We start from the raw sequence: 57,209 nt of genomic DNA on the forward strand, positions 1-57,209 counted from the left end.
CATCGACGAACTGTTGCCCTGGAACGTGGCCACGAAGCTGCCTCGGCAGTCTGGCCCATCGGCGTCTGCTGACACGTAACCCGATTCCCGATCATGCCTCACGCGGGCGCCGCGTTGCGGACGGCCGTCGCGAGGTGCTTACGTTGTGCGTGTACTGCTTCCTCTATAACGACGGCGATGTCGGGCTGACCACGTTCGGTGTGCTACGGATCGTGTTGCAGGCGTGGCGGGACATCTGGGATGACTTGCCCGACGAAATGGCGCTCCCAGTGTGCGATGCGAAACTACCCACCGAGGCTGGTGAACCGGCGAATCGGGATAACTGGCAAACGGCGGCGCAGCGGATAGCGGATGAGTTTTTCGAGCGCGATACCGCAAATGGTTGTCGTGACTCGCCCGCTGGCTATTCGCAACGGGTGGTAGAGGAAATGAAGGAGCGCTGGCGGTGTTTCAACGCATATTTGTGCACGAACTGGCCACTGCGCTCCGCGATGCCAATGCGGCGGTTTCGGCAAATCTCGTACGTGGGTCGCATATGCGTGCATTGATGCGTCGGACCGCGAAGCGCAGGACGGGGCGCGATGAGGCGCCTGAAATCTATTTCCACGTCACGCATACCATGCACTAGTACTTGCGTGGCCTCGCGCGAGCAGGGAGAGGAACTTCTGGTTTCGGCCCAGTTTGGGTCGTTCAACAAACAAGAGTTGAGTCCTGATCTCATTGTCAACGAGCGAATCCAACATCCATCAGCGGCTCTTTTAGCGGTCGCGGTTTAAGCGCGTACAGCACCGCATCTACAGCTCGTTCCCAGATGACCAGCGCGTTCCTCCTTGCCCGTCCGCTCAGGCGACGAAGTGTAGTTGAACGAGCCAGTTTCAGCGCTACGCCGGTTGAGCACCTTTCCTTACCGGCTTCACCTGAGCGGAGCGAAAGGCCTGGTCGCGAGTGGCGCGCTGGATTGCGCCATACCTATCAATGCGCGGATCTTTGCGGCAGGCCTTTCGGTGCGCTCAAGAATCGGTATAAGCGGATACCGCACCACTCCGAATACTCCACCAAATAAGATGTGACTGGCTTGAATTCAACCGGCCTTAACTCACGATGCACCACTGGCAGCGAGCTTGACAAATAGTCTGGCTGCTTCGTTGCCATGGGACAAAGCGCGCAGTGCAAGGGAGAGCGCTAGCTGTGCGTCGTGGGAGGCCGCGCTACGATCCTGATCGAAGAGCTTGACGGCGTGGCGCATATGTTGCGCCGCCTGCATGTGAAGCTCCACGGCCGCCGCATGATGTTTTGCCACGTCCGCGGCACTTGCGCCTGAGCCGGTCGATGGAGGCGTTATTGATGGCGTATTGGCGCTGTGCGCGCCAGCGTCGTGTGCCTGATCGATCGCATGCAACGTGTGGCCATGGGCCATCATCGCCTGATGTGCGGCGTGGGCAAAGTCTTGACCGTCATCGAAATGCCGCGACGCCTCGCGGTGATGTCGCGCGGCCTGCTCGTGGTGTGACGCCGCGGCTTCGAGATGCCCTTTCTTGCTGTGCTTCGTGTTCATGCCGGCTCCTGTGCAACTTCAGGACTGGTTCGGATGGCGACCGATTCGAAGACACAGTGGTGGGTCGCAACAAGATCCTAATCTACACGCCCTTGCGCCTTCTGTGGCATTTGCGTCTCGCGGAGAATCGTCGCGCTGTGGCGATCACCGCGCGGTCAGCATCCGGAGGATTTTCTGCACGATGCGCTCATGCTGCTCCAGCGCCTCATCGAGCGTACGTGCTCCGTAGCTCGTGTTGTCTCGCGCTTCCATTCCGGCGATGCGCGTCACGAACAGCGAAACCTCCCCGGTTTTCGGTTCGGACACACCGCGGAAGCGGGTCGTGACCGTCACGCCGGATTCGTCCAGCAGCGTGCGGCGGAAGATCAGTTCGTTCTCAGTGATCCAGCGCGACCACTCGCCGCGGTCGAACACCTCGACAGGCCTGCTCTTCGCATCGAGGACATAGAAGCGTTTCCAGCTCGACGGGACGGAGCGTGCTTTCATATTTCAATGCGAAGGCGTGAGCAGGAAGCCGATGGCCTCCCGCCACCAGGTTTCGTCGACGCGGCCCATCCGGTCGTTATGTTCAGCCGCCTCACCACCATCAGCTGTCTCGGTTCGGCCAGCGAGTTGTAGAGCGCTTCGCCGAAGCGCGGGACTGCCGCGCGCTTGCCGCTATACTTCCCCCTCCACCAACGGACACGTAGCCGGCACACATGGCCACGTTCGTGCAATTCGTCTTGCAACTGGACCAGGACCTCGAAGCGCTGCTGGTCCGGCATGGGCCGTTGGCCTACGCAATCCTCGGGGCGATCGTCTTCTGCAGTGTCGGCGTACTGCCGCTCGTCATTCTGCCCGCGGACATGCTCCTGTTCCTGTCCGGCGCGCTCGCTGCCGTCGGCGTGCTGCAGCCTGTGTGGCTCGCGCCGTTGCTGGTCGCGGCCGCGGTTGCAGGAAAAGTGTTCAACTATGCGCTGGCACGTGCCGTCGCGTCGGTATGGAACCCGAAGCGCAGCGGCTGGATCGACAAGGTGACTGCGCGAACGCGCGCGCTCTACGTACGTCACGGCGCCGCGCTGCTGCTGTACTCTCCGTTCATCGCAATCGTCCGGGCGGTCGCGCCCGCGCTCGCCGGCGCGACGAAGATGCCGTTTCGCCGCTTCGTGCGCTTCGCGACCGGCGGCGCGGTGATCTGGATATGCTCACTTGCGGGTCCCGGGTATTTTTTCGGCAACGTGCCGTGGGTCCGCTCGCACCTGCCGGCTGCGATGGCGATCGTGATCGGCGCGGGTGTCGTCGCGCTCGTCGTCAGCCTGCTGTGGCGAGGACGGCGCAAGCGCCGCACCGCCGACCCGACGCTACCCGACGAAAAGTCCCGCTGCGACTGACGCGGCGGCCCACAACCCCCCAGGCAGCGCTGCTCGCGAGGAAACGCATGAACCCGGGCCTGCTGAAATGCACATGTGCGGCCGTGCTCGCCACACTGCCCGGGTGGGGGCTGTATGTCGGCCGCCCCGTGCTGGTGCCAATTGCGTTCGGCATCATCGCGACGTACGTGGTCTTCGGTCTCGCCAACCTGCTGCGCCGCGTTCCCTACCTCGGTGCACGCCTGCGGGACGGCCTGCGCCACGCGATCGCTGCGACGCTGATGCTCTTCACGGTCTACCTGTCGGTCGACCTGCTGCTGTCCGACAGGGACCGGCTGATGGCCGTCGCGCCGAAGTACGAGGCGACGCTGCTCGTACTGTTTACGAAGTTCGCCGCGCTGCTGCACATCGAAACGGAGGCCAACTGGGCTGCGATCCGCCGCGACCTGTTAGCGAGCGTCAACGTGCAGGCGATCATAACCGCCACGCTGTCGTCGGTGTCGTCGCTGCTCGCGGCGATCATCGTCGTGCTGCTTTATGCGACGTTCTTTCTCATCGAGCACGCGAAATACCGCCGCAAGCTCGTGAACTTCGCGGGCGACTCGACGCGGATCGTGTCGGTAATCGACGAGATCAACTCGAAGATCGGCGTCTATCTCGCGATGAAGACCCTGCTCGGCGCGATCCTTCATCGCGAGCTGGGCCTGCATGCGGCTCGTCGGACTCGAATTCGCGGAGCTTTGGGCGGTGCTGGCCGGCCTACTGAACTTCATCCCGTATGCGGGCTCGTGGATCTCGGTCGCGGTGCCGACGCTGCTCGCCGCGCTGCAGTTCGGTCAGTGGAACGCGGCGATCGTGCTGTTCATCTCGCTCACGCTCGCGAACTTCGTGGTCGGCCATCTCCTCGACCCGTGGCTGATGGGCGGCTCACTGAACCTGAGCCCCGAGGTGATCCTGATCAGTCTGGCGGTGTGGTCGTCGATCCGGGGCATCGCGGGCGCCTTCCTCGCAGTGCCGATCACCGTCGGCCTGGTCATTGCGTTTTCCACGTTCGAATCGACACGTCGTTTCGCAGTTTTCCTGACGAACGATGACTAACGTTGTTCGCCTGTCGGTGACGTCCGTTGATTTCAGGGATACTTCGTGCGCGTGGCGGGCGCCTCATCACTCTCATAAAGGGATGCGATACCGGCGAACCGAGGACGTATGTCCGCTGGACCTGGCGGGAGCGGGTGTTCCCTTCGCGCTACAGCTGTAGGCCGCCGCCTCGAAGGGGTTGGGCGTCGCGGGCAATCGGTGCCTCGAGGAGACAACCAAACTCGCGGGCAAAGTCGACAGAGACGCGCGCGTGGACGGCGCCCTGCTTGTCAAAGAACCGCTGGGTTCCTTCGAGAGTGAACACCCCTTCATGCCAGATGTTTGGATGGATGTAGAGGCCCTGCTGTCCATCAAAGCGAAAGCACACGAACTTCTCTGGCGCTATGTCGTCCCCGGGCAGCGCCAAGGGAACGTAGAACGGGCGATGGTCGAGAGGAAAGAACAGTTGTCCACCGTCTGGGTGGTAGTTCGCGTGCCAAAGCAACATGCGCTCCGGTACATTGGTGTTGTCGTCACCGGCTGCTTCAGGCTCCACTGCGTACGCAAGGATGTAGTTGCCGCCCACAGCCTCGTTTCGACCGTACAGAATGTCCCCGCGCCATTCGCTCACAAATGTGCCTTCGGTCGTGCCTGCCTCATCACCGGTTCCGGGGTCAACGGGCCTTGCACCCACTGCCGGCCACTGCACAATCTCGATCGAACACTCGCTCGGGTCTGCTACAAGCCTGCCGAATCCATCAAGCGTTGTGGGGGTCGCATCCACCACGGGCATTGACACGCGCCGAAGGCCAGAAGGAAGGCTGGGATTGAGGTAATCGATTTCTTGGGTCATTGCGGCAGTCTACAGGAGTAGAACGTACCGACCGCCGATGGTCGAACAAAGAGTTTGACCGCCGCTTGTCCACGTGGAAACGGCCACTGGCACAACGTCGGACCTGACGTCGGACGTGGGTCGGCTACGGAAGTTGGCGGCGATGCTGCGGCGCAACCGCAGCAACACAGGTCGACCGTCCGGGCCCGGCCCTTTCGGCCGTTCGACACAGCGGGCTGGATTGTCAACAATGCGTTCTGGAACGCATTAGCGAGGCGATCTATTACTCTGTCCAAATCGTGCATGCCGTCGAATGTGAAAAGAATTTTCGACGGCGCGAATTGCTTGATTATCCGCTCAACCTCTTCAAACTGGATCGCGCTCGAATGTGGGTCGTAGCGTTGCGTCGTGCGCGTCGACGCGTGAATTTCCGCGCTTGCAACGTCATCAGGCGTCTGTTCGCGCGAAGCGTTTGCGAACAACGAGGCTAAAACTTTCCTATAACGTCATAGTTGACTAATACATCAATATTGGGTGTAATATCACAATACGTCCCAGACAGATCGACTGACGACTAGCTGGCTGGCCGTTGGCAGCCGGCGATACCTGAAAGGTTCCCTTGTAGCCTAAGGCGCCTGGTGGCTGTAGTTTCCCGACTCCTCGTTGGCTCTCGCTTAAATGGATTGAACGCAAAAATGAAGAAGATTTTGATCGCCGCCGCAGTTGTTTTCAGCACTAGCGTGTTTGCAGGCGAAGCCCTCGTACCGAAGGTCTATCGCGAAATCGCCGTGGCGCCGACGAATCAGCGCGAAGCTGAAATCGCGTCGCTGTTCGATCGGTGGAATGAGGCGCTCGCAACGGGCGACGCCGACTCCGTTGCCAGGCTGTACGCACCCGATGCCGTACTGGAGCCAACGGTTTCCAATGAAGTCCGCACGACTCCCGCCAGCATCAAGGACTATTTCGTGAAGTTTCTGAAGCTGAAACCGCACGGTACGATCAACCTCCGCGAGATCCGCTTGCTGAGCGACGATTCGGCGCTGGACACGGGCGTCTATACGTTCGACACGGTGAAGAACGGCAAGCATCAGAAGGTGCATGCGCGCTATACATTCGTGTACAAGAAGGTTGATGGGGAGTGGAAGATCCTCAATCACCATTCGTCGGCGATGCCGGAGTAACACTCCATTGAACAGCGGGTCCGTGCCAGGCGTTCAGATGTGAATGGCTGAGCGCGTTAGACGCCTCACGCCAAATGCTGCCGCGCATCCTTCACGCGCAGAATCGAGGGGAATTTCGGCCGCCAACCCTCATAGATCAAATGAAACTGTCAACTGGCGATTGAGTCCGGCTAGCCCCTCGATAAGAATTTAAGTCCAACGAATTCCAGGCGCCGCTCGGCCCTGTCGCCGGAATTCTGGATTGACACAATTAATTTGCACTACAAACCTCATGGCGGCCTCCGGAAACTTTCTCGAAGTCGACGCGCTCAGGATCGGCCTCCACACGGTCAGGCTGCTTGCCCGCGTCGATACCGATACGCGGCACGATGTCGTGGCTACGCTGAGAGCTGCCTAAAAGCGAGGCCAGCGATCCGGCCGGCGGCAACACCAACCGCGTGCGTTCCAGAGTCCGTTCCATCGCCATTCAAAGCGAACACATGCCACATTCAGTTGAAATCGCCGGCACAGTCATCTTCGGACTGGCCCTGCTCCATACGCTCCTTGCGAAACGCTTCGAGGTTCTGGCCCACCGGCACCCGCACCACGCGGGCCTGTTTCACTTTCTCGGCGAAGTGGAAGTCGTCTTCGGCCTCTGGGCCCTGGTCCTGTGTCTGGCTATCGTCGCGCTGGCCGGTTCTGCGCAGGCCGTGGCCTATGCTGAATCGCGCTCCTTCACCGAAGCCCTGTTTGTCTTCGTGATCATGGTGATCGCCGCGAGCCGGCCCATTCTCGACGCGGTCACGACGCTCGTGTCGTACATCGCGCGCGTCCTTCCCGTCAAGACGGAAACAGGCGTCATCTGGCTTTCCCTGACCCTCGTTCCGTTGCTCGGCTCGTTCATCACGGAGCCGGCCGCAATGACGCTGGCAGCGCTGATCCTGCGAGACCGGCTTTTCAGGTCGCCGATCGCCGAACACTGGAAATATCTGACGCTCGCGGTGCTGTTTGTCAACGTGTCGGTCGGCGGCTTGCTGACCGCCTATGCCGCGCCTCCGGTGCTGATGGTTGCCGCCGCCTGGGGATGGGACAGCGCGTTTATGGCGGCGCAGTTTGGCTGGAAGGCGGCCATTGCCGTGCTGGTCAACGCAACAGGCCTGCTGCTATTCATGCACCGCAAGCTCCCGAAGCACGCAGAGCGCAACGACGCGCCCGCCGCCGCGGTTCCCGTTCCGACGGGCGTCACGCTGATACACACCGGCTTTCTCGTCGCGGTGGTGCTGTCGGCCCATCACCCGGTTATCTTCATCGGCCTCCTGCTTTTCTTTTTGGGCTTCACGCAGGCATACGAGCAGTACCAGTCGCCGCTGATGTTGCGCGAGAGCCTGCTGGTAGCGTTCTTTCTCGGCGGCCTGGTCGTGCTCGGGGGGTTGCAGCGATGGTGGCTGCAGCCGGTCGTCGCATCGCTCGATGCTTACGCACTTTACGCCGGCGCGCTTGGCCTGACGGCGATCATGGACAACGCGGCGATTACCTATCTCGGCTCGCTGATCGCGGGCCTTCCGGACCAGGCGAAGTACATGCTGCTGGCCGGCGCAGTCGCTGGAGGCGGTCTCACGGTGATCGCCAACGCGCCGAATCCCGCAGGACTCGCCATCGTGCACAAGGGATTCCACGATGAGTCAGTCAGCCTGCTCGGCCTGTTGCTCGCTGCCGTCGTGCCGACGTGCGTCGTCTCGGCAACGCTGCTTTTGCTGTAGGCTGGCGCACCGCTGTCCGGCAGTGCGCCCAACTGGGTGCGATTCGATGGCGCGCAGTCGCAGGACGCCGGGCCACGATGAATAACGTCTTGCGGCGATAACCAACACCGGCCTGGATTTTGCACGAGACCACCACGACTGCGCAGGTCGCGGCCAGCGGCCTGACGAACGCGCGTGACGGCAGCCTGTACTTAGCCGCGCAGACCGGCATTCCATCCCCCTTCCAGTATTAGCGACAGTTTCATTGCATTCTTGCGCCGGGGCGAATTCGTTTCGCTCCGGCGTTTCGTCGTTTGTAATTGCTTTGCGCCGCGAGGTACCCCGATGACGTTGCAGATGCGGAAAGTATCTGTTGGGTGAAAGGTGATTGTAATGATGCGTTAAACCGATAAACTGGCTTCAACGACTAAGCACACAGGCTTCCGCCCCAGCGGTCGTTGTTTCGCTAACCCAGTATTTTCTGTTTCTGAAATTAAATTGGAGAATTAACCATGGCTAAAACATTCATTCCGGTTATCGCACTCGTTTCGGTCCTCGCTCTGCCGACGATGGCATCCGCTAACAGCAACGGCCCCCTCACCCGTGAGCAAGTGCGCGCGGAGCTGGCCCAGCTGCGGCAAGCGGGCTACGACGGCAACCACGGTGACGCGCACTACCCCACGCACCTCCAGGCCGCGCTGAAAAGCGTGGCGGCTCAGCAGGCACTCAGTGGCCACGGTGGCGTGAAATCGGGCTCGGCCGCTTCCGGCGCACCGACCCAGGTGGCCTCGGATCATTCGATCTACAAAGGAAGTTAATGGGCTATCAGCCGGATGGCCGGGCGCTTTCAACTGCCCGGCCCGGTGATCTCCGGCGAGCGGCATCGTCGCCACTTCATCGTCTGCAACCGGGCCTGCATTCAGCCGCGCAGACCGGCATTCCATCCCCTTCCAGTATTAGCGTTTCATTGCATTTTTGCGCCGGCGCGAATTCGTCATTCGCTCCGGCGTTTCGTCGTTTGTAATTGCTTGGCGCCCACTGGGGTGACGTTGCAGACGCGACAAGTATTTATTGGGTGAAAGGTGATTGTAATGGCGCGTTAAACCGATAAACTGGCTTCAACGACTAAGCACTCAGGCTTCCGCCCCGGCGGTCGTTGTTTCGCTAACCCGTCTTTTCTTTCTGTTTCTGATGGAGGTCTCATGCAAGTCCTGTTCAAGTCCTGCGACATTGAAGCTGCACGCTTGCGCAGCTTTGCGCGCCAACGCACCCAGTTTGTGTTCCGCCGGATGGCCTGGCTGGTTTCCCGGGCCACCGTCAATCTCTCCGACGTCAACGGCCCGCGCCGCGGACTCGATAAGCGTTGCCAGGTGCAGGTGCAGGTGCCCGGTGCGAATCCGGTCGTGGTGACGTCGATTGCGAAAGACTGGCGCGGCGCCCTCGATCTCGCGCTTGCCCGCGCCGTTTCTTCGATCGTCCGCAGGCGCCAGGCGCGCGTCGCGAGGCGCCGCGCGAGTCAACGCGAGTGCACCTGGAGCGCTGAGCCTGATGCCGTCTAAGCAAGCCATGCTTGCACGGCTACGGTGGCATCGTACGAGCGGTATTGCTCGCTATTTGCGGTCCGCGATGGAAAGACGCGTTCGGGCGACCTTCGCGAGTTTCTGTCCTACACGAAAGAGATTCTTATGTATTCGCACACAATCAATCAGTTGCGACGCCTTGCGAGTGTCGTGACGCGTGGTGCAGCTGTCCTGGCCATGGCGCTAGTGCTCGTCGCGGGCACTGTCGCATCCAACCATGCCGAAGCGAAGCGTATTGGCGGTGGTAGTAGTGTCGGCCGCCAGTCGCAGACGGCGTCGCCGTCCGGGCAAGGCCAACGGAGCCAGCAAGCTCAACCGGCGCAGCAGGCCGCGCCGGCGGCCGCTGCCGCGAAGCCAGCCAACCGCTGGATGGGCCCGCTCGCCGGCCTGGCCGCAGGACTCGGCATTGCCGCGCTGATGTCGTCGTTGGGGCTGGGTGAAGGGCTGGCCCAGATGCTGTCGAGCGTAGTGGTGATCGGCCTCGTGATTGTCGCCGGCATGATGCTGTTCCGCTTCCTTGCCAACCGGCGCCGTCCGGATCTCGCTTATGGGCACGACGCGGCGAACGGGCAGCGCATGAACGGCTCCTTGCTCATGAATCAGAGCGGGCAGGCGGCGCCTGAGACGAATTTCGGTGCCTGGCCGCGCACAGCGATGAATTCCGCCGCAGCGGCACAAACAACGACAGTGCCGGAGCTGCCTGTCGGGCTCGATCAGGCGGTCTTGCTGGCATCGGCCAAGACCTTGTTCCTGCGTCTGCAACGCGCCTGGGACCAGAACGAACAAGGCGACCTTTTCGAGCTGACAACCCCGGAAATGTTCGCGGTGATCAAGCGGGACCTGGAAGATCGGGGCAACCAGCTGAGCCATACGGAAATCACGCAGCTGGACGTGGAATTGTTGAGCACGGAACACAATGGCAGCGAAACACTGGTTAGCCTTCGCTTTCACGGCCAGATGCGGGAAGACGAGGACGCGCAGACGGCGCAACCGTTTGAGGAGGTCTGGAACATCGTGGGCCACGGGCATGGCGACCCCGCCTGGCGACTGGCGGGGATACAGCAGATTGGCCGTTAGCATCGAGCGCGGTCGGAACCGGCAGCGGCTCGCTGCCGGTTAGCCCACAAGCGCTATTGCGCGACTCGCAAACGGCAAAAAGACCAAAATCCGACGTCACACAAATCTGGGACTCATTTTATGCGCCGAGACTACTTTTCTCTTTACCTGGCCACTGTCACGATGACATGCTTGCTAAGCGCTTGCGCCGCCTCGCCGCCCAGCAGCCCGTCACCCGTTGTCGGTGCAGATCGCGATGCACATGGTTGTATTGGTTCGGCTGGGTATTCCTGGTGTGAATCCACGCACCAATGCGAACGTCCTTGGGAACTCGCCAAGCAGAGGGGTTTCGCGCTCTCCGCAGAACAGTTTGCTCACTACTGCACGACTGGATCAGCCGATTGATCAATGACTTCAATGCGCGGACGCGTCAACGATGGCCTCGGGCGAGCAGCGTGCATGCTCGATAGAAATCGGCTTGGCCCCACTTGTCGGCACTGGCAGATTTCCTGATTATGCCGGCAGGACGCCGTGTCGCATCCCCATCTCAAGGCGGCCATTCGGCCGACGGACAAGCAAACGGCAGGGCAGGGTCGCTATGCAGAGGTTTACATAGCGACCCACAACGGCCTGTTATCTTGACCCGAAACGGACGCTCACGCTGGCCGGATTTTCGCTTTCCAGAAATACCTTGCAACCGGTGAGGTTGAACCGGTTCGCCGCAGCCTCGGCTCCCCTTGCCAAGGGCGTTGCCGGTATAAATCACTGCACAACGCGGGCTGCGAATCGTGGCTTGATGAGTTGGCGCTTGCCGAACACATGGCACGCGAATGTTGCGCCGATTCCGACGCTTCGTTGGAGGAAACGCGTTGGGACCACTCGTGCGCCTGATCGGGCGACTTAGACAGCGACAAGCAGCACGGCCGGTCGGCCAACTTGATTGGCGCCGTCCACGACTATTTTGTCATCGGTTCATCCCCACGCACGCACGTGGAGACCACGTCGTTCGCATACGAGGCCGCACTAATGCCGTACGGTTCATCCCCACGCACGTGGGGACCACACCAAGGACACAACGGCAAGGGTAGCGACAAGGTCAGACCGGCAGCGGGCGAACTCGAGCTACAACCTGGTGACGTGACAACGTACACCGAGTCCCGAATGGAGTCCTGCTGCGCGGTTATTATCCGGGCCCGGGCATGCAACGACACCGCCCAGCAAGGCCGTTTATCGGTGCGTAGCCTGTCTCGCCGCTGGATGCCGAATCGTGTCCCTGACGACCTGGGGAATGTTACCGATGAACGGATGAACCGGGAGGGCCTTCTCACAGGTTATCCACCGCGACACCCTCCCGGGCCAGAGAAGGGCCGCGGGTGAGCCGTTGAACGAAACCGGTGCATCGGCCGACGGCAGAACGGAGAGGGAACCTTTCTGCATGCCGCATAATATTCGTCGCCCCCTCCGTCAACCTGACAGTACCCAAGCTCGCACAGCCGGTACTCGATCTTCGGACTAACTACCTCGCCAGCCATCGCCGGAACTCTTCCCCGCATCAGCTCGCGGACCCCGCTTCCATAAGCTTGCTGACGAGCTTCTTAAAGCTTGGCAACAGAAGCCTGTTCGCATAGCCGCTGAGGTGATCGCCATCGAAGACGAGCGGCCGGCCGTCGGCGGTGTGCGTTGAGCAGACCGAATCTGGGCACAGTCGTGGCAACGGGTCCCATACGCTAACTTCGGGGACCGCCTGCACGATGTGCGCATAGGATTCGAGCACCGGCGCCCGCAAGGCTTCCAGATCCGCACGGGCGATGCGGTCGCCGCCGGAACAGATGGGATTGTCGCGATTGAACCAGTCCGAACATCGGAACGGCTGGCTCCGAAACTCGGGTGTCGGCCCCTCCAGGATGACCTTCGCCCCTTTGGCTGCCAGTTTCTGCAAGATTGGAATGGCCTCTCGCACGCCGTCTACCCGGCTTTGCACGGCCTCTGGACCAAACATGTAGCCCCAGGCGCTCGAGTCGTCGAAGCGGGCCCACTCGTCGGAGAAACGTGGCAGCCGCAGCGAAGGCAGGAAGACCACGTCACCGGGCCTGACCTGCGCCTCGATTTGAGCGATTGCCGCATCCGTCCCCGGCGCACAGCTCGCCACCTCATCTTGTTTGCGCGGCAGCAAAGCAATGAACGGACAGCCTCCATTGTTGTACGCGAAGACCTTCACGCCAGTATCACGGGCGAATTCGCGCAACATCCTGTTGTAGGCCATCGCGTGCGAATCGCCGATCACGTACAGGCGCCCGCGATAGGTCGCCGGAAGCGAACATCCCGCACGCGAATATGTCCATACGGGCCCCCCGTTGAGCTTCGTCCTATTCCACGTGTCCAGACATCCGTCATTGCTGGGCTCAAGGGGGCGGCTCGGATACCAGTCGTCGGCACGTTGTGACACCACGCTCAGCGACAGATTCAGTTTCAGTTGGGCTGCCTGAATGCCGACCCACAACAGCGCTGCGCACGTCAACGTAGCTAAGCCCGCACCTACGAGAGCGGGACGCCGCATGCCTTTCAGGACCGCCGAGCGCCGCACAGGATTCTCGACGTAGTACCAGGACGCCGTCGCCAGCGCGAAGCTCAGTACGGCCGCAAGCACGCGCCAGACAGGCGCATCGATCCCCGCCGTCCACCGCAGCAGCACGATCACAGGCCAGTGCCAGAGATAAAGCGAATATGAGATCTTGCCGACGAAAGTCACCGCTGGTGAAATGAGCAGCCTGTGCAGCCAATCCCGCGGCGCTCTTCCGTGCAGCGCGTACAGTACGCCAAGCGTGCCGGCAACCGGCAGCAGCGCTCCCGGAAAAGGAAGCTGCTCCGGGCGCAAGACCTTGAAACCAGCCGCAAGCAGCACCAGCGAACCAACGAGCAACGCCATCGAACCCAGCGTCCCATTGCGGTCGATCACGCCGAGGGGGCGCTTCGCGAGCGCGAGGAACTGGTATAGCAGGATACCGGATGCCAATTCCCAGAAACGCCCTGGAATCAGGTAAAAGTTTAGCCCCTCATTTCGCCTCGAAAGCCACCATGCGCTCAACACGGACAGAGCGAGCCCGCCGGCGAACAGAACAACGCAAAGCGTCTTTCTCGGACGTTTGCTCACCCACATGAAGAAAAGCAATGGAAAGATCAGATAAAACTGCTCTTCTACCCCAAGCGACCAGGTATGCAGGTACGGGTTGAATTCGGCGCGTGGCGAAAAATAGTCATCACCGATGAACGCGAGCACCACATTGCTCAACCCAAAGAAAGCAAAGAAGCCGGTGTATTTGTTGGTATCGCTCAGCCACGCGTTTGGAATGAACAGTGCTGAAAACAAGCCGGTCACCAGCAGGCACACCACGAGCGCTGGCACGATCCGCTGCACTCGACGCGAATAGAAATAGAACACGAAGCGCGAAAACTGCATCGATTCGAGGTTTCCAACGGATGCGCTGACAACAAACCCGGAAACCACGAAAAAGATATCGACCCCTGCAAGCCCGCCGGGTAACCACTGCGCGTACAGGTGATAAACGATGACCGACAACACTGCGACCGCACGCAAACCGTCGATGTATGCCGCGTGCGCAGGACGGGCGAGTTGCGGCGCAGTAGTAGCGTTATGGCGTGGATTCATGGCATGAGAGTTAATGAGGCCGGTCGGAATCCGTGGACGCCAACGGGTTTAGCAGCGATCTTGTTCAAGTAGAAACGCTGCGTGAAAACCGCGGGAGACAGATAGTCAAGCTGCGCTTGTGTCCGCTGCCGGTTATAAGGGATCTCGATGTATTCCGTGATCTCTTGCTGCGCCCGCTGCCGACTGGCGAACCGCCGACGATAGGCCAACTCGCTCTTCAGCGTTCCCCAAAATGATTCGATCGATGCGTTGTCAAAGCAGTTTCCTCGTCTGCTCATTGAGGCTTGCATGCCGAACTGGCTGACAAGATTCTGGTAAGCATGCGCGCAATATTGGCTGCCGCCCGCCGCAGGGTTGCCGGAACGTCTGCTCGCGCGGGGTTCAGACCTGCTCCGCTGATTCCGCGGCGATCATTGCATATTTCATCTCGATAAATAACCAGAAAAAGCCAAGGTGCCGTTGCCCTTTCTCTCGTTTGCTTTTACGGACGATTGTGACGTAAAAAGTTTAGGGAAATGTATAGGCCCGCGATGTATTTCGTGCGCTCCCCCACAGAAGCGATAAGAAATGTCGACTTCATCGTCGAGGAACTTCATCGGCGCGAAACGGAGGATCCATCGCGCATCGGTGCGACGCGCGTTGCCCTGCGGAACCAGCGTAACAATCTGCTTGCCTTCGCTGGCGGGCTGGACCAGAAGCTCGGCGCCATGGACCGCGCGAGCGGCGTTTCGGACCACCTCGTGCGGGCGACTTGTCTGCTGCACCGCAAGCCGGACATCTCGTCACGTTCTGGCAGGCGTGGAACCGGCTGCACGTCGCCATCGGCCACAAGTTCCACGATCTCTACACGGCCGTGTCGCAGGCTCGACGATGAGGACAGCGCTGACTGCCAGCGTGAAATACGCATCGGCCCGATCAATACCGACCCAGACTCCGACGGCGAATGCAAGCATGACACCGAGCGTCGAAACGAAGCGCAAGCGGAAGGTCCCTTCGCGCACGAACGTCGCCCCACCGGCGTGGCTCGCCAGTTTGTCCAGCTGCGCGATCGCGTCCTTTGGACAGAGGGTTGGTGTCGTCGCGCTGACGGGAAATGCCTACACCATGCCTACATGGAGCCCGAAAAGCAAAAAGCCCAGTCGCAATGACTGGGCTAAGTGCTTGAATCTGTTGGTGCCGGAAAGAGGAATCGAACCCCCGACCTTCGCATTACGAATGCGCTGCTCTACCGTCTGAGCTATTCCGGCATCAGGAGAAACGAAATTATAGGGACTACTTTAGTGCCTTGGCAAGCCCTTGAGGCATTTTTTTCTTTCGAGATCACTTCTTCGCTTCGAGGTGATAGCGGGTCACGCGATCGACCTCGTTCTTCGAGCCGAGGAACACCGCGACGCGCTCGTGCAGGCTCTTCGGCTGGACGTCGAGAATGCGCTTCTCGCCGTTGGTTGCGGCGCCGCCCGCCTGCTCGACGATGAACGCCATCGGATTCGCTTCGTACATCAGACGCAACTTGCCCGGCTTGTCCGGCGTGCGCTTGTCGGCCGGGTACATGAAGATGCCGCCGCGACTCAGGATGCGATGCACGTCGGAGACCATCGACGCGATCCAGCGCATGTTGAAGTCGGCCTGACGCGAGCCGTCCTTACCCGCCTTCAGCTCGCCGATGTATTGCTGAACCGGCGGATACCAGTGGCGTTCGTTCGACGCGTTGATCGCGTACTCGCGCGTTTCGACGGGAATGCGCATGTCGCTTTGCGTGAGCACCCACGAGCCGAGCTCGCGATCGAGCGTGAAGCAGTTCACGCCGTTACCGGTGGTCAGCACGAGCACCGTTTGCGGGCCGTACACCGCATAGCCCGCGGCGACCTGCTGCGTGCCCGGCTGCAGGAATGATTGCTCGGTGGCCTGATGGCCGTCCGGGCAGCGCAGCACCGAGAAGATCGTACCGATCGACACGTTCACGTCGATGTTCGACGAGCCGTCGAGCGGATCGAACACGAGCAGATATTCGCCCTTCGGATAGTTGGCCGGAATCGGGAAGAATTGTTCCATCTCCTCGGAGGCCATGCCCGCGAGGTTGCCGCCCCATTCGTTCGCCTCGAGCAGAATTTCGTTCGAGAGGATGTCGAGCTTCTTCTGTACTTCGCCCTGGACGTTTTCGCTGCCCGCCGAGCCGAGCGCATCGCCGAGCGCGCCCTTGCTGACGTGGTAGCTGATCGCCTTGCACGCGCGCGCGACGACTTCGATCAGCAGGCGCAGGTCGGCGGGCAGGTTGTTGGTTTCGCGCTGCTGCTCGATCAGATACTTCGTGAGAGTGGTACGACGTTGCAAAGACATTGCTGTACTCCGGAAGGCTAGAAGAATGATGGGATTTTAACCGCTCGTTTGTGTCGGCTCCGTGCTTTTGGTCGCACGGCCGGCTTCAGGTCTTGCGGCGCGCCTTGGCCGAGACGGTGCCGCTGACGCTGGCCGCGAGGGCCGCGGCCCGGGCGTGTCCGGCCGGCACGCGGGGCAGTTTCGGGCGCTCGGCGCGCGGCATCGGTTCGATTTCCCGTTCGATCTGCTCGCCGGCGGCGGCGGTGGCGACGCGCAGGTCGTAGGCGATTTGCAGATTGAGCCAGAACTGCGCGCTGGCGCCGAAGTAGCGCTCGAGCCGCAGCGCGGTATCGGCGGAGATTGCGCGGCGGCCGCGCACGACGTCGTTGATGCGCGGCGCCGGCACCCGCAGCGCGAGCGCGAGCGCGTTGACGGACATGCCGAGCGGCTCGAGGAACTCGCTGCGCAGAATTTCGCCCGGATGGATCTCGGCAATGGCCGCGCCCGTATCGATGTCGGAGAAATCGATGCTGTTGAGCGCGGAGCGTTTGATGACCATGTCGGTCTCCCAGTAGTCAGTGATAGTCGATGATCTCGACATTCAGCGCGTCCTCGCCGACGAAGTGAAAACAGATGCGCCACTGCGCATTGATGCGGATGCTCCATTGCCCGCTGCGCTGGCCTTGCAAGGCTTCGAGCCGGTTTCCGGGCGGCGCGTGCAAATTCGAGACGGAGCTCGCGGCGTCGATCATCAGCAACTTGCGATGCGCTAGCGCCTGGATCGAGCGTGGCAACGAATGCACGAACCTGCCCTGGAAAATTCTTGCGGTGGCCTTGTCTGCGAATGTCGTGATCATCGAATCGTATAACGTACCGCGTTAAATGTAAACCATCAAACCTGTACGTATACTTTCTGCCCGGCGAGGTCCGATGAACAGTCGGCCAAACGGCTAACGGCGCCACGCGAGCGCGTGAACGCAGCTGAAAACAGCGCGAAAAAAAGCCGGCAACGCGTGCCGGCTTTCCGATGTGACTCGGGAACTCAGAGAGGCATCACGCCAACGCCTTCTCGACGATCTCGCGCACGTCGCGCGACTTGACCTGTGCGGCCACTTTCTCGAGCGCCGCGCGCATGCTGTCGCGCAGCGCCGGCGTGAAGCGTCGCCACAGTTCGAGCGAGCGCGCGAGGCGCGCGGCCACCTGCGGATTGAGCGCGTCGAGCGCGATCACCTGCTCGGCCCAGAATGCGTAGCCGGAGCCATCTGCCGCGTGGAACTGCGCGGGGTTGGCCGCGCAGAAGCTGAAAATCAGCGAACGCGCCCGGTTCGGGTTCTTCAGGTTGAAGGCCGGATGCGTCATCAGCTTGCGCACCGTATCGATCACCGGATGTCGTGCGCCGCCGCGCTGGGTGGCCTGCAACGCGAACCATTTGTCGATGACGAGCGGCTCCTTCTCGAAGCGTCGGTAGAAGTCGTCGAGCGCGTGCTGCGCCTCGGGGCTGCCGCCTTGCGGCGCGGCCGCGTTGAGCAGCGCCGACAGCGCGGCGGCGCGGTCGGTCATGTTGTTCGCGGTTTCATATTGCGCGGCCGCGAGACGCACGGCGTCCGCGGAGTCGTCGAGTTCGGTCAGATACGACAGCGCCAGATTCTTCAGCGCGCGATGACCGGCGGCCTCGGGCGTCGTTTCATAGGCGCCCGGCGTGCGATGCTGCTCGTAGACCTTCAGCCAGTCGTCACGCAGCGCATTCGCGAGGCGCTTGCGCACGAACTGCCGTGCCGCGTGCACCGCAGCCGGATTCGATTCGGCCATCTGCTCGGCCAGATACGCTTCGGACGGCAGCATCAGTGCGAGCTCGCGGAACGCCGGCGACAGCGTCTCGTCGGTCAAAACGCGCGCGAACGCGGCGACCACCGAGTCGTCGAACTGCAGCGCCGCGCCCGTGGCCGCGCGCGCGGCCAGCGCGAGCAACTCACGCGTGGCAAGCCGCTGGCCGGCTTCCCAGCGGTTGAACGGATCGCTGTCGTGCGCGAGCAGGAACGCGAGCTGTTCGCCCGTGTAGTCGTATTCGACGATCACCGGCGCCGAGAAATTGCGCAGCAGCGACGGCAGCGGTTCCTGTCCGACGTTGACGAACGTGAAGGTCTGCTCGGTCTGCGTGAATTCGAGCACGCGCGTGGTCGACTCCGACGACTTCGCCTCGCCGTCGAGCTGCAGCGGCAGATCGCGGCCGTCCTTGCCGATCAGACCGATCGCGAACGGAATCAGCAGCGGCCCCTTCTGCGTTTCGCGCGCGGCCGGCACGGCATCGCCGTAGCCCTGGCGCAGTGTCACGCTGTAGCGCTGCTGCGCGGCGTCGTAGCGCGTGCGCACCGACACGCGCGGCGTGCCGGCCTGGCTATACCAGCGCTCGAACTGCGCGAGGTCGCGGCCGTTCGCGTCGGCGAGCGCGTGACGGAAGTCGTCGCAGGTCACGGCCTGGCCGTCGTGACGCTTGAAGTACAGGTCCAAGCCGTTGCGAAAGCCGTCGCGGCCGAACAGCGTCTGATACATCCGCACGACTTCCGAGCCTTTCTCGTAGACGGTCATCGTGTAGAAGTTGTTGATCTCGACGTAGCTTTCCGGGCGCACCGGATGCGCCATCGGGCCCGCGTCCTCGGCGAACTGCATCTGGCGCAGCACCCGCACGTCCTCGATGCGCTTGGTCGCGCGCGCGGCTTCGTCGGTGGCGCCGCCCGCCATGTCGGCCGAGAACTCCTGGTCGCGGAACACCGTCAGGCCTTCCTTCAGGCTCAGCTGGAACCAGTCGCGGCAGGTCACGCGATTGCCGGTCCAGTTGTGGAAGTACTCGTGGCCGACCACCGCCTCGATGTTCGAGAAGTCGGTGTCGGTGGCCGTTTCGGGGTTCGCGAGCACGTACTTCGTGTTGAAGATGTTGAGCCCCTTGTTCTCCATCGCGCCCATGTTGAAGTCGCTGACCGCGACGATCATGAAGCGGTCCAGATCGAGCTCGAGCCCGAAGCGCTGTTCGTCCCAGCGGATCGAGTGGATCAGCGAATCCATCGCGTGACGGGTCTTGTCGAGATCGTGCGGCTCGACCCACACCTGCAGCAGCTTTTCCTTGCCTGAGCCGGTCTTCACGCGTTCTTCGAGCGCGACGAGCTTGCCCGCGACGAGCGCGAACAGATAGCTCGGCTTCCTGAACGGGTCTTCCCAGCGCGCGAAATGGCGGCCGTCGGGCAACTCGCCTTGTTCGAGAAGATTGCCGTTCGACAGCAGCACCGGATAGTCGGCCTTGCTCGCGCGCAGCGTGACCGTGAAGCTCGCCATCACGTCGGGGCGGTCGAGGAAATAGGTGATGCGGCGAAAGCCTTCGGCCTCGCACTGTGTGAAGAAGTTGCCGCTCGACACGTACAGCCCCGACAGCGTGGTGTTTTCCGCGGGATTGCAGATGCTGGTGAGGGTCAGCTCGAAGCTGTCCGGCACCTGGTCGAGCAGCAGGCCGTGCTCGTGGGGGTGCGCGTTCGGGAATGGCTTGCCGTCGATCGCGGCGCTGACGAACTCCAGTTGCTCGCCCATCAGTTCGAGATGCGCGGCGCGCGACGCATCCGGGTTGCGGCGAACACGCATCGTGTTTCTGACGACCGTGCGTTCGGGGACCAGATCGAACTCCAGCGCGACGGTGTCGATCAGGAAGGCAGGCGGCGCGTAATCGGCGCGGCGGATCAGATTGGGCGTTGCGGTATCGGCCATGGCGTTCTGTGGTGGTGTACTCGAGCGGTCGGGCGCGCAAACGGCGCGCGAGCCGGGCTTGGTCGACTCATTGTACAAAGCCTCGGGCAATCGTGCGGAAGGGAAGGGGGCCGAGTCTCGGCGCCGGGTAGCGCTGCCGCTTTCGACGGACAGGGGAAGAACCATTTACCGGCTGGCGAGGTCAGCGTATTATCGGGCGCCGCGCGTGGCGGAGCGCCGGCATCGTCCGCCGCGCAGCGGATCGCGCGACGGAATAATCTCGACTGAAGCAGAGTTTTAACTGAAGCAGAATAGATGCAATCAGAGGCATCACGAGGCAGACCATGAACATCGATCGATGGACCCGCCGCGTCGCGCTGCTGTTCGTCGCGCTGACGGCGCTGCTGTCCGGCTGCACGACCTACGTGACCACGCAGGTCACGGCGTTCTCGGACTGGAGCGGAAGCGACGCGACGCGCACCTATGCGTTCACGCGGCACGAGGATCAGAAGAACAATCTCGAACTGAGCGCGTACGAGCGGATCGTCGCGAACGAGCTCGCCTTGCACGCGTTCCGCGAAGTCTCGCACGACGACGCGCGCTATCTGGTCGAGCTCGCCTATGGCATCCGCTCGGACATCGTGACCGTCGCGCAGCCGGTCTACTACAACCCGTGGCCCGGTCCTTACTGGGGCCGGCCGTTCGATATGTGGGGACCGTGGGGGCCTTTCCCGGCGACGTACGTGAACCAGAGCTATCCGGTGTTCACGCATCTGCTCGGCATCCGGATCACCGAGCGCGCGAGCGGCCGGGAGGTCTACAACGTCACGGCGCGCAATGTCAGCGAGGAGTCGTCGCTGGTGCGGGCAATGCCATATCTGGCGCGTAGCGCGCTGGCTGATTTCCCGCTGGCCAACGGCGCGGTGCACACCGTGAAGATTCCGCTCGGCGGCGGTGGCGGCGCGGACGCCAACGAAGTGTCGCTGCCGGCGGCCACGCCCCCCGCGGGCGCGGCGTCGGCGCCGAAGGCCGCGCAGTAGCTCAGACCCCGACCCCGAACAATGCCATCGCGCCCAGCACGACGAACATCACCGCGGCGATGCCGTGCACGAGCCTGGTCGGCAGACGATGCGCGAAGCGGTCGCCGAGCAGGATCGCCGGCACGTTCGCGATCATCATGCCGAGCGTCGTGCCGCCCACCACGCCGAAGAAATCGTGAAAGCGCGCGGCGAGGGCGACCGTCGCAATCTGCGTCTTGTCGCCCATCTCCGCGAGGAAGAACGTGACGACCGTCGCGCCGAACACCCCGAAGTGCGTGCGGTTCGTGTTGGCTTCCTCTTCGTCGAGCTTGTCGGGCACGAGAATCCACAGCCCCATGCCGATAAACGACGCCGCCAGCGCCCAGCGCATGATGGTCGGCGTCAGCATCGAGCCGAGCCACGCGCCGAGCGCGCCGGCTCCTGCGTGATTGATCAGCGTCGCCGTGAGCACGCCGAGAATGATCGGCACGGGCTTGCGATAGCGCGCGGCCAGCACGAGCGATAGCAGTTGCGTCTTGTCGCCGATCTCGGCGAGCGCGACCGCTCCGGTCGAAATCAGAAAAGCTTGATTCACGTTGAACGGATTCCTCGGGCCGAAGATGAACGAGCGACGACCCACGACACGCCGGGCCCTGTTGCGGCGCGTGTGGATCATCGGTCTCGCCAGGCCAGAGGCTGCGACTGCCATGGCCGTGCAGGCCAAGTCTGTTGACAGGCGCCCCCGCGAACCACACGTGCGACGCACCGGCGAAGCGGTGCGGACGTGCCGCGGGGCGGCTACTCCCCAATGAGGGCCGGAGTATAGCAGGCGCGGGCGCATCATTGCCACGAATGTTGTTTGCACGCACGACGCGGCGTCGGTGTTTTCGCTCTGCGGCTTATTCGAAGAAAGACAAATGAAAGGTTTTTCGTCGGTTCCGGCGCGTTGTCGCGCCAGCGCCGACGCACGAGATCGCCTTTCCGGTGCGCCGGCGCGGCCGGTCTTGTCAAATCGTCTAACAATGTGTTGCGTGATAGGCGCGGATACAGATGGATACGTCTTTCCTCGCCGATCTGATTCAAAATACCCGGTACTATTCGGCCACAAAAGGAGCCTGAGCCGCTATCCACTACACCGATTGTCAGGGGCGCCTGACAAATCGGCCCGATCGCCGGTGCTGCATTCCCTGACTGGCAGACTGGTCGGTCCCGGGTTGGAACTTCCCGATCCGCGCGGCGGCGCTCGCCGTGACGGCTGTGTATTCCGTCAGGCGCTTGAGCCCCTTCCCCGTTTCCACGCGCGAACACCAATATGCCCGATCTGCACTGGACCATTCCGGTCGGTCGCTGGTCTAGCTGGCCGGCTACCTCGTCTGCCGCACCCGATATCGGCTTCATCGAGCCGATCGTGCGGCGGCGTCTCAGCACGCTGTCCAAGCTGGCGCTCAAGGTCGCGCACGACTGCGTCGCGCAGGAACCCGCGCGCGTGGTGTTCGCTTCGCGGCACGGGGAGTTGCGGCGTACCACCGACATCCTGCGCAGCATCAGCGCCGGCGAGCCGGTGTCGCCGACCGCCTTCAGCCTGTCGGTGTTGAACGCGATGACCGGCGTGTTCGGGATTGCGCGCGGCGACCGCTCGGCCGCGAGCGCGGTATCGGCTGGAGCGCAGACGCTCGGCTATGCGCTGCTCGAAGCGTACGCGCAATACGCGACGCAACCGGATGCGCCGGTGCTGCTCGTGTATGCCGACGAACCGGCCGATCTCGCGTACGGCACGATCGAAGACGAAGTGCACGGCGGTGCGATCGCGGTGTTGCTCGACAAAGATGCGTCGGCTGGGCAGGTTGTTTGCTCTTTGACCCGCGCTGACGAGGAGGTAGCCGAGCAACGCGGCGACCCGCGATCCGCGTTGAGCGACGCCCCGAGCTTTCCAACCCAGAGCCAGGCGCTGCTGCACTGCCTCGAAACCGGCCAGCCCGCGCGCTGGCAGCGCGCCGGCGCGCTGTGGCACTGGAGGTGGGATGAGCGCGCGGCTTGATTACGCGTGGCGTTTTTGCGCGACTGGCCTCGCTTTCGTCGCGTTCGGCGTGTGCGGCGTGCTGTTTTCGGTACTCGTGTTTCCGCTCGCGTGGCTGTGGCCGCATCGCGCGTCGCGGCAGCGCGCGGTGACCGTCGTGATTCACCGGTTTTTCCGCGCGCTCGTCGCGGTGCTGCGCGGTCTCGGCGTGATGGAACTCGAAGTGTCCGGCGCCGAGGCGTTGTGCGCGGGCGGGCCGGCGATCGTCGTCGCGAATCACCCGACTTACCTCGACGTGATGGTTCTGCTGTCGTTGACGCCGCGTGCGTGCTGCGTCGTGAAGCACGCGCACTGGCACAACCCGTGTTTCTGGGGCATCGTGCGCGCGGCCGAATACGTGAGCAACGCGGACGCGATCGCGCTCGTCGAGGCCGGCGCGAAGCAGCTCGCGGCCGGCTACACGATGATCATTTTTCCGGAAGGCACGCGCAGCCCGGCGCCGAACCGACTGCACGCGTTCTCGCGCGGATTCGCGCACATGGCGCTGAAGGCCGGCGCGCCGATCGTGCCGGTATTGATGGATTGCGATCCGCCCGCGTTCACGCGGCAGATGCGCTGGTACGACGTGCCGGCGCGCGCTTTCCGGATGCGCGTGAACGTGCTCGCGCCGCTTGGCGTCGCCGAGCTGGCCGCGCACGACACCACCGCGGCCATTGCGGCGCGCAGCGTGACGAATGCCGTAGAAGCCCACATTACCCAGCACCTGTTCGACTATGGATTCTTTAAAACTGGAAATTAAAAAGCTTCTGATCGAAGCCCTCGATCTCGAAGACCTGAGCCCTGCCGATATCGACGACGACGCCCCGTTGTTCGGTTCCGACGGCATAGGTCTCGATTCGATCGACGCGCTCGAAATCGGCATCGTGCTGCGCAAACAATACCAATTGACCATCGTGGCGAACGACGAACGCACGCGCGAGCACTTTCGCTCGATCAACACGCTTGCCGCGTTGGTCGAGAGTCAGCGCGAAGCGGCGCACGCTGCGAACGAAACCGCAAGGAAGGGGGTTTAATCGTGACCGAGACTGAGATTCTTGAGCGCATCCGCGCGATCTTTCAGGAAAACTTCGCGATCGAGCCGCAGCGCGTGACGCCCGACGCTCAGCTGTTCGAAGACCTCGATCTCGACAGCATCGACGCGGTCGATCTCGCGATCAAGCTGCAGGAGATGACCGGCCGCCGCATCAAGCCGGAGAACTTCAAATCCGTGCGCACGGTCGGCGACGTGATCGGCGCGGTCGAATCGCTGCTCGCGGCGCAAGGCTGATGCCGGTCGCGCACCCGCGCACGCAGAGGTCGCAGCCACGTCCCGCCGCAAGCGAATCCGGCGCGCGGCCTCACTGGAGCAGGACCGTCGTGCAGGTGCTGCTGAAACTCGCTTACCCCGCGCTGATCTTGTGCGCATGGCGCTGGGACGCGCCGCGTCTCGTCGGCGGCATGCTGCTGGTGACTTTATGGCTGCAGCGCTGGGCCGGCGGCGGTCCGGTTGCGATGTCGCTGCGTCAGCTTTCCACGCTCGACTGGAGCGTGGTGGCGATGCTGAGCTGCGCATCGGCGACGATCGTCGTCACCGATAGCGAGCTGCTGCTGCGCTTCTATCCGTCGCTCGTCAATCTCGGTTTGCTGATCGCGTTCGGCGCGACGCTCGTGCGCGGGCCGTCGATGATCGAAAAATTTGCGCGCCTCGGCAGTCCCGATCTGCCGCCGGGTGCGGTGCGCTATACGCGGCGCGTGACCCAGGTCTGGTGCGTTTTCTTCGTGCTGAACGGCGCGTTTTCCGTCTACACCGCGCTCTATTGGAGCCGCGCGGCCTGGTCGCTGTACAACGGCGCGATCGCCTATGCACTGATCGGCGCGCTGCTGGCGGGCGAATACGTATGGCGACGTCTGTTCGTGCTGCCGCGCGCCGCGCGAGCGGATTCGGAGGCCGCCTGATGCTCGCGTTGCATGATCTGTTGTCGGCCGATGCCGCGCTTGCGACGTCCGCCGCACCGGTGTGCCGCGATGGCGCCGTGCTGCTCGATCGCGCGGCGTTTCGCGCGCGCGTCGAGGGCTTGATCGAGCTCGTGCGAACGCCCGACGCGCGGCGCTGCGCGCTCTGCATCGACGATCCGTTCGAGTTCGCCTGCGCATTGTTCGCGCTGTTCGCGTGCGGCAAGGAGCCGGTGATTCCGGCCAATGCAACGCCGGGATATCTCGCCGATCTCGCGCACGCTTACGACTTCCTGCTGACGGATGCGGATCTGCCGCCGTTCGTCGCAGCGACGCATCGCGCGGCTCACACCGCCCGCCCGATCGACGCCCATGCGCCGATGACGCTCTACACATCCGGCAGCAGCGGCACGCCGAAGCCGATCCGCAAGACGCTCGCGCAATTCAACGCCGAAGTCCACACGCTCGAACGGCAATGGGGCGCATTGCTCGGCGACGCGACGATGCTCGCGAGCGTGCCGCATCACCACATCTACGGTTTGCTGTTTCGCGTGTTGTGGCCGCTCGCGGCCGGCCGCGCCTTCGATCGCGCGATCGGCGTCGAGCCGCTGCAACTGCAGGCGCGCATCGCGCAATGCGGCGCGACGGCGGTGGTGTCGACGCCCGCGCAGCTGTCGCGTTGGCCCGCGTTGCCGGGCTTCGCCGCGCTTACGCCCGCGCCGCGCGCGTTCTTTTCGTCGGGTGGCCCGCTCGCGGCCGACGCCGCGCTGGCCTATGCGGCGAGCTACGGCGCGGCGCCGCTCGAAATCTACGGCAGCACGGAAACCGGGGGGATCGCGTGGCGGCGTCAGGATCAGGGCGACGCGTGGCAGCCGGTCGCCGGCGCCCAGGTGCGCCGCGACGACGACGGCGCGCTGTGCGTGCGCTCGCCGCATCTCGACCACGACGGCTGGCATCGCACCGGCGATCGCATCGCGTTCGATGCCGACGGGCGCTTTCGCTTGCAAGGGCGCCTCGACCGCGTGCTGAAGCTCGGCGGCAAGCGCGTCTCGCTGCCCGAACTCGAGGCGCGTCTCGCGCTGCATCCGTATGTCGCGCAGGCGGCGCTGGTGCCGCTCATAGGCGCGTCGCGCGAACGCGTCGGCGCGGTGGTCGCGCTGACCGAAGCGGGCGGCGCTGCGTTGTGCGACGAAGGCCGCGTCGCGCTGGCGAAAACGCTGCGCCGGCATCTGGCCGATTACTTCGATGCGGTCGTGCTGCCGCGTCATTGGCGTTTTCGCGTGAGCCTGCCATTCGACGCGCGCGGCAAGCTGCCCGCGAGCGCGGTTGCGGCCGCGTTCGCGCCGCTCGCCGAGGGCATGGAAGTGCTCGCCGAAACGCGCGTCGGCGACATGCGCGTCGGCGACACGCTGCACTACGTGCTGCGCGTGCCGCAGTCACTCCAGCATTTCGCCGGCCACTTTCCGGGTCTGCCGATTCTGCCGGGCGTCGTGCAGGTCGACTGGGCAGCGCGGCTCGCGGCCGGGCATTGGCCGCGCGTGCGAGAGGTGGCATCGGTCGACCGCCTGAAGTTCATGGCGCCGGTGTCGCCCGGTGCGGTGCTCGAGCTCACGCTCGCCTATGATGCCGCGCGCCGGCGTGTGCAGTTCGCGTACCGGCTCGACGGACGCGAATGCGCGTCGGGCTTGCTCGTGCATCGGGAGGACGCGTGATGACGTTCGCGCCCTGCATCGTCATTCCGATCTACAACCACAAGGACGCGATCGGAGCGAGCGTCGCGCATCTCGCGGTGCACGGCCTGCCGATCTTCGTCGTCGACGACGGCAGCGACGCGCCGACCCAGCGGGTACTCGCCGCGCTCGCGCTGCAATACGCGCAGCAGATGACGCTGCTGCGTCTGCCTGCAAACGGCGGCAAGGGCGCGGCAGTAATGGCGGGCCTGCGCGCGGCGCGCGCCGCGGGCTACACGCACGCGCTGCAGATCGACGCCGACGGCCAGCACGATGCGACCGACGTGCCGCGCTTCATCGATGCCGCGCGCGCCGAACCCGGCGCGGTGATTCTCGGCCGTCCGGTCTACGACGACAGCGTGCCGAAGGCACGTCTGTACGGCCGCTATCTGACCCACGTGTGGGTGTGGATCGAGACGCTGTCGCTGACGATTCGCGATTCGATGTGCGGCTTTCGTCTGTATCCGCTCGCGCTCGCGTGCGAGCTGATCGACAGCGTGCGACTACCCACGCGCATGGACTTCGACATCGAGATCCTCGTGCGTCTCTACTGGCGCCGCGCCGCGTTCCGCTCGATCCCGACGCGCGTGACCTACGCGGCCGATGGCGTGTCGCATTTCGACGTGCTGTGGGACAACGTGCGAATCAGCCGCAGCCATACGCGGCTCGTGTTCGGGATGCTGTGGCGTCTGCCGATGCTGCTCGCGCACAAGCTGATGCCGCGCCGCGGCGCGCTGGCCGACGCCGCCGATGAAGCCCGGCCCGAAGCCTGGTGGCGCATCGCCGAACGCGGCAGCCGCCTCGGCATGAGCCTGCTCGCGCTGAGCTGCAAGCTGTTCGGCCGCCGCTTCACCGCGCTGTGGCTGCATCCGGTCGTCGCGTATTTTCTGCTGACGGGCCGCGCGGCGCGCGCCGCGTCGGACAACTACTTCGCGCATCTGAGCGCGGTCGCGCCGTCGGCGGATACGCCGCGCCCGGGCTGGCTGTCCGCGTATCGCCATATGCTCGCGTTCGCGCAATCGGGCTTCGACAAGCTCGCCGCATGGACCGGTCGCGTCGACGACACCGACGTCACGTTCGACGATCCTGCGGCGTTCGAAGCACTGATCGCGAGCGGCAAGGGCGCGCTCGTGATCGGCGCGCACCTCGGCAATCTGGAGATGATGCGCGCGCTCGCCATCCGCGGCGAACACGCGAAGGTCACGGCGGTCGTCTACACCGGGCACACGCGCCGCTTCAATGAGGTGCTGGCGTCGTCGAATCGCGACTTCGCGCGGCATCTGCTCGAAGTCGGCGACTTCGGTCCCGAGACGGCGGTGCTGATGCAGCAGCGCATCGATGCGGGCGAACTGCTGGTGATCGTCGGCGATCGGGTGCCGGCGCGCGAGGCGGGACGCACCACCGACGCGCAATTTCTCGGCGCGAGCGCGCCGTTCGCGCAAGGACCCTACGTGCTCGCGCATGCGCTCGGCTGTCCGGTCTACCTGTTCTTCTGCCTGAAGGAACACGACGGTTACCGCATGTATTTCGAGCCGTTCGCCGAGCGCATCGAGCTGCCGCGCCGCGAACGCGCGCAGCATCTGGCAGCGTGGGCGCAACGCTACGCGCTGCGCCTCGAACACTATTGCCGCAAGGCCCCTTACCAATGGTTCAATTTCTTCGATTTCTGGGCCAGCCCCGAGCGAGGCGCAAATGGCCGACCATGATCTGAACGATGTACGGCAGGTACGCGCTGTTACGAGTGCCGCGGCGCATGTGGATGCCGGTGCCGCTGCCGCTGCCGATCGCCAAGGAGTCAACGCATGAGCGAGCCCGCGAAAACGCAGCGCGTGCTCGCCGCGAGCGCGACCGTCGAAGTGCCGTTTCACGACGTCGACGCGATGAACGTGTGCTGGCATGGCAATTATCTGAAGTACTTCGAGTTGGGCCGCGCGGCGCTGTTGCGCGCGTTCGACTACGACTATCGCGAGATGCGGGCGTCCGGCTATCTGTGGCCGATCGTCGAGGCGCATCTGAAGTACGTGCGGGCCGCCGTGTACGGACAGAAGATCGAAGTGCGCGCGCAACTGCTCGAATACGAAAACCGCCTGAAAATAGGCTATGAAATCGTCGATTGCGCATCGGGCGCGCGGCTCACGAAGGGCTATACGGTCCAGGTCGCCGTCGATGCCGCCACCGAGGAATTGCAGTTCGTGTCGCCGCCGGTCGTATTCGAAAAGCTGGAGCGCGTATGGGGACGGTGAACCGGTGCGGGCTGGGAGCGCTCGTGTCGCGGCTGGCGGGGGCGATCGTCGCAATAGGGGCGCTTGCATTGGCAGCGGCGTCGGCCGATGCGGCCACCGCCAGCAATACGGCTCCAGCCGCCAACGCCGCCAGCCACGCCAACGCCGCGCTCGTCTCGCAGATCGCCGCGCATCTCGCGCAGCCCAGGGGCGTGCGCGCGCAATTCACGCAGACGCAGACGCTTGCCGCGATGAAGCAGCCGCTCGTCAGCAACGGCACCTTGCTGTTCTTCCGCGAGCGCGGCGTGATCTGGCGGATCGACACGCCGTACAAGGCCACCTACGTGATCACCGACGCTGGCGTCGCGCAGCTCGACGCCAGCGGCCACCGCGTGAGCACGCATAGCGCGCAGGGCAGCCGCGGCGTCGCGCAAGTGTCGAAGATGATGCGCGCGATGCTCGGCGGCGATCTGTCGGCGCTGTACTCGCAGTTCGACGTGAGCGCCGAAGGCAGCGCCGCGCAATGGCGCATGCGACTCACGCCGAATCAACCGCAACTCGCGCAATCGATCAAGGGCCTCGACATGAGCGGCGGCGATTATCTGCAAAACCTGCGCATCACGCTCGCGAACGGCGACGTGACGAGGCTCGAGTTCGCGAACAGCACGGCCGTTGCCGAGCCGACGCCGGACGAGCGCAGCCTGTTCGGAGCGCCGTGATGGACATGCCGCAGCAGCGAACCGCGAAACATGCGTGGGGCGTGCGCGCCGCATGGCTCGTGCTCGCGCTGCTGGCGGCGCTGTATTGCGGCTGGCGCTTCGCCGGAGCGTCGCCGCTCGAAACCAATCTGCTCGCGCTGCTGCCCGCGACCGAAGCGGACCCGGTCGCCGAGAAAGCGGTCGACACGCTCGCGAGCGCGCTCGGCGATCGCACCGTGCTGCTCGTCACGAGCCGCGACGATGCGCACGCGAAAGCGGCCGCGAAGCAACTGGGCGCGTCGCTGCAAAAGAGCGGCGCATTCGCCTCGGTGACGGCCGAACTGCCGCCGTTCGACCTGTCGCAGATCTCGGCGCTGTATCTGCCTTACCGCTTCGGCCTGCTCGCGCCGGCCGATCGCACCGCGCTCGCGACCGCGCGCGCGACGACGCTGCACGACATGCTCGCGCAGCGCATCTACAGCCCGCTGCAAGGCGGCCTCAGTACGCAACTCGCCGACGATCCGTTCGGCTGGCTCGAACGCTGGCTCGGCAATCTGCCGCTCGCGACGTCGAATCTCGAAGTCGAGGACAACCTGCTGGTGTCGCATCGTCACGACGCGCATGGCGACATGACCAGCGTGCTGGTCATCGCGACGCTGTCGGGCTCCGCCTACGAAACGAAGACGCAGCGCGCGGTACACGCGGCGCTCGCCGATGCGGAAAGCGCGTTGCGTCAGACGTTCCCCGACGTATCGGTTGCACGCACGGGCGCCGTGTTCTACGCCGAGGCCGCGCGCAGCGCTTCCGAACGCGAGGTGCACGTGATCGGCATCGCGTCGCTCGCCGGCATCGCGCTGCTGATGATGTCGGTGTTCCGCTCGCCGCGTCTGTTGCTGCTCGGCTTCGTATCGACCGCGCTCGGCATTGTCTGCGCGCTCGCGGCGACGCTGCTGATCTTCGGCAAGCTGCATCTGTTGACGCTCGTGTTCGGCGCGAGCCTGATCGGCGAGGCTGTCGATTACTCGATCCAGTATTTCGTCGTCTATCTCGGCGCGGGCCGCGACTGGGATGCGCGGCTCGGCGCGCGGAGGGTACGGCCCGCGCTGGGCGTTGCGCTGGCGACGAGCCTGCTCGGCTACGCGATCCTGATGTGGGTGCCGTTCCCCGCGTTGAAGCAGATCGCGTGCTTCGCGATGGTGGGCATTACGACCGCGTTCGCGTCGGTGCTGTGGCTGCTGCCCGCGCTGCTCACGCGCGCGCCGAAGCACAGCCCTCGGCGCCTGTTCGCGGGCGCGGCGCGGCTGCTCGCGCGCTGGCAGCATGCGCTCGGCGGCAAGCGCGCCTGGCTGGTCGCCGCGCTGCTGCTGATCGCGTCGGTGCCCGGTTGGCTGCGTCTGAGCAGCGACGACGACATCCATCTGCTGATCCAGCGCGATGCGTCGCTGGCCGCGCAGGAAGACACGGTGCGCGAGGCGGTCGGCGTCGATAACAGCGCGCAGTTTTTCGTCGTGCGCGGCGCGACCCAGGAAGCGGTGCTGCAACGCGCCGAAGCGCTCGGTGCGAAGCTCGATGCGCTGAACGGCAGCGCCGATAGCGTCGGCGGCTACCAGTCGGTCGCGCAGTTCGTGCCGTCCGCGCAACGTCAGAGCGAAGATCGCGCGCTGCTCGCGCGGCAAGTGTTCGGCGACTTCGCCGCGTTGCGTGCGACGCTGCTGCAAGCGGGCTTCAAGGACGAAGTCGCCGATGCGTGGCTCGCCGGCTTCGCTCAGCCGCCCGCGCCGCTGACCGTGGAGCGCTGGCTCGCGGCGCCGTGGTCGCAGCCGTATCGGCATCTGTGGCTCGGCGCGGTGGGATCGAACGACAAGAATCGGGCCCGTCAACCTGGCTACGCGGCCGTCGTGATCCCGCAAGGCGTGACGCCGCGCAACGAGCCCGCGCTGATCGCGCTCGCGCGCGGCCTGCCCGGCGTCGTGTTGGTCGATAAGGCCGCGAGCGTGTCGAGGCTGTTCGGCGCGTATCGCGTGGATAGCGGCTGGTGGCTCGGCGGCGCGCTCGTGCTCGTGTGCGTGCTGCTGATGCTGCGCTACGGGGCGCGCGGGGGTATCGCCACGACCTTGCCCGTGCTGTTCGCGGTCGGCGTCGCGCTGGCGGTATTCGGCTACGCGGGCGTGCCGCTCAATCTGTTCAACTGGCTCGCGCTGATGCTGGTGCTTGGCGTCGGCGCAAACTATGCGGTGTTCCTGCGCGAAGGCTGCGCGCGCGCAGAGGCGGATCTCGGCGCGGTGTGGACCGGCGTGCTGCTGTCGGCGGCGACCACGTTGTTGTCGTTCGGCATGCTCGGCATGAGCGCGATGCCCGCGCTCAAAAGCTTCGGCACCACGCTCGCGCTCGGCATCGCGGTGGCGGTGCTGCTCGCGCCTCTCGGCATGCCATCGGCAGCGCGCTCGGGCAAGTCATCGGAACCACGGAGGGCGGCATGAAAGCGCCAACAGTTTATTTGCACGCGCTAGGCATGATCAACGCGCTCGGCGGCGACGTCGACGAGATCGTGCCGGCGCTCGCCGCCGCGCGCTCGCCCGGCATGGGCAATGTGCATACCGGCATCGGCGACGCGTTCGTCGGCAGCGTGCTCGCGCCGCTCGATCTCGCGCCGCGCGCCGACCTCGCGCGCTACGACTGCCGCAACAACCGGCTGCTGCTCGCGGCGCTCGCGCAGATCGCGCCGGCGCTCGAAGCCGCGCGCGAGCGCTACGGCCCGCAGCGCATCGGCGTCGTGCTCGGCACCAGCACGTCGGGCATCGAGGCGGCCGAAACCGCGTTCGTCTATCACGCACGAGCCGGCGCGTTGCCGGCCAACTTCAACTATCGGCAAATGGAAATCGGCACCGCCGCGCCGTTCGCTGCCGCCGCGCTCGGCGTGCGCGGGCCGGCGTTTACGATTTCGACCGCGTGTACGTCGAGCGCGAAGGCGTTCGCGTCGGCGCGTCGGCTGCTGCAATTGCAGCTATGCGATGCGGTTGTCGTCGGTGGTGTCGATTCGCTATGCGAATTGACGGTGCAGGGCTTTGCGTCGCTCGAATCGACCAGCAGCGCGCGCACCAATCCGATGAGCCGCAATCGCTGCGGCATCAACGTCGGCGAGGGCGCGGCCGTGTTCCTGATGAGCCGCGACGAAGCGGCGGTGCGGCTCGCCGGCCTCGGCGAATCGAGCGACGCGCATCATATTTCGGCGCCGGACCCGCAGGGCGTCGGGGGCGAACTCGCGCTTCGCGAAGCGCTCGCGGACGCGGGCATCGCGGCCTCGGCGGTCGGCTATGTGAATCTGCACGCGACCGCCACGCAGAAGAACGACGAAATGGAAGCGCGTCTGATGGCGCGCGTGTTCCCCGGCGGCGTCGCCGCGAGCGGCACCAAGCCGTTGACCGGCCACCAGCTCGGCGCGGCCGGCGCGACCGAACTCGGCTTCGCGTGGCTCACGCTCGCGCGCGAGAACGCGACGCTGCCGCCGCATCTATGGGACGGCGAGGCCGATCCCGCGCTGCCCGCGCTCGATCTCGTCGCGGGCGCGCGCCATCTGCCGCGCGGCACGGGCACGCAGTACGCGATGAGCAATTCGTTCGCGTTCGGCGGCAGCAATGTCAGCCTGATTCTCGCCCGGTAAAGCGCATGACGACTCCGCCACTCACTGTCGAGCAACTCGTGCGTCAGCCGATCGAAGCGATCATCCCGCATCGCGGCAGCATGCTGCTGCTCGATGCGATCGACACGTTCGCCGACACCACGCTGAGCGCCTTCGCCAGCGTCGACCCGCACGCATGGTATGCCGACGCCGCCGGCGCGATGCCCGCGTGGATCGGCATCGAGCTGATGGCGCAGGCGATCGCCGCGCACATCGCGCTCGTCGCGATGCGCGGCGGCGGCCATGCGCGTCCCGGCGTGCTGCTCGGCTCGCGCAGCTATCAGGCGTTGCAGCCGGTGTTCCAAAGCGGCGCGCGTTTGCGCGTTCACGTGAGCGAGCTGCTGCGCAGCGACGCAGGCCACAGTGCCTACGAATGCACGATCGACGACGGCGACGCGCGCTGTGCCGAAGCGGTGATCAAGGTGTTTCAACCGCCCGATTTTCAGTCATTCATCGAAGGGAGTATCAGTTCATGAGCCGGCGAGTTCTCGTTACCGGCGCAAGCCGCGGCATCGGCCGCGCGATTGCGTACAAGTTGGCCGCCGACGGTTTCGCCGTGACCGTGCATTGCCGCACCGGACGCAGCGAAGCCGACGCGGTCGCGACGGGCATCGCCGCGCAGGGCGGCACGGCGCGCGTGCTGCAATTCGACGTGCGCGAGCGCGCCGTGTGCCGCGAGGCGCTCGAAGCCGACGTCGCCGCGCACGGTCCTTACTACGGCATCGTGTGCAGTGCGGGTGTCACGCGCGACGCGGCGTTTCCGGCCCTCACCGGAGAAGACTGGGACGTCGTGATCGAAACCGGCCTCGATGCCTTCTACAACGTCGTGCATCCGCTGACGATGCCGATGGTGCGCGCGCGCCAGGGCGGCCGTATCGTCACGATCGCGTCGGTGTCGGGCGTGATGGGCAATCGCGGCCAGGTCAATTACAGCGCCGCGAAAGCGGGACTGATCGGCGCGACCAAGGCGCTCGCGGTCGAACTCGCGTCGCGCAACATCACCGTCAATTGCGTCGCGCCGGGGTTGATCGAAACCGGCATGCTCGAACAGGTGACGCTCGATCATGCGCTGAAGACCGTGCCGATGAACCGCGTCGGCCAGCCGGCGGAGGTCGCGTCGGTGGTGAGCTTTCTGATGTCGGATGGCGCGTCGTATGTGACGCGCCAGGTGATCGGCGTGAACGGCGGGATGGTCTGATGAAGCGCGTCGTCATCACCGGCATGGGCGGCGTGACCGCGTTCGGCGATAGCTGGGACGCGGTTCAAGCGCGCCTGAAGCGCGGCGAGAACGCGGTGCGGCGCATGGCCGAGTGGGATTACTTCGAGTCGCTGCATACGCGACTCGCGTGTCCGCTGCCCGGGTTCACGATCCCCGCGCATTACCCGCGCAAGAGAGTGCGTTCGATGGGCCCGGTGTCGCTGTACTCGGTGCGCGCGAGCGAACTCGCGCTCGCCGACGCGGGCCTCGCCGACGACACGAGCATCGCGGATGGCCGCATGGGCGTCGCGTACGGTTCGTCGTCGGGCTCGGTGCAGCCGATCCGCGCGTTCGGCACGATGCTCGAAACCGGTTTGATGAGCAACGTCACGTCGAACAGCTACGTGCAGATGATGCCGCACACGACGGCCGTCAACGTGAGCCTGTTCTGGGACCTCAAAGGCCGCATCATCCCGACCTCGTGTGCGTGCGCGTCGGGCAGCCAGGCGATCGGCTATGCGTACGAGGCGATCCAGTCCGGCAAACAGACGCTGATGCTCGCGGGCGGCGCGGAAGAGCTGTCGGGTCCCGCGGTCGCCGTGTTCGACACGCTTTACGCGACCAGCACGCGCAACGACGAGCCGCATCTGACGCCGCGTCCGTTCGATGCCGCGCGCGACGGCCTCGTGGTCGGCGAGGGCGCGGCGACGCTCGTCCTCGAAGAATACGAGCATGCGCTGGCGCGCGGCGCGCGGATTCACGCGGAAGTGGTCGGCTTCGGCTGCAACTCGGACGGCGCGCACATGACGCAACCCACCGCCGACACGATGGCGCTCGCGATGCAACTCGCGCTGCGCGACGCGCAATTGCCACCCGAAGCGATTGCCTACGTGAACGCGCACGGTACGTCGACCGATCGCGGCGACATCGCCGAAAGCCACGCGACCGCGCAGACCTTCGGCGCGCGCATGCCGGTCAGCTCGCTGAAAAGCTATGTGGGCCATACGCTAGGCGCGTGCGGCGCGATCGAGGCGTGGTGGACGATCGAGATGATGAAGCGCAACTGGTACGTGCCCACCCTGAATCTCGACCACCTCGATCCGGCTTGCGCGCCGCTGGATTACATCGTCGGCGGCGCGCGCGAGATCGACGCCGAGTACGTGATGAGCAACAACTTCGCGTTCGGCGGCATCAACACGTCGCTGATTTTCCGGCGCGTTCGATGAGCACAGGCCTGCAACGCGTGGCCGTGACCGGCATGGGCATCGTGTCGTGTCTCGGCAATACGCTCGACCAGGTCTGCGCGGCGTTGCGCGCGGGGCACTCGCGAATCGAGCGTATCGATGCGTGGCGCGAGCGCGGATTTGCATCGCAAGTCGCGGGCGTGGCGTCGGTCGCGCACGAGGCGCCGTTCGAGCGCAAGCTCGAACGCTTCATGGGCGACACCGCGCGCTTCGCGTGCCACGCGGCGCGACGCGCGATCGACGATGCAAGGCTCGACCTCGCTTCATTGCAGTCGCCGCGCGCGGGTGTCGTGATCGGCTCGGGCGTCGGCACGATGGCGAGCTACGACGCGGCGCTCGCGATCGCGCACACGCGCGGCGTCGACAAGGTGCCGCCGTTCACGGTGCCGCATACGATGAGCAGCACCGCGTCGGCGAACGTCGCGCAGATGTTCGGGATCGAAGGCGTCGGCTATTCGCCGTCATCGGCATGCACGACGTCGGCACTCGCGATCGGGCAGGCGATGCAGCTGATCCAGACCGGCCGCCAGCAGATCGTGCTCGCGGGCGGCAGCGAAGCGCTGCACGACAACACGACGCTGATGTTCGACGCGATGGGCGCGCTGTCGCGCCGCTTCAACGACACGCCCCGGAGCGCGTCGCGACCGTACGACACGCAGCGCGATGGCTTCGTGATCGCGTCGGGCGGCGGCGTGCTCGTGCTCGAAGCGCTCGACCATGCGCTCGCGCGCGGCGCGCGCATCTACGCGGAGCTGAGCGGCTTCGGCGATTGCACCGATCGCGCGGGCATGGTCGCGCCGCGTGCGGCCGGCATCGCGCGCGCGATGCGCGGCGCGCTCGAGCAGGCGGGCCGGCGTCCCGACTACGTGAACACGCATGCGCCGTCCACACCGCTCGGCGATCTCGAAGAGCTGCACGCGTTGCGCGAGGTGTTCGGTGCATCGGCGCAAGGGTTGCCCGCGTTTTCGTCGACCAAGGGCATGACCGGGCATTCGCTCGGCGCGTGCGGCGCGCACGAAGCGATCTATACGCTATTGATGATGCGCGACGGCTTTATCGCGGCGACCGCGCTGGTCGATACGCCGGAGCCGCAAGTGCGGAACATGCCGCTCGCGCGCGTGACGCGCGACGCGCGCATCGACACGGCGATGTCGGTTTCTTTCGGGTTCGGCGGGAGTTGCGCGAGCCTGATGTTCGAAGCGTGGCGAGGCTCGCATACGGCGCGGCAACGCACGCAAACCGTTGGAGGAGTGATTTGAACAGCGATTCTTCAAAGCGGACCGTGGTCGACGTCGCGATCATCGGCGCGGGTCCCGCCGGCGCGGTGGCCGCCGCGCTGCTGCGTAAGGCGGGCCGCTCGGTGCTGGTGCTGGAGCGTCAGCACTTTCCGCGCTTCTCGATCGGCGAGAGCCTGTTGCCGCAAAGCATGGCGTACCTCGAAGAGGCCGGCATGCTGCAGGCCGTCGTCGAGGCGGGCTTCCAGTACAAGAACGGCGCGCACTTCGTATATCGCGACCAGAGCTCGTCGTTCGACTTTCGCGACAAGCATTCGCCGGGCTGGGGCACCACGTACCAGGTCGAGCGCGCGCTGTTCGACGACGTGCTGATTCGCTGCGCGGCCGCGCAGGGTGCCGACGTGCGGTTCGGCCACACGGTGAGCGCGGTGCGCACGGGCGCGGCACCGGTGCTCGACGTCGTCGATGAAAGTGCCGGCGCGTATCGGGTCGAAGCGCGTTTCGTGCTCGATGCGAGCGGCTTCGGGCGCGTGCTGCCGCGCCTGCTGAAGCTGGAGGCGCCGACGCGCATGCCGACGCGCGCCGCATTGTTCACGCACGTGCGCGACGGGCTCGCGCTTGACGACATCGATCGCAACAAGATCTGCATCGCGACGCATCCCGAGCGTCGCGACGTGTGGTTCTGGATGATTCCGCTCGCGGGCGGCCGTTGTTCGGTGGGATGTGTCGCCGAGGCGAGTTTTCTCGAGGTGCCCGAAACGCAGCGCGAGGCGACGCTGCGCGCGCTGATCCGGCAGGAGCCGACGCTGAACCGGCTGATCGGGCAGGCGCCGTTCCTGATGCCGGTGCGGCAGATCGGCGGCTACGCGGCGAGTGTCGCGAGTCTGCATGGGCCGGGCTATGCGCTGCTCGGCAATGCGGGCGAGTTTCTCGATCCGGTGTTTTCCTCGGGCGTGACGATCGCGCTGCGCTCCGCGCATCTGGCGGCGCGCGCGCTGAACCGGCAGCTCGACGGCGCGACGGTCGACTGGTCAGCCGATTACGACGTGCCGTTGCGCAAGGGCATCGATACGTTCCGCGCATTCGTCGAGCGCTGGTACACGGGCGAGCTGCAGGACATCATCTACTACCCGGAACAGGTGACGCCGATCCGCCGCATGATCTGCGCGGTGCTCGCCGGTTACGCGTGGGACGAGTCGAATCCGTATGTCGCGGATCCGGTGCGGCGCCTCAACGCGTTGCACGAGGTGTGCAAGGCGGGCTGAGGCGGGCCGGCGCTTTGTGTGTATCCCAGCGGATCGAGGGTAGTACAGATTTTGGGCTATCGCTGATATACGCTCTCGAAAGGCGGCTGGCGTATCCGGCGGCCGAGGCACGACGTGCCGATGCCGTGTCCGGTTTGACCGTACCAACCAAGGCGAAACAAGGCGATCCAAGCGCCGGAACCGGCCGAGATCGCGTGTTACGATTATCGTACTGTAAGCCCCCAACGACTGTCAGGAACTTAAGGCATGAGCGCGACGCCATATCAACCCCCGTCCCACCTTCTGCAGGTGCTGCAAAGTATCGAGTATGAGCAGGCGTTGGAAGTTGGGGACCCTCGCTACGTGGATACGCGCGAAGCACGCGGTAGTCAGAAAACGTTGAGCCGGCTTGCCAAGAAGTTTGGTCTCGACTTGAGAACTGATACGTTGTTCCCGCCGGATGCCAAGCATGTCCTGTTTTTCGGGCATACAGGCAGCGGAAAAACCACAGAGTTACGGCACTATGCGCGAGAGTTGAGTGGCTCGAATCGTTTTTTTATCGTCGAAGTTGATGTGGTCCAGGTGCTCGACCCCAACAATCTGCAGTATGCCGACACACTAATGGCACTGGCCCAAGCGCTACTCCTACGTCTCGATTCTGATCAGATCTATCTTGGGACCGATGCCTTCATTGAGATAGAAAAGTGGTTCTCCGAGCGCGTCCTCGAAAGTGAAGAAGGTAAAGAGTTTTCAGCCCATATGGAGGCCGGGGCTACCGCAAAAGGTGGCGTCCCGTTTCTGATCGAGTTGTTCGCTAAATTCACTGCTTCAATCAAGGCAAATGCCAGCTATAAAGACAAGTTGCGGCGGGTTGTCCGTAACAATTTCACGCAGTTGAAAGACGCGTTTAACCGCTTTGTGAGGAAGGCAGAAGAAGCGCTGCGCGCCGCAGGGAAGGCTGAAAGGATCCTTTTTGTCATAGACGGCACAGATAAGATGCGCGGCGAGGACACTCAGAAATACTTCATCGAAGACGCTGAGCAGTTGCTGGCGATAAGCGCATTTGTCATCTACACGGCACCTCTAAGTCTCAAGTCTGGCGGCAATCTTGCGGGCAAGCTTGATGCAGACCTTGTGCTGCCGATGATCAAACTGCAAGAGCGCGATGGTTCGGCTTGCGACGCAGGGTTTAGGGCCATGCGCGAAATCCTGCTGCGTCGAGCTGACCGCAAACTGTTTGCCGGCGAAGCGGAGATTAAGCTCTTGGTTGAACACTCCGGTGGGCATCCTCGCGAACTGCTGAGGTTACTCAAGCTCTGTTGTGAGCTTGCGGAAGATCCGATTATTGACGAAGCCACAGTGCGGGCCGCCATCGATCAACTCGCTGCCGAGTACCGTTACTTTTTGCAATCGGAGGATTACGCGTTACTCGTCCAGATCGACGCCGATCCGCAACATGAGGGCACTGACGAGCGCACGAGCAAGTTGCTTTATGATCTCGCGCTGCTTCAATTCAATGATGGATCCTGGCGCCGAAGTCATCCGGTGGTGCGGACGTTGGAAGGTTACCTCCGGGCAACTCGGGTCGTGACTGCACAAAGCGGTACAAGCCTGACGTGAACGAACACGATACCTTTCATTTCAACTATAAAAGGCATGTTGCCGCTGCCGAACTGAGGCCAGAGCATGTCCAGGATTTCGCACGGCTGGTCAAAACTATCCGCTACGGTAGCCGCTTCCAGTTGCTTATCGCGGAATTCAACGATGTTCCCTACCGTGATGCGCTAATCCAGCGCATTAACGAAGTGATCGCTGTCGAGAATTTGCGTTCCGGAATAGTAAATCTTGCCGATGGCCGGTTTGACGATTTTAATGCGGTCGAAGCTTCCGTCCGTCAATTGTTCACCAATAGTGATGCCGTCCATTTGCTGGGTGGAGAAAGCTGGTTTGACGCGAAGCGCTGGCAAGCTTTCAATTTGCGTCGCGAAGCCATTGCAACGGATATACCCGCGCGCCTGCTGCTATGGCTAACGAGGGAGGCGGTTCGAACCATGGCCCGCGCCGCGCCAGATCTATGGGCGTGGCGCAGTGGAGTGTATGCGTTTCCTATCTCTGATGCGCAACGGCCGGAGGCTCCGCAGCTTCAAGCGGATACATCTGCCGATAGTCGGTCTATGGCTGAACGCTGCAGACGCATTGCTGTCTTACAGACCTATTTAGCTACCGACCCTCCTCCGCCCGAAGATTCATTGCTTCCGCTATTGGACGAATTGGCGGATCTGTACAAGAGCATTGGTGATTTGGACGAGGCGCTGCACATCCGTCGCGACGAGGAGTTGCCGGTATATGAGCGGCGAGGCGATGTGCGGTCGCGGGCGATCACGCTGGGGCAGATCGCAGATGTACTGCAGGCGCGCGGCGAGCTGGACGAGGCGCTACGCATCCGTCGCGAGGAGGTCCTGCCGGAGTATGAGCGGCTAGGCGATGTACGGTCGCGGGCGGTGACGCTGGGCAAAATCGCTGATCTGCTGCGGGACCGCGGCGAGCTGGACGAGGCGCTGCGCATCCGTCGCGAGGAGGTCCTGCCGGAGTATGAGCGTCTAGGCGACGTACGGTCGCGGGCAGTGACGCTGGGCAAAATCGCCGACCTGCTACAGGCGCGTGGCGAGCTGGACGAGGCGCTGCGCATCCGTCGCGAGCAGGTGCTACCTGAATATGAGCGCCTAGGTGAAGCGCGGTTGCGGGCGGTCGCGCTGGGCAAAATTGCCGATCTGCTCCGGGACCGCGGCGAACTGGACGAGGCGCTGCGTATCCGTCGCGAGGAGGTGCTGCCAGAGTACGAGCGGCTAGGCGACGTGCGGTCCCGAGCGGTCACGCTGGGCAGAATCGCCGATGTGCTGCAGGCGCGCGGCGAACTGGACGAGGCGCTGCGCATCCGTCGCGAGGAGGAGTTGCCGGTGTACGAACGGCTAGGCGATGTGCGGTCGCGGGCGATTACGCTGGGGCAGATCGCCGATGTGCTGCAGGCGCGCGGCGAGCTGGACGAGGCGCTGCGAATCCGTCGCGAGGAGGTCCTGCCGGAGTATGAGCGGCTATGCGATGCACGGTCGCGGGCGGTGACGCTGGGCAAAATCGCCGATCTGCTGCGGGACCGCGGCGAACCGGACGAGGCGCTGCGCATTCGTCGTGAGGAGGTGCTGCCAGAGTATGAGCGGCTAGGTGACGTACGATCGCGGGCGATTACGCTGGGCAAAATCGCCGATGAGCTGCAGGCGCGCGGCGAACTGGACGAGGCGCTGCGCATCCGTCGCGAGGAGGAGTTGCCGGTGTATGAGCGGTTAGGCGACGTGCGGTCGCGGGCGATCACGCTGGGGCAGATCGCCGATGTGCTGCAGGCACGCGGCGAGCTGGACGAGGCGCTACACATCCGTCGCGAGGAAGAGCTACCGGCGTACGAGCGGCTAGGCGATGTACGATCGCGGGCGATCACGCTGGGGCAGATCGCCGATGTGCTGGAAGCACGCGGCGAACTGGACGAGGCGTTGCGCATCCGTCGCGAGGAGGAGTTGCCGGTGTATGAGCGACTGGGCGACGTGCGATCGCGGGTGATCACGCTGGGGCAGATCGCCGATGTGCTGCAGTCGCGCGGCGAACTGGACGAGGCGCTGCGCATGCGTCGTGAGGAGGTGCTGCCAGAGTACGAGCGGCTAGGCGATGTACGGTCGAGGGCGGTGACGCTGGGCAAAATCGCCGATCTGCTTCGGGACCGCGGCGAGCTGGACGAGGCGCTGCGCATCCGTCGGGAAGAAGTGCTGCCGGTCTACGAGCGGCTAGGTGAAACGCGGTTGCGGGCGGTCGCGTTGAGCAAAATTGCCGATTTGCTACAGGCGCGCGGCGAATTGGACGAGGCGCTCCGTATCCGTCGCGAGGAGGTGCTGCCGGAGTACGAGCGGCTAGGCGATATGCAGTCGCGGGCGGCGACGCTAGGCAAAATCGCCGATTTGATGCAGGCCCGCGGCGAGCGAGCTTGAAGAGGCGCTGCGAATCCGTCGCGGCGGGGTCCTCTGATCTGTAATAGCCGCATCCACCTGTTCGACTGGCTCGTCACTGGCCAGATTGTCCCGCACAACCCGGGCGCGTCGGTGCGCGGCCCCAGTCACAGCACGAAACATGGCAAAACCGTGGTGCTCGATGAGACCGAGGCGCGGCAGCTGCTCGACAGCATCGATGTGACGACGCCGGTCGGCTGCCGAGGTGTGCCGGGGCTCCCTGCCTGCCCTCAGAGGCAGTCGTGCTGACTTGTTCCCGCCAACCCACAGCACCCCGTTGGGGAATCTCACGGCGGCAATCAGTCTCCCGAACGGCGAACCTATGCTGTCCGGCCGGGGTGGTCCGGCTACCTCAACGCTGCTCGGCGATGCTCAACCGTTCGCGTATTACGCTAACAACATGTCGGGGGACTCGACGGATCAGGCTGGAATCCCGGTTGAGGGTATGTCCAACATACATAGGTTGAGAACGCGCCAGGGGAAAGAAACAATGGCGGATGTAGGGTTCAGAAGGCACGCCGACTGTTGACGTTGACTTCGACAACCATCATGGCCAGCCATACCCGCACACCCACAACTGGTACGACTAGGGCCGCGACCACGGCTGGCCGGTCTCCATACTTCCCGCATTTTGGAAGGCGCCGCGCCGACCATGTCGCGTACGTTTTCTCCACGTCCGGAGATTGCCGTCGAATTTGAGACGCTCGAAATTGACACTGAATAGCCAATTTGTGAGCACTCGCGGACCAAGACGCGCACTAGCGTTTCTTCTGCAACTGGGGCGTCTCAACCGAAGCTGGTGTCAAGCCGCGATCTTCGCGCGCCCCGGCGCGCCCCGGCACGCGCCGGCGCGCGTCGTCGCGGCGATGCACGCACTTGCCGGCCGCATACGTTTCATACACGGCGCGATCGTCACCGAGCAGCGCGAACGCGAACAGCAGCTCCTCGAGCGATTCGCGCCGCGCGGTGCGGCGCGCGAGCAGCGGCGTCGCCTGCGGATCGAGCACGACGAAGTCCGCTTCCGAGCCGTCCCTCAGCGTGCCGATCTTGTCGCCGAGATCGAGCGCTTCGGCCGCGCCGGCGGTCGCGAGATAGAACATGCGCGTCGCCGTCAGATGATGGCCGCCGAGGCGCGCAACCTTGTGCGCTTCGTTCATCGTCTGCAGCATCGAGAACGACGTGCCGCCGCCGACGTCGGTCGCGAGCGCGATCGGCATGCCGGCCGAGTCGGCCTTGTCGAAGTCGAACAGGCCGCTGCCGAGGAACAGGTTCGAGGTCGGACAGTGCGAGGCGAGCGCGCCGGTTTGCGCCATGCGCTTGCGGTCCTCGTCGTCGAGGTAGATGCAATGGCCGTACACCGCGCGACGGCGCAAGAGCCCATAGTGATCGTAGATGTCGAGATAGCTGCGGTGGCCGGGGAACAGCTCGGCGACCCATTTCACCTCGTCGGTGTTCTCGGCCACGTGGCTCTGAATGAACACGTCCGGATGCAGCCGCGCGAGCGCGCCGCATGCTTCGAGCTGCGCCTCGGTCGAGGTCGGCGCGAAGCGCGGCGTCAGCGCGTACATCTGGCGGCCGCGATCGTGCCAGCGGCCGATCAGCTTGGCGCTGTCGTCGTAGCCCGATTGCGCGGTGTCGCGCAGGAACGCGGGGCAGTGGCGGTCCATCAGCACCTTGCCCGCGACCATGCGCAAATTGCGCGCTTCGCTCTCGGCGAAGAGGGCGTCGGCGGATTCCTTGTGCACCGTGCAGTACACGAGCGCGGTCGTCGTGCCGCAGGCGAGCAGTTCGTCGAGGAAAAAGCTCGCCGTGTCGCGGGCGTGCGCGATGTCGGCGAAGCGGCGCTCGGTTGGGAACGTGTACGTGTCGAGCCACGGCAGCAGACCCGGCGCCGGCGACGCAATCATGTCGGTCTGCGGATAGTGGATGTGGGTATCGATGAAGCCCGGCACGATCAGCTTGTCGCGCCGCTCCACGACCTGCGTGCCGGGCGCGAGCCGCGACGCGAGCGCCGCATACGCGTCCGCCGCGACGACGCGGCCGTCTTCCACGATCAGGAGACCGTCCTCGTGGAACACCACGGCGTTCGGCGCGTGCGCCGGATCGCCGTTGAAGGTCAGCAGAGGGGCGCGGAATGCCGCTTGCGCCACTTGCGCGGTATGAGCCGATTCAGTCATGGAAAAGCTGTCTCCGAATGTTGAAAGCTGGGCGGCGCAGGCAGCGGCAGCGGCTTCCCGGTTCGGGTCGTTGCCGTTTGCACGAACGAAGCGAAGCCGCCGGCCGCCGACGTCGGTCGAGGCCCGTCAGTTGAAATCCGTCGGCGCGCGGCTCAGTGCTGCCACTCAGTGCCGCCAATACGCGTCGAGCTTACCGATCAGCATGGCGCGTTCCTCGGGCGTCACGAACGACGCCTCGAAGCCGTTGCGGATGATCGTGTAGACCTCGGCGTCGTCGAGCTTCAGCGCGTCGATCGTCGCCAGATAGTTCGCGTTCACGTAGCCGCCGAAATAGGCCGGATCGTCGGAATTGACGGTCACCGCGACGCCGCGATCGAGCAGGTCTTTCAGCGTGTGCCTGGTCAGGTCGTCGAACACGCACAGCTTCAGGTTCGATAGCGGGCACACGGTCAGCGCGACGCGCGTATCGGCGAGACGCGTAACGAGCGCGGGGTCCTCGATGCTGCGCACGCCGTGATCGACGCGGTCGACCTTCAGCACGTCGAGCGCTTCGTAGATGTAGGACGGCGGGCCTTCCTCGCCCGCATGCGCGACGAGCTTCAGACCGAGCGCGCGCGCCTTCGCGAACACGCGCTCGAACTTCGACGGCGGATGACCGCGTTCCGACGAATCGAGCCCGACGCCGATCAGCCGATGCTCGTACTGCTCGAACAGCGGCAGCGCTTCGTCGAAGGTGGCGAGCGCATCGTCCTCGGACAGATGGCGCAGGAAACACAGGATCAGCTTGCTCGACATGCCGCGCTTCTCCGCGTCGGCGAGCGCGCGTTCGATGCCGGCCACGACGGTCGCGATCCGCACGCCGCGCTCGGTATGGGTCTGCGGGTCGAAAAAGATTTCGCTATGCACGACGTTGTCGGCGAGACAGCGCTCGACGTAGGCGATCGTCATGTCGTAAAAGTCCTGCTCGTGCAGCAGCACGCTCGCGCCCGCGTAGTAGATGTCGAGGAACGATTGCAGGTCGGTGAACGCATAGGCGGCGCGCAAGGCTTCCACCGAGTCGTAGGCGAGCTTCACGCCGTTGCGTTGCGCGAGCGCGAAAATCAGCTCGGGTTCGAGCGAGCCTTCGATGTGGATATGCAGCTCGGCCTTCGGTGCGCGCGCGGTTTTGTCGGCGAGCGTAACGGAGGAAACAGGGGTAGCGGTTGTCGGGTTCATCGTGGTTTGGAATTGTGTGTTGGGTAACGAGCGGCGCCGGCCGCGTATCAAACCGCCTGCGTCGGGTGGCGCGCACCCGCGTTCGCCTCGACGGCCTGCAGCACCTGCGCGGCCGCCGAAATCGCGATGACCTCGGGCGACTTGTCGACGATGCCGTCGACGCCGAGCGGACATTTCATCCGCGCGATCCGCGCCGGATCGATGCCGCGAGCCGCGAGCCGATGCTCGAACTGCTTGCGCTTGGTATGCGAGCCGATCATGCCGAAGAACGCGAAGTCGCCGCGCCGCAGGATGCGTTCGGCCAGTTCGAGATCGCGCGCGTGGTTGTGCGTCATCACGACGAAGTACGTGTTCGGCGCGGCCTGATCGATCGCCTCGTCGGGTGCGTCGTTCGCGTCGATCCTCACGTTCGGCGCGTGCAGCGCATCGAGCGACGGAAACTGCGCGTCGCGCTCGTCGACCCAGCGCACCGTGCAAGGCAGTGTCGCCAGCACGCGCACGAGCGCCGCGCCGACGTGACCGGCGCCGAACAGCACGACGGCGAATTCGCCCGGCGCGATGGTTTCGGTCAGGAGCGCGCTGCTGTCGTCGAAACCGGCGCCGTCCCACAGCAGACAGTCGGCGCCGTCGATGCCGGGCTCGGGCTCGGACAGCATCACCGCATCCGGCGCGGGGCCGAATGATACGCTGCGCACCGTCGATTGCCCCGCCGCGAGGCGCTTGGCGAGCGACGTGAGCCAGCCGAGATCGCCGACGTCGAGCCGCTCGAACGCGAGGATCACGGCGCCGCCGCAGCACTGGCCGAGGCTCGGCCCCAGCGCGAAGCGTTCGAGCCGCCGCATGTGGGGCGCGCGCATGCCGTCGCGCAGCACCTGGCGCGCGGTCTCGATCGCCTTCCATTCGAGGTGGCCGCCGCCAATCGTATGCTTGGCCGCCTCGCGCGTGACGATCATCTTCGTGCCGGCTTCGCGCGGCGCCGAACCTTCGACGCGCGCGACCGTCACCAGCACGGCGGCGTCGCCATGCGCGAGCAGATGTTGCAGGTCAGTGAGCCAGGCTTGCATCCGGCGATTCTCCGTGGGGGGCCGCGTGGGGCGTTTGCGCGGCGGGTTGCGTGTTTGTGTCGGGGCTATCGGGGTGCGCGGCGGCTTCGGTCGGATCTGCGTTCTGCGACGCGTTCATCGCACTCAACGTGTCCAGCGCATCGAGTATCGCCTCGGGCGTCGCCGGCGCGCGCAACGGCGGAGCATGTCGCGCGCCCGGCACTGCGGCCGCGATCGCGTCGCGAATCGCGAGAAACACCGAAAACGGCAGCAGCAACGGCGGCTCGCCGACCGCCTTCGAGCGGAACACGGTCGGCTCGGCGTTGCTGTTGTCGTAGAGCCGAACGTGGAACGCGGCGGGCGTGTCGCTGACCGCGGGAATCTTGTACGTCGACGGCGCGTGCGTCATCAGGCGGCCGTCGCGGCTCCACCATAGCTCTTCAGTGGTGAGCCAGCCCATGCCCTGAATGAAGCCGCCTTCGATCTGGCCGAGATCGATCGCCGGATTGATCGACTGGCCCGCGTCGTGCAGCAAGTCCGCGCGCAGGAGCTTCCACTCGCCGGTCAGCGTATCGACGACGACCTCCGACACCGCCGCACCATACGCGAAGTAATAGAACGGATGACCGGTCAGCGACTTCGCATCCCAATGCACTTTCGGCGTCGCGTAGAAACCGTCCGACCACAACTGCACGCGCGCGAGATACGCGGCGTTGACGAGCTGTTCGAACGGCAGCGCGCCGCCGTTCACCGACACGCTGCCGCGCGCGAACTGCACGTCGTTCGCGTCGCCACCGAGCTGGCGCGCCGCGAGTTCGGCGAGCCGCGCGCGGATCGTCCGCGCGGCGGCTTCGGCGGCCATGCCGTTCAGGTCGCTGCCGGTCGAGGCCGCGGTCGCCGACGTGTTGGCGATCTTCGAGGTATCGGTCGCGGTCACCCGGACGCGCGATAGCGGCAAGCCGAACTGATTCGCGACCACTTGCGCGACTTTCGTGTTGAGCCCCTGGCCCATCTCGGTGCCGCCGTGATTGACGAGCACGGAGCCGTCCTTGTACACGTGCACGAGCGCGCCGGCCTGATTCAGGAACGGCACGTTGAACGAGATGCCGAACTTGACCGGCGAAAACGCGAGGCCGCGTTTGAGCACGGGACTCTTCGCATTGAATTCGGCGAGTGCCGCGCGACGCGCGCGGTAGTCACTCGAATCTAGCAGCGCGTCGGTCAGCGGCGCGATGATGTTGTCTTCGACGCGTTGTCCGTACGGCGTCGTATCGCGTTCGCCGACGCCGTAGTAATTCGCGAGCCGCACGTCGAGGGGATCGAGCCGCAGCTCGCGCGCGATGCCGTCGAGCAGCACCTCCATCACGAGCGCGCCTTGCGGTCCGCCGAAGCCGCGAAACGCGGTGTTCGACTGCGTATTGGTCTTGCAGCACAGCGCGACGATATCGACGTCGGACAGGTAGTACGCGTTGTCGACGTGGCACACCGCGCGCGTCGCGACCGCGCCGGACAGATCCGCGGAATAGCCGGCGCGCAATGCGATTTCGACGCGCACGCCAAGCAGGCGGCCTTGCTCGTCGAAGCCCGCTTCGTACTCGTAGACTGCATCGTGGCGCTTGCCGGTGATCAGAAAGTCGTCGTCGCGATCGGCGCGCAGCTTGACCGGGCGACGCAGGCGTTGCGCCGCAAGCGCGGCCACGCACGCGAACAGCGCCGATTGCGATTCCTTGCCGCCGAAGCCGCCGCCCATGCGCCGGCATTCGCAGACGACGTTATGCGCGGGCCAGTCGAGCATGTGCGCGACGACCTGCTGCATCTCGCTCGGATGCTGCGTCGAGCTGTAGACGAGCATGCCGTCCATTTCCTTCGGCACCGCATAGGCGATCTGGCCTTCGAGATAGAACTGCTCCTGGCCGCCGACCTCGAACGTGCCGGCCAGTCGATGCGGCGCGGCGGCGATCTTCGCGTCGGGGTTGCCGCGCCGCAAATGCAGTGGCGGCAGCACGAACTGCTTCGCGGCTTTCGCATCGGCGACGGTGAGGATCGCGTCGAGCGGCTCGTAGCGGATCACGTCGTCGCTTTTCGCGAGCGCGGCGGCGCGACGTGCGAGTTCGTGGCTCTCGGCGATCACCGCGAAGACCGGCTGGCCCAGATAGAGCACTTCGCCGTCGGCGAGGATCGGATCGTCGTGCAGCACCGGGCCGCAATTGTTTTCGCCGGGGATATCGTCGGCACTCAGCACCGCGATCACGCCGGGCGCGTTTCTCACCGCGTCGAGATCCATCGACACGATGCGCGCATGCGCATGGCGCGACAGGCCGAGCGCCGCGTGCAGCGTGCCGTGCAGCTCGGCGATGTCGTCCGTGTAGGTCGCTTCGCCGCTCACGTGCAGCGCGGCGGATTCGTGCGGCAGCGGTACGCCGATCGACGCGTCCTCGCGTTGATCGGCACGCGCGCCCGCGGGTTCGATAAAGGCATCGGTCCGGTTCATCACGGCGACTCCTTCACGACGATTGCGTTGGCCTCGAACGCGAACGCGTTCACGTCGCAGAGCGCGAGCGGCGCGTCGTCGCGCGTTTCGAGGTAGAAGCGCCACAGCAGATTGCGCGCGACCCTCAGCCGATACGCGCTCGACGCGCGCATGTCGGTGAGCGGCTGGTAGTCGGCGGCGAGCGCGTCCATCGCGCGACGGGCCGTCGGTTCGTTCCACGCCGCGCCGTTGAGCGCGGCTTCGGTATGCGCGGCCCGCTTCGGCGTCGCCGCCATGCCGCCGAACGCGACCCGCGCCGCGCGGATCGTGCCATCTTCCGCGACGTGCAGCGCAAACGCCGCGCACACCGCCGAGATGTCCTGGTCGTAACGCTTCGCCACCTTGTAGGTGCGAAACCGCAGCGCGTCAGCCGGGCGAGGCACGCGCAGCGCGCTGACGAATTCGCCTTCCGCGAGCGTGGTCTTCTGATAGCCGAGGTAGAACGCGTCGAGCGGCACGTTGCGGGTCGTGTGATCGCGGCGCAACTCGACGTCGGCGCCGAGCGCGAGCAGCGCCGGCATCGAATCGCCGATCGGCGAGCCGTTCGCGACGTTGCCGCCGAGCGTGCCCGCATTGCGGATCGGCAGCGATGCGAAGCGCGTCCATAGTTCGGCGAGTTCGGGGTAGTCGGCGGTGAGCGCCGCGTACGCGTCTTCGAGCGTGACCGCCGCACCGATGGTCAGCGTTTGCGCGTCGCGCGCGATCGTCTTCAGTTCCGCGACGTTGCCGGTGTACAGCAAGTCGCCGAGATCGCGGAACTGCTTGGTGACCCACAAGCCGACGTCGGTGCTGCCCGCGACGATGCGCGCGTCCGGGTGCTGCGCGCGCAGCGTCGCGAACGCGTCGAGCGTGAGCGGGGCGTGGAAGGTGGGCGAGCCGAAGGCGGCGCCGCGGATGCCGGGCGCGCTGTATTCGAACGTGTCTTCGCGTTGCAGTGTGCGCAGCGTGGTCGCGATGGCCTCGCGGTCGAGCGCGACGCGCGGATGCTGCGCGTAGTCGAACATCTTCTGCGCGGCGTCGATGATCGGCCGGTAGCCCGTGCAGCGGCACAGATTGCCGGACAGCGCGGCGTCGATTTCATCGCGGGTCGGCAGGCCGGCGCTGACGGGCTGGTTCTCGTAGAGCGCCCACATCGACATGACGAAGCCGGGTGTGCAGAAGCCGCATTGCGAACCGTGGCAGTCGACCAGCGCCTGCTGCACCGGATGCAGCGCGCCGTTCGCGGCGCGCAGGTCTTCGACGGTGAAGAGGGCGCGGCCGTCGAGTGTCGGCAGGAACTGGATGCAGGCGTTGACCGCCTTCAACGTGAGGTCGCCGCGCGCATCGAGTTCGCCGATCACGACCGTGCATGCGCCGCAGTCGCCTTCCGCGCAGCCTTCCTTGGTGCCGGTGCAGCGCAAGTCCTCGCGCAGGTGCTGCAGCACGGTGCGCGTCGCCGGCACGCCTGCGACCTCGCGGACGGACCCCTGGTGGTAGAAGCGGATGGTTTGCGTTGTCATGGCGAATCGGAAGACAGTGCGGACCGGGCGCGCGTTACGCATGGGGTCGCAAAAAGCCGGCCTCGCGCACGTAGATCGCCATCCATACCCGAAGATAGCACTACCCCGGCCCGAAAATATTTCCCGTGTCGCATGAAGCTCATGCGGCGGCGGTCATGATCCGGGTACGATTCGCGCCGAGGCGGGAACGTCGCGCAGAAAAAACGCCGGACTTCGGTGCCCGGCATGGGCAACACGAAGTCCGGCGTCATTGGCGATGCGAATCGGTAAGCGCCCTGGCGGCGAGTTCGGCGCTTCAGACGGCGTTCGAAGCTCGCTCGACCAGGTTTCACCGCCGTCAGGCCACCCGACGGCGATTGCGCACGAGGCTCAGCACCAGCGCGACGAACGCGACGATAAACGCGACGCCCGACCACATCGGCAGCGTCAGCCCGAGAATCGGCGGATAGGCGGTTTCGCACAGGCCCGCGACCTTGAACACGCTCGGCAGCCAGTGCGCGGGGGGCAGGCTGTCGACCACCGGTTGCAGTGCGTCGAAGCCGCAGCTGAAGCCAGGATTCGCCTGGATGTACACATGGCGCGCCGCGGTCGCGATGCCGGCCAGCGCCGACAGCGCCGCCATCACTTCGAGCAGGCGCACGCCGCGCCAGCGCCTGAAGCTCGCGCCGAGGAACGCGAAGATCGCGATCAGCAGGAAGAAATAGCGCTGGATGATGCACAGCGGGCACGGGTCTTCGCGCAGGCCGAACTGCAGATACAACGCACCGCCCACGAGGGCGAGGCAGATCAGGCCGAGCAGAACCAGCAGGGTGCGCTCGCGGCGCAGCATTGCGGAGTCGTTAGTCATGGATCATCGATTGGTCTGGAGACGAAAGGGCGGGTGCCCGCGATTCTAGCGCGAACCCCGGCCGCGCCACTTATTGCCTGAACATTGGCGCGGCGGCGACCGCGCCGGGCAGCCAACCCCGGCCCTCTTTACCGGATCGCTTTCAGCACTGCCTCGGCCGCGCGGCCGATCGCGAGCAGCGCGTCGTCGGCGTGCGGTGCGCCCGCCAGCATCAGGCCGACCGGCGCGTCGCCGCGCAGATGGCACGGCAGCGACAGCGCGCAGCTATCGAGGAAGTTGAACGCGCTCGGATTGCGCAGGATCAGCGCATTGGTGCGGCCGAACGCGTCGTCGTCGTTGAGCAGGTCGGCGAGGCGCGGCGGCACGACCGGCACGGTCGGCGCGACGACCGCGTCGAAACGCTGCCACAGCGTGCGCGCGGCTTCGTCGAGCATCGCGTCGCGCTCGGCGACGAGGTCCAGATAATCGACCGCGCTGGCCGGCTGCCCCTTCATGATGCGCACGAGCACGCGCGGATCGTACTGCTCGCGATGCTTGTCGAGCAGCGGACGATGCCACGCATACGCCTCGATCGACGAAAAGCCGAAGCGGTTGATCTCCGGCAGCCGGTCGAGCGGCGCGAAGCGCACCTCGCTGACGATCGCGCCGGCCGCCTCCAGATGCTTGAGCGCGGTATCGATCGCGCGCGCGACTTCGGGCTCGACGCCGTCGGTCACGAAATTGGTCAGCACGCCGAGGCGCACGCCTTCGAGCGGCCGCGCGGCCGGGATGCGCGGCTCGAGCCCGGCGAGCATCCGGTCGACCAGCGCGCAGCATGCGACCGACACGCCGATCGGCCCGAACGAATCGAGCGTCGACGACAGCGGCACGCCGCCCTGCTTCGGGATGCGCGCGGCGGTCGGCTTGAAGCCGGTCAGCCCGCACAAGGCGGCCGGGATGCGGATCGAGCCGCCGGTGTCGGTGCCGAGCGCGACCGCGGCCATGCCGTCGGCGACCGATGCGGCCGCGCCCGACGACGAGCCGCCCGAAATCCGCTCGTCGCCCTTCACGCCGCGCCGGTACGGCGACAGCGGATGGCCGTAGTGCGGATTCAGGCCGAGTCCGGAAAACGCGAACTCGCTCATGTTGGTCCGCCCGACGATCACGGCGCCGGCCCGCTTCAGACGCGCGACCGCGACCGCGTCGGCCTTCGCGGCGGGCGCGTCGGCGAGCACGACGGAGCCCGCGCGGGTCGGCTGGCCTTCGATGTCGAACAGGTCCTTGACCGACACGGGAATCCCGGCGAGCGGCGAGAGCACGGTGCCGGCCGCGCGCAGGCGGTCGTGCGCGTCGGCGGCGGCGCGCGCGGCGTCGGTGTCGACGTGCATGAAGACGGCGGCGCCCTGGCCAGCCGGATCGGCGATCCGGTCCAGCGCGGTTTCGACGAGCGCGCGGCTCGTCGTGCGGCCGGCGGCGAGATCGGCGGCAAGCTGGGCAAGCGGCGGGAAAGGGGCGAATTCAGTGGCCATGATGTCGGTAGAAATCCGGTTGAGCGCAGCGCGGGCGCATGAGCGAGGCAGTGCGGAGCCAAAGGGAAAGGTCCGTCCGCATTGTAGAGCAAGGTTTTGCGGCCGCGCGGCCTGCTACTGGCGGCGCGGCGCGGCGCGCGAATTCGCCAAAAAGCTGGCCGGTTCGTTTGCTACACTGCGCTTTCCGAGATTACTGTTTGTAAGGAAAGCGCTCATGCACCATGGTATCGGCTTCATCCAGGATCTGGCCGTCGTGATGGCGCTGGCCGGCGTCGTCACCGTGCTGTTCCATCGGCTGAAGCAGCCGGTGGTGCTCGGCTATATCGCGGCCGGCGTGATCATCGGACCGTACACGCCGCCGTTCCAATTGATCCACGACGAACAGACGATCCAGACGCTCGGCGAGCTGGGCGTCGTGTTCCTGATGTTTTCGCTGGGCCTCGAATTCAGCCTGCGCAAGCTGTTCGAGGTCGGCGCGACGGCGATCGTCGCCGCGCTGTCCGAAATCGTGCTGATGCTGTGGATCGGCTACGAGATCGGCAGCGCGTTCGGCTGGACTCCGATGGACTCGCTGTTCCTCGGCGCGATCCTCGCGATCTCGTCCACGACGATCATCGTGAAGGCGCTGTCCGATCTCGGACTCAAACGTGAAAGCTTCGCGCAGCTCGTGTTCGGCATTCTGATCGTCGAGGACATTCTCGGTATCGCGATGCTCGTGCTGCTGACCGGCATCGCGCAGACCGGGCAACTGTCGGCCGGGCTCGCGGCCGTCACGCTCGGCAAGCTGCTGCTGTTCATGACGGTGTCGCTGCTGGTCGGCGTGCTGTTCGTGCCGCGCGCGCTGAACTACGTCGCGCGCACGGGCAGCGACGAGATGATGCTCGTGTCCGTGCTCGGCTTCTGCTTCGGCTTCTGTCTGCTGGTCGTCAAGCTCGATTACAGCATCGCGCTCGGCGCGTTCCTGATCGGCGCGATCATGGCCGAGTCGCGCCATCTGCATCGGATCGAGCATCTGATCGCGCCGCTGCGCGACGCGTTTTCCGCGATCTTCTTCGTGACGATCGGACTGATGCTGAACCCAGCCGTGATGCTCGACTACGCGTGGCCGATCGCCGTGATCACGCTCGCGGTGATCGTCGGCAAGATCGTGTCGTGCGGGCTCGGCACGTTTCTGTCGGGGCAGGACGCGCGCACCTCGATGCGCGTCGGCATGACCGTGTCGCAGATCGGCGAGTTCTCGTTCATCATCGCGACGCTCGGTCTGACGTTGAAGGTGACGAGCGGGTTTCTGTATCCGATCGCGGTCGCCGTGTCGGCATTGACGACGCTGACGACGCCATATCTGATCCGCGTCGCCGATCCGCTCACGCGCCGCATCGGGCAGGCGATGCCCGCCACGTTGTCCAACGTGTTCGGCATGTACGGGCAATGGCTGCGCAGTTTGATCACGGCGCGCGGCGAGCCGACGCTCATCGGCATGACGCGGCGGATCGTATTGCAGATCGCGGTGAATCTCGCGCTCGTCGCGGCCATTTTCCTCGCCGTGTCGTATAGCGCGCCGCATAGCGGCCGGCTGCTCGCGCACTGGCTCGACGACGAGCCGCTGCAACGCGTCGTGCAGTGGAGCGTCGCGCTCGTCGTTTCGCTGCCGTTTCTCGTGGCCGTGTATCGCAAGACCAAGTCGCTCGCGCTGCTGCTTGCCGAAGTCGGCGTGCAGCCGACCACCGCGGGACGCTTCACGAGCGCGCTGCGTCACGCGATCGCCGATCTTGTGCCGATCGTGTCGATGATCGGCGTGTTTCTGCTGGTGGCGGCGCTGTCGGGCAGCATCCTGCCGCCGACTGGCCTGCTCGTCGCGGTGCTCGTGTGCGCCGCGCTGCTGCTCGCGCTCGTGTGGCGCTGGTGCGTGAAAATTCATGCGTCGATGCAGATCGCGTTGCGGGAAACCTTCGAAGAGCGGCCGGATCCTTGAGTCATCGGGGTCGGTGTAACGCTTCGCAACAATGTGAGCAATTGTGTGCGGGTTTGCGGGGCCTGCAGCACTGACGGATAATCAGGGCATATTCATTCGTTCGCGTGTAAGGCGCCCGTCCGACAGTCATGAGCGAAAACAAACCCGAAAACGCCGGCACGACCGGCAGTCCGCAGCCGGCCTCCCCCGCGCCGAGCAGTGCGCCGGCCGAACCGGCCGCCTCGCTTCCTCCCTCGCATGAAGATGCCATCCGGTCGGCCGCCAAAGACACGAGCCCGACGGCCGAGGAGGCGACCGCGAGGTCGTCGACCGACGATCCGCTCAGCGCATCGTCGGTCACGCCCGAAGATCCGCGCACGGCGCGGCTGCGCGACGCGGCCGAGGCGCGCAGCGCCGCCGCCGAATCGACCGCGCGGCAGGAAGCCAAGGTGCACGAGCGCGAAGTGCGGCGCGCTGGTACGTACGCCGGCGGCGCGACCATGGTGAAACCCGAGCCGCTCGCGAAACCGACGGTGGCCGCCGGCGAGCCGCGCGCGGCTGGCGGCAGCGCGGCGGACCTCGCCACCGAAGACGAAATCGCCACCGAGGCAGCCGCCGCACCCGCGGCGCGCGCGCCCGGCTCGCCGCCGCCCGGTTTCGGCGCGGCACCCGATTTCAGCGCCACGAACCCGCCGCCACCCAACGCGCTGCCGCCGTCGCCACCGCGCTATCTGAAGCAGAGCGACTCCGCGTGGAGCGTGTTCGGCCGCATCATCGCGGCGCGCGCGCGGCAGCTGTTCGATCGCGCGGGGCAGCGGATCACGCAGCGCACGCTGCGCATCGGCGTGTCGGCGCGCATCTTCCACCCGGAACCGGGCGCGAAGGGCTTGCGCGGCAAGACGCTGCAGTATCTGGAGGAGTCGGTCGCGCACTGGGTGATGTCGCGCGACGTGCTGGTGTTCATGATCCCGACCGTTGGTCATCAGGGCATGCTGCACCCGAGCAACATCCGTCTGCGCGACTATGCGAAGCATCTCGATGGCCTGCTGCTGCAAGGCGGCGCCGACGTGTCGCCGCAGACGTATGCGGAATCGGCGGCCAGCCACGAATGGCCCGGTGACCGCGTGCGCGACATGTACGAGCTCGAACTGCTGCACGAGTTCGTCGAATCGGGCAAGCCGGTGCTCGGCGTGTGTCGCGGCTGTCAGCTGATCAATGTCGCGTTCGGCGGCACGCTATATCAGGACATCGCGACCGAAGTGCCCACCGCGAACGCCCACGTCAACGAAAACTACGATCAGCACCGGCACGGCGTGCATTTTCCGGATGGCTCGACGCTGCTGAACATGTTCCCCGGACGGCACGACGCGATCGTCAACTCGATCCACCATCAGGCGGTAAAGACGCTGGGCCGCGATCTCAATATCGAGGCGGTGTCGGCGTCGGACGGCATCATCGAGGCCGTGCGCTACCGGCGCGCGCCGTTCGTGATGGGCGTGCAGTGGCACCCGGAGTTTCATCGCGCGGGCGGCCCGGAGCTGCTCGATTGCACGCCGTTGCTCGATACGTTCCTGCGGGTCGCGCGGGAGACGCGGTTTTAAGCAAGGCGGGTTTGCGTTGGCGCGGCGTGCGCGGTCGAGGTTGAGTCCGCGGCGTGGTTGCGCATCGGTCCCGCGCTTTCGCTGTTTTCCGCAGCCCGACGGAGCCATTCCATCCATCTGACGCGCTGTCACGTTATGTGGCAGTGCGTTTTCTTCTCTCGAAATAGTCAGGAGTGCGAGCTGGGTGGCGTCTTTATTTTGCGACTGTGATTTCGGGATGGAGTGGTTCGCTGCGCCAACCGTCTATCTCGATTTCGAGCGTGTCCATACAGTGCCCACGAGCTTCGCGTCGCGATAAATCCGCGCGATAATCCAACGTCATTCTCGATCGGCGTGGAGCAGGCATATGAAGTACTCCTTGGTTATCCGGCGCGCTATGTTGCTCGCCGGTGTCTATGCGTTGTGGCATACGGGTGTTGCGGTGGCACAGCAGGACAGCGTGAGCGCGCCG

General features: G+C 65.0%; 49 protein-coding genes, 1 tRNA gene, 2 pseudogenes and 1 riboswitch (1 of these 53 running past the window's edge). Of the genes and pseudogenes, 33 read left to right on the plus strand and 19 right to left on the minus strand.

What is annotated here, in order from left to right:
* Nucleotides 1–1,096: 1,096 nt before the first annotated feature.
* Together HWY30_RS23255 and HWY30_RS23260 are read right to left on the minus strand one after the other, a co-directional pair.
* Nucleotides 1,097–1,555, minus strand: a complete 459-nt coding sequence (locus tag HWY30_RS23255; RefSeq protein ID WP_167368584.1) for a hypothetical protein — start codon at nt 1,553–1,555, stop codon at nt 1,097–1,099.
* A 144-nt stretch (nt 1,556–1,699) separates the two neighbouring features.
* Complete coding sequence (locus HWY30_RS23260) at nt 1,700–2,041, minus strand: hypothetical protein (RefSeq protein ID WP_090801429.1); 342 nt, start codon at nt 2,039–2,041, stop codon at nt 1,700–1,702.
* 212 nt (nt 2,042–2,253) lie between these two features.
* Here HWY30_RS23260 and HWY30_RS23265 point away from each other — a divergent pair, with 212 nt between their 5' ends.
* Entirely contained in the window at nt 2,254–2,925 is a 672-nt protein-coding gene (locus HWY30_RS23265) for a DedA family protein (RefSeq protein ID WP_090801427.1), read from the plus strand.
* A 428-nt stretch (nt 2,926–3,353) separates the two neighbouring features.
* Here HWY30_RS23265 and HWY30_RS41780 read toward each other — a convergent pair whose 3' ends face one another.
* Complete coding sequence (locus HWY30_RS41780; protein ID WP_244144968.1) at nt 3,354–3,614, minus strand: hypothetical protein; 261 nt, start codon at nt 3,612–3,614, stop codon at nt 3,354–3,356.
* On the opposite strand from HWY30_RS41780, the gene HWY30_RS41785 reads away from it, so the two are divergent.
* Nucleotides 3,613–4,002, plus strand: a complete 390-nt coding sequence (locus tag HWY30_RS41785; RefSeq protein ID WP_244144969.1) for an AI-2E family transporter — start codon at nt 3,613–3,615, stop codon at nt 4,000–4,002. The genes HWY30_RS41780 and HWY30_RS41785 overlap by 2 nt on opposite strands.
* Nucleotides 4,003–4,150: 148 nt before the next feature.
* Here the strand turns inward: HWY30_RS41785 and HWY30_RS23275 are convergent, their stop codons facing one another.
* On the minus strand, nt 4,151–4,834 hold the full coding sequence (locus HWY30_RS23275) for an ureidoglycolate lyase (protein ID WP_090801426.1): 684 nt from the start codon (nt 4,832–4,834) through the stop codon (nt 4,151–4,153).
* A gap of 674 nt (nt 4,835–5,508) precedes the next feature.
* On the opposite strand from HWY30_RS23275, the gene HWY30_RS23280 reads away from it, so the two are divergent.
* The 7 genes from HWY30_RS23280 to HWY30_RS41790 all read left to right on the plus strand — a co-directional run bounded on the left by HWY30_RS23280 (nt 5,509) and on the right by HWY30_RS41790 (nt 10,753).
* Nucleotides 5,509–5,994, plus strand: coding sequence for an SgcJ/EcaC family oxidoreductase (locus tag HWY30_RS23280; RefSeq protein WP_090801424.1), 486 nt, complete (start codon nt 5,509–5,511; stop codon nt 5,992–5,994).
* A gap of 271 nt (nt 5,995–6,265) precedes the next feature.
* Nucleotides 6,266–6,391, plus strand: a complete 126-nt coding sequence (locus HWY30_RS43015) for a PliI family lysozyme inhibitor of I-type lysozyme (protein ID WP_143037115.1) — start codon at nt 6,266–6,268, stop codon at nt 6,389–6,391.
* 82 nt (nt 6,392–6,473) lie between these two features.
* Nucleotides 6,474–7,733 (plus strand): putative Na+/H+ antiporter, encoded by a 1,260-nt coding sequence (locus HWY30_RS23290; protein ID WP_090801422.1) that lies wholly within the window; start codon nt 6,474–6,476, stop codon nt 7,731–7,733.
* A 491-nt stretch (nt 7,734–8,224) separates the two neighbouring features.
* A complete protein-coding gene (locus tag HWY30_RS23295; protein ID WP_090801420.1) occupies nt 8,225–8,530 on the plus strand; it encodes a DUF4148 domain-containing protein in 306 nt (101 codons plus the stop codon).
* A 384-nt stretch (nt 8,531–8,914) separates the two neighbouring features.
* Nucleotides 8,915–9,271, plus strand: coding sequence for a hypothetical protein (locus HWY30_RS23300; RefSeq protein WP_090801418.1), 357 nt, complete (start codon nt 8,915–8,917; stop codon nt 9,269–9,271).
* A 126-nt stretch (nt 9,272–9,397) separates the two neighbouring features.
* Nucleotides 9,398–10,369, plus strand: coding sequence for a Tim44 domain-containing protein (locus HWY30_RS23305; protein ID WP_090801416.1), 972 nt, complete (start codon nt 9,398–9,400; stop codon nt 10,367–10,369).
* Nucleotides 10,370–10,489: 120 nt separating this feature from the next.
* On the plus strand, nt 10,490–10,753 hold the full coding sequence (locus HWY30_RS41790) for a hypothetical protein (protein WP_090801414.1): 264 nt from the start codon (nt 10,490–10,492) through the stop codon (nt 10,751–10,753).
* A gap of 1,147 nt (nt 10,754–11,900) precedes the next feature.
* Here the strand turns inward: HWY30_RS41790 and HWY30_RS23310 are convergent.
* Both HWY30_RS23310 and HWY30_RS23315 read right to left on the minus strand, forming a co-directional pair.
* On the minus strand, nt 11,901–14,015 hold the full coding sequence (locus HWY30_RS23310) for an acyltransferase family protein (RefSeq protein ID WP_090801412.1): 2,115 nt from the start codon (nt 14,013–14,015) through the stop codon (nt 11,901–11,903).
* Nucleotides 14,012–14,356 (minus strand): annotated as a pseudogene (locus HWY30_RS23315) (IS3 family transposase); the annotation flags it as partial. The gene HWY30_RS23310 and the pseudogene HWY30_RS23315, both read right to left, overlap by 4 nt.
* A gap of 189 nt (nt 14,357–14,545) precedes the next feature.
* On the opposite strand from HWY30_RS23315, the gene HWY30_RS23320 reads away from it, so the two are divergent.
* The gene (locus HWY30_RS23320; RefSeq protein ID WP_143037114.1) at nt 14,546–15,163 is read left to right on the plus strand and encodes a hypothetical protein; all 618 of its coding nucleotides are present in this window, start codon (nt 14,546–14,548) and stop codon (nt 15,161–15,163) included.
* Between the two features lie 23 nt (nt 15,164–15,186).
* Here HWY30_RS23320 and HWY30_RS23325 read toward each other — a convergent pair.
* The 5 genes from HWY30_RS23325 to pepN form a co-directional block, all read right to left on the minus strand.
* Nucleotides 15,187–15,262, minus strand: a tRNA-Thr gene (locus HWY30_RS23325).
* A gap of 73 nt (nt 15,263–15,335) precedes the next feature.
* Entirely contained in the window at nt 15,336–16,352 is a 1,017-nt protein-coding gene (locus HWY30_RS23330) for a class 1 fructose-bisphosphatase (RefSeq protein WP_090801408.1), read from the minus strand.
* An 85-nt stretch (nt 16,353–16,437) separates the two neighbouring features.
* Complete coding sequence (locus HWY30_RS23335; RefSeq protein WP_090801406.1) at nt 16,438–16,890, minus strand: HigA family addiction module antitoxin; 453 nt, start codon at nt 16,888–16,890, stop codon at nt 16,438–16,440.
* 16 nt (nt 16,891–16,906) lie between these two features.
* Entirely contained in the window at nt 16,907–17,188 is a 282-nt protein-coding gene (locus HWY30_RS23340) for a type II toxin-antitoxin system RelE/ParE family toxin (RefSeq protein ID WP_090801404.1), read from the minus strand.
* 196 nt (nt 17,189–17,384) lie between these two features.
* Nucleotides 17,385–20,081 (minus strand): aminopeptidase N, encoded by a 2,697-nt coding sequence (gene pepN, locus HWY30_RS23345; RefSeq protein WP_090801402.1) that lies wholly within the window; start codon nt 20,079–20,081, stop codon nt 17,385–17,387.
* 323 nt (nt 20,082–20,404) lie between these two features.
* Between pepN and HWY30_RS23350 the strand changes: the two genes are divergently transcribed.
* A complete protein-coding gene (locus tag HWY30_RS23350; RefSeq protein ID WP_090801401.1) occupies nt 20,405–21,100 on the plus strand; it encodes a DUF4136 domain-containing protein in 696 nt (231 codons plus the stop codon).
* A gap of 1 nt (nt 21,101) precedes the next feature.
* Here the strand turns inward: HWY30_RS23350 and HWY30_RS23355 are convergent, their stop codons facing one another.
* Nucleotides 21,102–21,674, minus strand: a complete 573-nt coding sequence (locus HWY30_RS23355; protein ID WP_090805421.1) for a TMEM165/GDT1 family protein — start codon at nt 21,672–21,674, stop codon at nt 21,102–21,104.
* Between the two features lie 10 nt (nt 21,675–21,684).
* Nucleotides 21,685–21,898: riboswitch (yybP-ykoY riboswitch) on the minus strand.
* Nucleotides 21,899–22,391: 493 nt separating this feature from the next.
* Here HWY30_RS23355 and HWY30_RS23360 point away from each other — a divergent pair.
* The 19 genes and pseudogenes from HWY30_RS23360 to HWY30_RS43020 form a co-directional block, all read left to right on the plus strand.
* Complete coding sequence (locus HWY30_RS23360) at nt 22,392–23,117, plus strand: beta-ketoacyl synthase chain length factor (protein WP_090801399.1); 726 nt, start codon at nt 22,392–22,394, stop codon at nt 23,115–23,117.
* The gene (locus tag HWY30_RS23365) at nt 23,101–23,895 is read left to right on the plus strand and encodes a lysophospholipid acyltransferase family protein (RefSeq protein WP_090801397.1); all 795 of its coding nucleotides are present in this window, start codon (nt 23,101–23,103) and stop codon (nt 23,893–23,895) included. The genes HWY30_RS23360 and HWY30_RS23365 overlap by 17 nt, the downstream gene beginning before the upstream one ends.
* Complete coding sequence (locus tag HWY30_RS23370; protein WP_090801395.1) at nt 23,870–24,169, plus strand: phosphopantetheine-binding protein; 300 nt, start codon at nt 23,870–23,872, stop codon at nt 24,167–24,169. Before HWY30_RS23365 ends, HWY30_RS23370 begins: the two co-directional genes overlap by 26 nt.
* Nucleotides 24,170–24,171: 2 nt before the next feature.
* Entirely contained in the window at nt 24,172–24,423 is a 252-nt protein-coding gene (locus HWY30_RS23375) for an acyl carrier protein (protein ID WP_090801393.1), read from the plus strand.
* On the plus strand, nt 24,423–25,091 hold the full coding sequence (locus HWY30_RS23380) for a COG4648 family protein (RefSeq protein ID WP_090801391.1): 669 nt from the start codon (nt 24,423–24,425) through the stop codon (nt 25,089–25,091). Before HWY30_RS23375 ends, HWY30_RS23380 begins: the two co-directional genes overlap by 1 nt.
* Nucleotides 25,091–26,800, plus strand: a complete 1,710-nt coding sequence (locus HWY30_RS23385) for an ApeI family dehydratase (protein ID WP_090801389.1) — start codon at nt 25,091–25,093, stop codon at nt 26,798–26,800. The genes HWY30_RS23380 and HWY30_RS23385 overlap by 1 nt, the downstream gene beginning before the upstream one ends.
* Nucleotides 26,800–28,524, plus strand: coding sequence for a glycosyltransferase family 2 protein (locus HWY30_RS23390; RefSeq protein WP_090801387.1), 1,725 nt, complete (start codon nt 26,800–26,802; stop codon nt 28,522–28,524). Before HWY30_RS23385 ends, HWY30_RS23390 begins: the two co-directional genes overlap by 1 nt.
* A 96-nt stretch (nt 28,525–28,620) precedes the next feature.
* Nucleotides 28,621–29,061, plus strand: coding sequence for an acyl-CoA thioesterase (locus HWY30_RS23395; RefSeq protein ID WP_090801385.1), 441 nt, complete (start codon nt 28,621–28,623; stop codon nt 29,059–29,061).
* A complete protein-coding gene (locus tag HWY30_RS23400; protein WP_090801383.1) occupies nt 29,049–29,759 on the plus strand; it encodes a LolA family protein in 711 nt (236 codons plus the stop codon). Before HWY30_RS23395 ends, HWY30_RS23400 begins: the two co-directional genes overlap by 13 nt.
* On the plus strand, nt 29,759–32,218 hold the full coding sequence (locus tag HWY30_RS23405; protein WP_090801381.1) for an MMPL family transporter: 2,460 nt from the start codon (nt 29,759–29,761) through the stop codon (nt 32,216–32,218). The genes HWY30_RS23400 and HWY30_RS23405 overlap by 1 nt, the downstream gene beginning before the upstream one ends.
* On the plus strand, nt 32,215–33,399 hold the full coding sequence (locus tag HWY30_RS23410; RefSeq protein ID WP_090801380.1) for a beta-ketoacyl-[acyl-carrier-protein] synthase family protein: 1,185 nt from the start codon (nt 32,215–32,217) through the stop codon (nt 33,397–33,399). The genes HWY30_RS23405 and HWY30_RS23410 overlap by 4 nt, the downstream gene beginning before the upstream one ends.
* A 5-nt stretch (nt 33,400–33,404) precedes the next feature.
* The gene (locus HWY30_RS23415; protein ID WP_090801378.1) at nt 33,405–33,893 is read left to right on the plus strand and encodes a hotdog family protein; all 489 of its coding nucleotides are present in this window, start codon (nt 33,405–33,407) and stop codon (nt 33,891–33,893) included.
* Nucleotides 33,890–34,615: a 3-ketoacyl-ACP reductase FabG2 gene (locus tag HWY30_RS23420; protein ID WP_090801376.1), complete on the plus strand. Its 726-nt coding sequence runs from the start codon at nt 33,890–33,892 to the stop codon at nt 34,613–34,615. Before HWY30_RS23415 ends, HWY30_RS23420 begins: the two co-directional genes overlap by 4 nt.
* Nucleotides 34,615–35,841, plus strand: a complete 1,227-nt coding sequence (locus HWY30_RS23425; protein ID WP_090801374.1) for a beta-ketoacyl-ACP synthase — start codon at nt 34,615–34,617, stop codon at nt 35,839–35,841. Before HWY30_RS23420 ends, HWY30_RS23425 begins: the two co-directional genes overlap by 1 nt.
* The gene (locus HWY30_RS23430) at nt 35,838–37,118 is read left to right on the plus strand and encodes a beta-ketoacyl-[acyl-carrier-protein] synthase family protein (protein ID WP_090801372.1); all 1,281 of its coding nucleotides are present in this window, start codon (nt 35,838–35,840) and stop codon (nt 37,116–37,118) included. The genes HWY30_RS23425 and HWY30_RS23430 overlap by 4 nt, the downstream gene beginning before the upstream one ends.
* Complete coding sequence (locus tag HWY30_RS23435) at nt 37,115–38,359, plus strand: NAD(P)/FAD-dependent oxidoreductase (RefSeq protein WP_090801370.1); 1,245 nt, start codon at nt 37,115–37,117, stop codon at nt 38,357–38,359. The genes HWY30_RS23430 and HWY30_RS23435 overlap by 4 nt, the downstream gene beginning before the upstream one ends.
* Before the next feature lie 246 nt (nt 38,360–38,605).
* The gene (locus HWY30_RS23440) at nt 38,606–39,958 is read left to right on the plus strand and encodes a P-loop NTPase family protein (protein ID WP_090801368.1); all 1,353 of its coding nucleotides are present in this window, start codon (nt 38,606–38,608) and stop codon (nt 39,956–39,958) included.
* Nucleotides 39,955–42,369 (plus strand): tetratricopeptide repeat protein, encoded by a 2,415-nt coding sequence (locus HWY30_RS23445; RefSeq protein ID WP_143037113.1) that lies wholly within the window; start codon nt 39,955–39,957, stop codon nt 42,367–42,369. The genes HWY30_RS23440 and HWY30_RS23445 overlap by 4 nt, the downstream gene beginning before the upstream one ends.
* Nucleotides 42,370–42,423: 54 nt before the next feature.
* Nucleotides 42,424–42,591: pseudogene (locus HWY30_RS43020) on the plus strand (tyrosine-type recombinase/integrase); the annotation flags it as partial.
* 554 nt (nt 42,592–43,145) lie between these two features.
* Here the strand turns inward: HWY30_RS43020 and guaD are convergent.
* The 7 genes from guaD to HWY30_RS23480 form a co-directional block, all read right to left on the minus strand.
* Entirely contained in the window at nt 43,146–44,564 is a 1,419-nt protein-coding gene (gene guaD / locus HWY30_RS23450) for a guanine deaminase (protein WP_244144970.1), read from the minus strand.
* 165 nt (nt 44,565–44,729) lie between these two features.
* Nucleotides 44,730–45,779, minus strand: a complete 1,050-nt coding sequence (locus HWY30_RS23455) for an adenosine deaminase (protein ID WP_090801364.1) — start codon at nt 45,777–45,779, stop codon at nt 44,730–44,732.
* Between the two features lie 47 nt (nt 45,780–45,826).
* Nucleotides 45,827–46,843 (minus strand): xanthine dehydrogenase accessory protein XdhC, encoded by a 1,017-nt coding sequence (xdhC, locus tag HWY30_RS23460; RefSeq protein ID WP_090801362.1) that lies wholly within the window; start codon nt 46,841–46,843, stop codon nt 45,827–45,829.
* Nucleotides 46,824–49,313, minus strand: a complete 2,490-nt coding sequence (xdhB, locus tag HWY30_RS23465) for a xanthine dehydrogenase molybdopterin binding subunit (protein WP_090801360.1) — start codon at nt 49,311–49,313, stop codon at nt 46,824–46,826. The genes xdhC and xdhB overlap by 20 nt, the downstream gene beginning before the upstream one ends.
* Complete coding sequence (gene xdhA, locus HWY30_RS23470; protein ID WP_090801359.1) at nt 49,313–50,851, minus strand: xanthine dehydrogenase small subunit; 1,539 nt, start codon at nt 50,849–50,851, stop codon at nt 49,313–49,315. The genes xdhB and xdhA overlap by 1 nt, the downstream gene beginning before the upstream one ends.
* A 337-nt stretch (nt 50,852–51,188) precedes the next feature.
* The gene (locus tag HWY30_RS23475; protein WP_090801357.1) at nt 51,189–51,698 is read right to left on the minus strand and encodes a disulfide bond formation protein B; all 510 of its coding nucleotides are present in this window, start codon (nt 51,696–51,698) and stop codon (nt 51,189–51,191) included.
* Nucleotides 51,699–51,826: 128 nt separating this feature from the next.
* Nucleotides 51,827–53,206, minus strand: coding sequence for an amidase (locus HWY30_RS23480; RefSeq protein WP_090801355.1), 1,380 nt, complete (start codon nt 53,204–53,206; stop codon nt 51,827–51,829).
* A gap of 214 nt (nt 53,207–53,420) precedes the next feature.
* On the opposite strand from HWY30_RS23480, the gene HWY30_RS23485 reads away from it, so the two are divergent.
* From HWY30_RS23485 to HWY30_RS23495, 3 genes are all read left to right on the plus strand, one after another.
* Complete coding sequence (locus tag HWY30_RS23485; protein WP_090801353.1) at nt 53,421–55,178, plus strand: cation:proton antiporter; 1,758 nt, start codon at nt 53,421–53,423, stop codon at nt 55,176–55,178.
* 128 nt (nt 55,179–55,306) lie between these two features.
* Nucleotides 55,307–56,758 carry a gamma-glutamyl-gamma-aminobutyrate hydrolase family protein gene (locus tag HWY30_RS23490; RefSeq protein WP_090801352.1) on the plus strand — a complete coding sequence of 484 codons (1,452 nt, stop codon included), beginning with the start codon at nt 55,307–55,309 and terminating at the stop codon, nt 56,756–56,758.
* A gap of 346 nt (nt 56,759–57,104) precedes the next feature.
* Nucleotides 57,105–57,209 carry the start of a DUF2968 domain-containing protein gene (locus HWY30_RS23495; protein ID WP_167368603.1) on the plus strand. It continues 609 nt past the right edge of the window, so the window shows 105 of its 714 coding nt (coding positions 1–105); it begins with the start codon at nt 57,105–57,107; the stop codon falls past the right edge of the window.

This window comes from Paraburkholderia tuberum STM678 (genome assembly GCF_902833905.1).
In the GTDB taxonomy this organism is placed as follows: Bacteria; Pseudomonadota; Gammaproteobacteria; order Burkholderiales; family Burkholderiaceae; genus Paraburkholderia; species Paraburkholderia tuberum.

Coding starts and splice junctions, on each gene's coding strand:
- xdhC (WP_090801362.1), bottom strand. CDS start 46,843: ATGCAAGCCTGGCTCACTGACCTGCAACATCTGCTCGCGCATGGCGAC.
- HWY30_RS23405 (WP_090801381.1), top strand. CDS start 29,759: ATGGACATGCCGCAGCAGCGAACCGCGAAACATGCGTGGGGCGTGCGC.
- pepN (WP_090801402.1), bottom strand. CDS start 20,081: ATGGCCGATACCGCAACGCCCAATCTGATCCGCCGCGCCGATTACGCG.
- HWY30_RS23410 (WP_090801380.1), top strand. CDS start 32,215: ATGAAAGCGCCAACAGTTTATTTGCACGCGCTAGGCATGATCAACGCG.
- HWY30_RS23440 (WP_090801368.1), top strand. CDS start 38,606: ATGAGCGCGACGCCATATCAACCCCCGTCCCACCTTCTGCAGGTGCTG.
- HWY30_RS23330 (WP_090801408.1), bottom strand. CDS start 16,352: ATGTCTTTGCAACGTCGTACCACTCTCACGAAGTATCTGATCGAGCAG.
- HWY30_RS23305 (WP_090801416.1), top strand. CDS start 9,398: ATGTATTCGCACACAATCAATCAGTTGCGACGCCTTGCGAGTGTCGTG.
- HWY30_RS23275 (WP_090801426.1), bottom strand. CDS start 4,834: ATGACCCAAGAAATCGATTACCTCAATCCCAGCCTTCCTTCTGGCCTT.
- xdhB (WP_090801360.1), bottom strand. CDS start 49,313: ATGAACCGGACCGATGCCTTTATCGAACCCGCGGGCGCGCGTGCCGAT.
- HWY30_RS23400 (WP_090801383.1), top strand. CDS start 29,049: ATGGGGACGGTGAACCGGTGCGGGCTGGGAGCGCTCGTGTCGCGGCTG.
- HWY30_RS23485 (WP_090801353.1), top strand. CDS start 53,421: ATGCACCATGGTATCGGCTTCATCCAGGATCTGGCCGTCGTGATGGCG.
- HWY30_RS41790 (WP_090801414.1), top strand. CDS start 10,490: ATGCGCCGAGACTACTTTTCTCTTTACCTGGCCACTGTCACGATGACA.
- HWY30_RS23430 (WP_090801372.1), top strand. CDS start 35,838: ATGAGCACAGGCCTGCAACGCGTGGCCGTGACCGGCATGGGCATCGTG.
- HWY30_RS23385 (WP_090801389.1), top strand. CDS start 25,091: ATGCTCGCGTTGCATGATCTGTTGTCGGCCGATGCCGCGCTTGCGACG.
- HWY30_RS23380 (WP_090801391.1), top strand. CDS start 24,423: ATGCCGGTCGCGCACCCGCGCACGCAGAGGTCGCAGCCACGTCCCGCC.
- HWY30_RS23475 (WP_090801357.1), bottom strand. CDS start 51,698: ATGACTAACGACTCCGCAATGCTGCGCCGCGAGCGCACCCTGCTGGTT.
- HWY30_RS23300 (WP_090801418.1), top strand. CDS start 8,915: ATGCAAGTCCTGTTCAAGTCCTGCGACATTGAAGCTGCACGCTTGCGC.
- HWY30_RS43015 (WP_143037115.1), top strand. CDS start 6,266: ATGGCGGCCTCCGGAAACTTTCTCGAAGTCGACGCGCTCAGGATCGGC.
- HWY30_RS23290 (WP_090801422.1), top strand. CDS start 6,474: ATGCCACATTCAGTTGAAATCGCCGGCACAGTCATCTTCGGACTGGCC.
- HWY30_RS23280 (WP_090801424.1), top strand. CDS start 5,509: ATGAAGAAGATTTTGATCGCCGCCGCAGTTGTTTTCAGCACTAGCGTG.
- HWY30_RS23420 (WP_090801376.1), top strand. CDS start 33,890: ATGAGCCGGCGAGTTCTCGTTACCGGCGCAAGCCGCGGCATCGGCCGC.
- HWY30_RS23360 (WP_090801399.1), top strand. CDS start 22,392: ATGCCCGATCTGCACTGGACCATTCCGGTCGGTCGCTGGTCTAGCTGG.
- HWY30_RS23455 (WP_090801364.1), bottom strand. CDS start 45,779: ATGAACCCGACAACCGCTACCCCTGTTTCCTCCGTTACGCTCGCCGAC.
- HWY30_RS23390 (WP_090801387.1), top strand. CDS start 26,800: ATGACGTTCGCGCCCTGCATCGTCATTCCGATCTACAACCACAAGGAC.
- HWY30_RS23425 (WP_090801374.1), top strand. CDS start 34,615: ATGAAGCGCGTCGTCATCACCGGCATGGGCGGCGTGACCGCGTTCGGC.
- HWY30_RS23365 (WP_090801397.1), top strand. CDS start 23,101: ATGAGCGCGCGGCTTGATTACGCGTGGCGTTTTTGCGCGACTGGCCTC.
- HWY30_RS23320 (WP_143037114.1), top strand. CDS start 14,546: ATGTATTTCGTGCGCTCCCCCACAGAAGCGATAAGAAATGTCGACTTC.
- guaD (WP_244144970.1), bottom strand. CDS start 44,564: ATGACTGAATCGGCTCATACCGCGCAAGTGGCGCAAGCGGCATTCCGC.
- HWY30_RS41785 (WP_244144969.1), top strand. CDS start 3,613: ATGCGGCTCGTCGGACTCGAATTCGCGGAGCTTTGGGCGGTGCTGGCC.
- HWY30_RS23265 (WP_090801427.1), top strand. CDS start 2,254: ATGGCCACGTTCGTGCAATTCGTCTTGCAACTGGACCAGGACCTCGAA.
- HWY30_RS23350 (WP_090801401.1), top strand. CDS start 20,405: ATGAACATCGATCGATGGACCCGCCGCGTCGCGCTGCTGTTCGTCGCG.
- HWY30_RS41780 (WP_244144968.1), bottom strand. CDS start 3,614: ATGCAGGCCCAGCTCGCGATGAAGGATCGCGCCGAGCAGGGTCTTCAT.
- HWY30_RS23335 (WP_090801406.1), bottom strand. CDS start 16,890: ATGGTCATCAAACGCTCCGCGCTCAACAGCATCGATTTCTCCGACATC.
- HWY30_RS23395 (WP_090801385.1), top strand. CDS start 28,621: ATGAGCGAGCCCGCGAAAACGCAGCGCGTGCTCGCCGCGAGCGCGACC.
- HWY30_RS23295 (WP_090801420.1), top strand. CDS start 8,225: ATGGCTAAAACATTCATTCCGGTTATCGCACTCGTTTCGGTCCTCGCT.
- HWY30_RS23370 (WP_090801395.1), top strand. CDS start 23,870: ATGGATTCTTTAAAACTGGAAATTAAAAAGCTTCTGATCGAAGCCCTC.
- HWY30_RS23480 (WP_090801355.1), bottom strand. CDS start 53,206: ATGGCCACTGAATTCGCCCCTTTCCCGCCGCTTGCCCAGCTTGCCGCC.
- HWY30_RS23490 (WP_090801352.1), top strand. CDS start 55,307: ATGAGCGAAAACAAACCCGAAAACGCCGGCACGACCGGCAGTCCGCAG.
- HWY30_RS23255 (WP_167368584.1), bottom strand. CDS start 1,555: ATGAACACGAAGCACAGCAAGAAAGGGCATCTCGAAGCCGCGGCGTCA.
- HWY30_RS23340 (WP_090801404.1), bottom strand. CDS start 17,188: ATGATCACGACATTCGCAGACAAGGCCACCGCAAGAATTTTCCAGGGC.
- HWY30_RS23310 (WP_090801412.1), bottom strand. CDS start 14,015: ATGAATCCACGCCATAACGCTACTACTGCGCCGCAACTCGCCCGTCCT.
- HWY30_RS23260 (WP_090801429.1), bottom strand. CDS start 2,041: ATGAAAGCACGCTCCGTCCCGTCGAGCTGGAAACGCTTCTATGTCCTC.
- xdhA (WP_090801359.1), bottom strand. CDS start 50,851: ATGACAACGCAAACCATCCGCTTCTACCACCAGGGGTCCGTCCGCGAG.
- HWY30_RS23415 (WP_090801378.1), top strand. CDS start 33,405: ATGACGACTCCGCCACTCACTGTCGAGCAACTCGTGCGTCAGCCGATC.